This is a genomic window from Amycolatopsis sp. NPDC057786, from assembly GCF_042797905.1.
Taxonomy (GTDB): Bacteria; Actinomycetota; Actinomycetes; order Mycobacteriales; family Pseudonocardiaceae; genus Amycolatopsis.
Genome location: NZ_JBHVKW010000053.1, coordinates 1 through 54,788, shown reverse-complemented (window position 1 = coordinate 54,788; position 54,788 = coordinate 1). Strand labels below are relative to the sequence as shown.

Annotated in this window: 59 protein-coding genes; 34 read left to right on the top strand and 25 right to left on the bottom strand. The window is 69.4% G+C overall.

The window, feature by feature from the left end:
• Nucleotides 1-13: 13 nt before the first annotated feature.
• Nucleotides 14-535, bottom strand: coding sequence for a CGNR zinc finger domain-containing protein (locus ACFVM3_RS24910; RefSeq protein ID WP_378442182.1), 522 nt, complete (start codon nt 533-535; stop codon nt 14-16).
• Between the two features lie 105 nt (nt 536-640).
• Here ACFVM3_RS24910 and ACFVM3_RS24905 point away from each other — a divergent pair, with 105 nt between their 5' ends.
• Together ACFVM3_RS24905 and ACFVM3_RS24900 are read left to right on the top strand one after the other, a co-directional pair.
• The gene (locus ACFVM3_RS24905; protein WP_378442180.1) at nt 641-1,528 is read left to right on the top strand and encodes an alpha/beta fold hydrolase; all 888 of its coding nucleotides are present in this window, start codon (nt 641-643) and stop codon (nt 1,526-1,528) included.
• A gap of 34 nt (nt 1,529-1,562) precedes the next feature.
• Complete coding sequence (locus tag ACFVM3_RS24900) at nt 1,563-1,793, top strand: hypothetical protein (RefSeq protein ID WP_340682811.1); 231 nt, start codon at nt 1,563-1,565, stop codon at nt 1,791-1,793.
• A gap of 59 nt (nt 1,794-1,852) precedes the next feature.
• Here ACFVM3_RS24900 and ACFVM3_RS24895 read toward each other — a convergent pair whose 3' ends face one another.
• Entirely contained in the window at nt 1,853-2,839 is a 987-nt protein-coding gene (locus tag ACFVM3_RS24895; protein ID WP_378442178.1) for a GlxA family transcriptional regulator, read from the bottom strand.
• A 72-nt stretch (nt 2,840-2,911) separates the two neighbouring features.
• On the opposite strand from ACFVM3_RS24895, the gene ACFVM3_RS24890 reads away from it, so the two are divergent.
• Nucleotides 2,912-3,724: a dienelactone hydrolase family protein gene (locus ACFVM3_RS24890; RefSeq protein WP_378442176.1), complete on the top strand. Its 813-nt coding sequence runs from the start codon at nt 2,912-2,914 to the stop codon at nt 3,722-3,724.
• 38 nt (nt 3,725-3,762) lie between these two features.
• Nucleotides 3,763-4,260 carry a GNAT family N-acetyltransferase gene (locus ACFVM3_RS24885; protein WP_378442174.1) on the top strand — a complete coding sequence of 166 codons (498 nt, stop codon included), beginning with the start codon at nt 3,763-3,765 and terminating at the stop codon, nt 4,258-4,260.
• Here ACFVM3_RS24885 and ACFVM3_RS24880 read toward each other — a convergent pair.
• The gene (locus ACFVM3_RS24880; RefSeq protein WP_378442172.1) at nt 4,257-5,033 is read right to left on the bottom strand and encodes an endonuclease I family protein; all 777 of its coding nucleotides are present in this window, start codon (nt 5,031-5,033) and stop codon (nt 4,257-4,259) included. The genes ACFVM3_RS24885 and ACFVM3_RS24880 overlap by 4 nt on opposite strands.
• A gap of 167 nt (nt 5,034-5,200) precedes the next feature.
• On the opposite strand from ACFVM3_RS24880, the gene ACFVM3_RS24875 reads away from it, so the two are divergent.
• From ACFVM3_RS24875 to ACFVM3_RS24865, 3 genes are all read left to right on the top strand, one after another.
• Nucleotides 5,201-5,632 carry a PPOX class F420-dependent oxidoreductase gene (locus tag ACFVM3_RS24875; protein WP_378442170.1) on the top strand — a complete coding sequence of 144 codons (432 nt, stop codon included), beginning with the start codon at nt 5,201-5,203 and terminating at the stop codon, nt 5,630-5,632.
• A 61-nt stretch (nt 5,633-5,693) separates the two neighbouring features.
• Nucleotides 5,694-6,131 carry a hypothetical protein gene (locus ACFVM3_RS24870; RefSeq protein ID WP_378442169.1) on the top strand — a complete coding sequence of 146 codons (438 nt, stop codon included), beginning with the start codon at nt 5,694-5,696 and terminating at the stop codon, nt 6,129-6,131.
• A 173-nt stretch (nt 6,132-6,304) separates the two neighbouring features.
• On the top strand, nt 6,305-7,546 hold the full coding sequence (locus ACFVM3_RS24865) for a DUF222 domain-containing protein (protein ID WP_378442167.1): 1,242 nt from the start codon (nt 6,305-6,307) through the stop codon (nt 7,544-7,546).
• A gap of 484 nt (nt 7,547-8,030) precedes the next feature.
• Here ACFVM3_RS24865 and ACFVM3_RS24860 read toward each other — a convergent pair whose 3' ends face one another.
• Together ACFVM3_RS24860 and ACFVM3_RS24855 are read right to left on the bottom strand one after the other, a co-directional pair.
• Nucleotides 8,031-9,218, bottom strand: coding sequence for an FAD-dependent monooxygenase (locus ACFVM3_RS24860; protein WP_378442165.1), 1,188 nt, complete (start codon nt 9,216-9,218; stop codon nt 8,031-8,033).
• Between the two features lie 18 nt (nt 9,219-9,236).
• Complete coding sequence (locus ACFVM3_RS24855) at nt 9,237-10,679, bottom strand: MFS transporter (RefSeq protein ID WP_378442163.1); 1,443 nt, start codon at nt 10,677-10,679, stop codon at nt 9,237-9,239.
• A 100-nt stretch (nt 10,680-10,779) separates the two neighbouring features.
• Between ACFVM3_RS24855 and ACFVM3_RS24850 the strand changes: the two genes are divergently transcribed.
• Both ACFVM3_RS24850 and ACFVM3_RS24845 read left to right on the top strand, forming a co-directional pair.
• Nucleotides 10,780-11,415, top strand: coding sequence for a TetR/AcrR family transcriptional regulator (locus ACFVM3_RS24850; RefSeq protein ID WP_378442161.1), 636 nt, complete (start codon nt 10,780-10,782; stop codon nt 11,413-11,415).
• A gap of 112 nt (nt 11,416-11,527) precedes the next feature.
• Complete coding sequence (locus ACFVM3_RS24845) at nt 11,528-12,430, top strand: alpha/beta fold hydrolase (protein WP_378442159.1); 903 nt, start codon at nt 11,528-11,530, stop codon at nt 12,428-12,430.
• Nucleotides 12,431-12,436: 6 nt separating this feature from the next.
• Here ACFVM3_RS24845 and ACFVM3_RS24840 read toward each other — a convergent pair whose 3' ends face one another.
• Nucleotides 12,437-13,099 (bottom strand): response regulator, encoded by a 663-nt coding sequence (locus ACFVM3_RS24840; protein WP_378442157.1) that lies wholly within the window; start codon nt 13,097-13,099, stop codon nt 12,437-12,439.
• Nucleotides 13,096-14,223: a sensor histidine kinase gene (locus ACFVM3_RS24835; RefSeq protein ID WP_378442155.1), complete on the bottom strand. Its 1,128-nt coding sequence runs from the start codon at nt 14,221-14,223 to the stop codon at nt 13,096-13,098. Before ACFVM3_RS24835 ends, ACFVM3_RS24840 begins: the two co-directional genes overlap by 4 nt.
• A gap of 288 nt (nt 14,224-14,511) precedes the next feature.
• Here ACFVM3_RS24835 and ACFVM3_RS24830 point away from each other — a divergent pair, with 288 nt between their 5' ends.
• Together ACFVM3_RS24830 and ACFVM3_RS24825 are read left to right on the top strand one after the other, a co-directional pair.
• Nucleotides 14,512-16,821, top strand: coding sequence for a PQQ-dependent sugar dehydrogenase (locus ACFVM3_RS24830; protein WP_378442153.1), 2,310 nt, complete (start codon nt 14,512-14,514; stop codon nt 16,819-16,821).
• A 162-nt stretch (nt 16,822-16,983) separates the two neighbouring features.
• The gene (locus ACFVM3_RS24825; protein WP_378442152.1) at nt 16,984-17,565 is read left to right on the top strand and encodes a hypothetical protein; all 582 of its coding nucleotides are present in this window, start codon (nt 16,984-16,986) and stop codon (nt 17,563-17,565) included.
• An 8-nt stretch (nt 17,566-17,573) separates the two neighbouring features.
• Here the strand turns inward: ACFVM3_RS24825 and ACFVM3_RS24820 are convergent, their stop codons facing one another.
• From ACFVM3_RS24820 to ACFVM3_RS24810, 3 genes are all read right to left on the bottom strand, one after another.
• Entirely contained in the window at nt 17,574-18,008 is a 435-nt protein-coding gene (locus ACFVM3_RS24820) for a VOC family protein (RefSeq protein ID WP_378442150.1), read from the bottom strand.
• On the bottom strand, nt 18,008-18,994 hold the full coding sequence (locus ACFVM3_RS24815; RefSeq protein WP_378442148.1) for an aldo/keto reductase: 987 nt from the start codon (nt 18,992-18,994) through the stop codon (nt 18,008-18,010). Before ACFVM3_RS24815 ends, ACFVM3_RS24820 begins: the two co-directional genes overlap by 1 nt.
• Before the next feature lie 64 nt (nt 18,995-19,058).
• Nucleotides 19,059-19,607, bottom strand: a complete 549-nt coding sequence (locus ACFVM3_RS24810) for a cysteine hydrolase family protein (RefSeq protein ID WP_378442146.1) — start codon at nt 19,605-19,607, stop codon at nt 19,059-19,061.
• Nucleotides 19,608-19,668: 61 nt separating this feature from the next.
• Here ACFVM3_RS24810 and ACFVM3_RS24805 point away from each other — a divergent pair, with 61 nt between their 5' ends.
• Nucleotides 19,669-21,510, top strand: coding sequence for a glycoside hydrolase family 5 protein (locus ACFVM3_RS24805; RefSeq protein WP_378442144.1), 1,842 nt, complete (start codon nt 19,669-19,671; stop codon nt 21,508-21,510).
• 6 nt (nt 21,511-21,516) lie between these two features.
• Here ACFVM3_RS24805 and ACFVM3_RS24800 read toward each other — a convergent pair whose 3' ends face one another.
• Entirely contained in the window at nt 21,517-21,954 is a 438-nt protein-coding gene (locus tag ACFVM3_RS24800; protein WP_378442142.1) for a VOC family protein, read from the bottom strand.
• Nucleotides 21,932-22,501 (bottom strand): PadR family transcriptional regulator, encoded by a 570-nt coding sequence (locus ACFVM3_RS24795; protein ID WP_378442140.1) that lies wholly within the window; start codon nt 22,499-22,501, stop codon nt 21,932-21,934. The genes ACFVM3_RS24800 and ACFVM3_RS24795 overlap by 23 nt, the downstream gene beginning before the upstream one ends.
• 124 nt (nt 22,502-22,625) lie before the next feature.
• Here ACFVM3_RS24795 and ACFVM3_RS24790 point away from each other — a divergent pair, with 124 nt between their 5' ends.
• Entirely contained in the window at nt 22,626-23,009 is a 384-nt protein-coding gene (locus ACFVM3_RS24790) for a nuclear transport factor 2 family protein (RefSeq protein WP_378442139.1), read from the top strand.
• 217 nt (nt 23,010-23,226) lie between these two features.
• Here ACFVM3_RS24790 and ACFVM3_RS24785 read toward each other — a convergent pair whose 3' ends face one another.
• The gene (locus ACFVM3_RS24785) at nt 23,227-23,904 is read right to left on the bottom strand and encodes a DNA alkylation repair protein (protein WP_378442137.1); all 678 of its coding nucleotides are present in this window, start codon (nt 23,902-23,904) and stop codon (nt 23,227-23,229) included.
• 249 nt (nt 23,905-24,153) lie between these two features.
• Here ACFVM3_RS24785 and ACFVM3_RS24780 point away from each other — a divergent pair, with 249 nt between their 5' ends.
• Both ACFVM3_RS24780 and ACFVM3_RS24775 read left to right on the top strand, forming a co-directional pair.
• On the top strand, nt 24,154-24,501 hold the full coding sequence (locus tag ACFVM3_RS24780) for an STAS domain-containing protein (RefSeq protein WP_378442135.1): 348 nt from the start codon (nt 24,154-24,156) through the stop codon (nt 24,499-24,501).
• Nucleotides 24,502-24,523: 22 nt separating this feature from the next.
• Nucleotides 24,524-25,768: a PucR family transcriptional regulator gene (locus tag ACFVM3_RS24775; protein WP_378442133.1), complete on the top strand. Its 1,245-nt coding sequence runs from the start codon at nt 24,524-24,526 to the stop codon at nt 25,766-25,768.
• 26 nt (nt 25,769-25,794) lie between these two features.
• Here ACFVM3_RS24775 and ACFVM3_RS24770 read toward each other — a convergent pair whose 3' ends face one another.
• Nucleotides 25,795-26,061 (bottom strand): STAS domain-containing protein, encoded by a 267-nt coding sequence (locus tag ACFVM3_RS24770; RefSeq protein WP_378442132.1) that lies wholly within the window; start codon nt 26,059-26,061, stop codon nt 25,795-25,797.
• Nucleotides 26,062-26,229: 168 nt separating this feature from the next.
• The gene (locus tag ACFVM3_RS24765; RefSeq protein ID WP_378442130.1) at nt 26,230-26,421 is read right to left on the bottom strand and encodes a DUF2795 domain-containing protein; all 192 of its coding nucleotides are present in this window, start codon (nt 26,419-26,421) and stop codon (nt 26,230-26,232) included.
• A gap of 118 nt (nt 26,422-26,539) precedes the next feature.
• On the opposite strand from ACFVM3_RS24765, the gene ACFVM3_RS24760 reads away from it, so the two are divergent.
• Complete coding sequence (locus tag ACFVM3_RS24760; RefSeq protein WP_378442128.1) at nt 26,540-27,478, top strand: universal stress protein; 939 nt, start codon at nt 26,540-26,542, stop codon at nt 27,476-27,478.
• A 10-nt stretch (nt 27,479-27,488) separates the two neighbouring features.
• Here ACFVM3_RS24760 and ACFVM3_RS24755 read toward each other — a convergent pair whose 3' ends face one another.
• A complete protein-coding gene (locus ACFVM3_RS24755) occupies nt 27,489-27,848 on the bottom strand; it encodes a hypothetical protein (RefSeq protein WP_378442126.1) in 360 nt (119 codons plus the stop codon).
• Between the two features lie 70 nt (nt 27,849-27,918).
• Here ACFVM3_RS24755 and ACFVM3_RS24750 point away from each other — a divergent pair, with 70 nt between their 5' ends.
• On the top strand, nt 27,919-28,998 hold the full coding sequence (locus ACFVM3_RS24750; protein WP_378442124.1) for a glutamate--cysteine ligase: 1,080 nt from the start codon (nt 27,919-27,921) through the stop codon (nt 28,996-28,998).
• Nucleotides 28,999-29,077: 79 nt separating this feature from the next.
• Here the strand turns inward: ACFVM3_RS24750 and ACFVM3_RS24745 are convergent, their stop codons facing one another.
• From ACFVM3_RS24745 to ACFVM3_RS24730, 4 genes are all read right to left on the bottom strand, one after another.
• Nucleotides 29,078-29,524, bottom strand: coding sequence for a DUF6098 family protein (locus ACFVM3_RS24745; protein WP_378442123.1), 447 nt, complete (start codon nt 29,522-29,524; stop codon nt 29,078-29,080).
• 151 nt (nt 29,525-29,675) lie between these two features.
• Nucleotides 29,676-30,599 (bottom strand): alpha/beta hydrolase, encoded by a 924-nt coding sequence (locus ACFVM3_RS24740; RefSeq protein WP_378442121.1) that lies wholly within the window; start codon nt 30,597-30,599, stop codon nt 29,676-29,678.
• Nucleotides 30,586-32,610 (bottom strand): CocE/NonD family hydrolase, encoded by a 2,025-nt coding sequence (locus ACFVM3_RS24735; RefSeq protein ID WP_378442119.1) that lies wholly within the window; start codon nt 32,608-32,610, stop codon nt 30,586-30,588. Before ACFVM3_RS24735 ends, ACFVM3_RS24740 begins: the two co-directional genes overlap by 14 nt.
• A gap of 3 nt (nt 32,611-32,613) precedes the next feature.
• Complete coding sequence (locus ACFVM3_RS24730; RefSeq protein WP_378442117.1) at nt 32,614-33,915, bottom strand: acetyl-CoA carboxylase biotin carboxylase subunit family protein; 1,302 nt, start codon at nt 33,913-33,915, stop codon at nt 32,614-32,616.
• A gap of 74 nt (nt 33,916-33,989) precedes the next feature.
• Between ACFVM3_RS24730 and ACFVM3_RS24725 the strand changes: the two genes are divergently transcribed.
• The 3 genes from ACFVM3_RS24725 to ACFVM3_RS24715 are packed head-to-tail and all read left to right on the top strand — an operon-like array spanning nt 33,990 to nt 37,630.
• Nucleotides 33,990-35,504 carry an FAD-dependent oxidoreductase gene (locus tag ACFVM3_RS24725; protein WP_378442116.1) on the top strand — a complete coding sequence of 505 codons (1,515 nt, stop codon included), beginning with the start codon at nt 33,990-33,992 and terminating at the stop codon, nt 35,502-35,504.
• A complete protein-coding gene (locus ACFVM3_RS24720; protein WP_378442114.1) occupies nt 35,504-36,601 on the top strand; it encodes a glutamate--cysteine ligase in 1,098 nt (365 codons plus the stop codon). The genes ACFVM3_RS24725 and ACFVM3_RS24720 overlap by 1 nt, the downstream gene beginning before the upstream one ends.
• An 18-nt stretch (nt 36,602-36,619) precedes the next feature.
• Nucleotides 36,620-37,630 carry an iron-containing redox enzyme family protein gene (locus tag ACFVM3_RS24715; RefSeq protein WP_378442112.1) on the top strand — a complete coding sequence of 337 codons (1,011 nt, stop codon included), beginning with the start codon at nt 36,620-36,622 and terminating at the stop codon, nt 37,628-37,630.
• Here ACFVM3_RS24715 and ACFVM3_RS24710 read toward each other — a convergent pair.
• Nucleotides 37,598-37,813, bottom strand: coding sequence for a CDGSH iron-sulfur domain-containing protein (locus ACFVM3_RS24710; protein ID WP_034322975.1), 216 nt, complete (start codon nt 37,811-37,813; stop codon nt 37,598-37,600). The genes ACFVM3_RS24715 and ACFVM3_RS24710 overlap by 33 nt on opposite strands.
• Nucleotides 37,797-38,489, bottom strand: coding sequence for a methyltransferase (locus ACFVM3_RS24705; RefSeq protein ID WP_378442110.1), 693 nt, complete (start codon nt 38,487-38,489; stop codon nt 37,797-37,799). The genes ACFVM3_RS24710 and ACFVM3_RS24705 overlap by 17 nt, the downstream gene beginning before the upstream one ends.
• A gap of 356 nt (nt 38,490-38,845) precedes the next feature.
• Here ACFVM3_RS24705 and ACFVM3_RS24700 point away from each other — a divergent pair, with 356 nt between their 5' ends.
• The 3 genes from ACFVM3_RS24700 to ACFVM3_RS24690 are packed head-to-tail and all read left to right on the top strand — an operon-like array spanning nt 38,846 to nt 41,518.
• On the top strand, nt 38,846-39,277 hold the full coding sequence (locus ACFVM3_RS24700; protein ID WP_378442108.1) for a DUF4383 domain-containing protein: 432 nt from the start codon (nt 38,846-38,848) through the stop codon (nt 39,275-39,277).
• A gap of 28 nt (nt 39,278-39,305) precedes the next feature.
• On the top strand, nt 39,306-40,271 hold the full coding sequence (locus ACFVM3_RS24695) for a glycosyltransferase (protein WP_378442107.1): 966 nt from the start codon (nt 39,306-39,308) through the stop codon (nt 40,269-40,271).
• Between the two features lie 29 nt (nt 40,272-40,300).
• A complete protein-coding gene (locus ACFVM3_RS24690) occupies nt 40,301-41,518 on the top strand; it encodes a glycosyltransferase (RefSeq protein ID WP_378442105.1) in 1,218 nt (405 codons plus the stop codon).
• A gap of 325 nt (nt 41,519-41,843) precedes the next feature.
• Here the strand turns inward: ACFVM3_RS24690 and ACFVM3_RS24685 are convergent, their stop codons facing one another.
• Genes ACFVM3_RS24685 through ACFVM3_RS24675 form a run of 3 tightly spaced genes read right to left on the bottom strand, consistent with a single transcriptional unit; the run spans nt 41,844 to nt 44,495 of the window.
• On the bottom strand, nt 41,844-42,749 hold the full coding sequence (locus tag ACFVM3_RS24685; protein ID WP_378442103.1) for a glycosyltransferase family 2 protein: 906 nt from the start codon (nt 42,747-42,749) through the stop codon (nt 41,844-41,846).
• Nucleotides 42,739-43,611 carry a glycosyltransferase family 2 protein gene (locus tag ACFVM3_RS24680; RefSeq protein ID WP_378442101.1) on the bottom strand — a complete coding sequence of 291 codons (873 nt, stop codon included), beginning with the start codon at nt 43,609-43,611 and terminating at the stop codon, nt 42,739-42,741. The genes ACFVM3_RS24685 and ACFVM3_RS24680 overlap by 11 nt, the downstream gene beginning before the upstream one ends.
• Nucleotides 43,608-44,495, bottom strand: coding sequence for a polysaccharide pyruvyl transferase family protein (locus ACFVM3_RS24675; RefSeq protein ID WP_378442099.1), 888 nt, complete (start codon nt 44,493-44,495; stop codon nt 43,608-43,610). The genes ACFVM3_RS24680 and ACFVM3_RS24675 overlap by 4 nt, the downstream gene beginning before the upstream one ends.
• A 70-nt stretch (nt 44,496-44,565) precedes the next feature.
• On the opposite strand from ACFVM3_RS24675, the gene ACFVM3_RS24670 reads away from it, so the two are divergent.
• The 11 genes from ACFVM3_RS24670 (at nt 44,566) to ACFVM3_RS24620 (ending at nt 54,689) form a co-directional block, all read left to right on the top strand.
• Nucleotides 44,566-45,525 (top strand): NAD-dependent epimerase/dehydratase family protein, encoded by a 960-nt coding sequence (locus tag ACFVM3_RS24670; protein WP_378442098.1) that lies wholly within the window; start codon nt 44,566-44,568, stop codon nt 45,523-45,525.
• Nucleotides 45,526-45,776: 251 nt separating this feature from the next.
• Nucleotides 45,777-47,399 carry a carbamoyltransferase gene (locus ACFVM3_RS24665; protein ID WP_378442096.1) on the top strand — a complete coding sequence of 541 codons (1,623 nt, stop codon included), beginning with the start codon at nt 45,777-45,779 and terminating at the stop codon, nt 47,397-47,399.
• Between the two features lie 15 nt (nt 47,400-47,414).
• A complete protein-coding gene (locus tag ACFVM3_RS24660) occupies nt 47,415-47,978 on the top strand; it encodes an SIS domain-containing protein (RefSeq protein WP_378442094.1) in 564 nt (187 codons plus the stop codon).
• A complete protein-coding gene (locus tag ACFVM3_RS24655; protein WP_378442093.1) occupies nt 47,975-49,333 on the top strand; it encodes a PfkB family carbohydrate kinase in 1,359 nt (452 codons plus the stop codon). Before ACFVM3_RS24660 ends, ACFVM3_RS24655 begins: the two co-directional genes overlap by 4 nt.
• A complete protein-coding gene (locus ACFVM3_RS24650) occupies nt 49,333-50,019 on the top strand; it encodes an SDR family oxidoreductase (protein WP_378442185.1) in 687 nt (228 codons plus the stop codon). The genes ACFVM3_RS24655 and ACFVM3_RS24650 overlap by 1 nt, the downstream gene beginning before the upstream one ends.
• Complete coding sequence (locus ACFVM3_RS24645; RefSeq protein ID WP_378442091.1) at nt 50,016-50,957, top strand: glycosyltransferase family 9 protein; 942 nt, start codon at nt 50,016-50,018, stop codon at nt 50,955-50,957. The genes ACFVM3_RS24650 and ACFVM3_RS24645 overlap by 4 nt, the downstream gene beginning before the upstream one ends.
• 4 nt (nt 50,958-50,961) lie before the next feature.
• On the top strand, nt 50,962-52,260 hold the full coding sequence (locus tag ACFVM3_RS24640; RefSeq protein ID WP_378442184.1) for a UDP-glucose dehydrogenase family protein: 1,299 nt from the start codon (nt 50,962-50,964) through the stop codon (nt 52,258-52,260).
• On the top strand, nt 52,257-52,868 hold the full coding sequence (locus ACFVM3_RS24635) for a flavodoxin family protein (RefSeq protein WP_378442089.1): 612 nt from the start codon (nt 52,257-52,259) through the stop codon (nt 52,866-52,868). Before ACFVM3_RS24640 ends, ACFVM3_RS24635 begins: the two co-directional genes overlap by 4 nt.
• An 8-nt stretch (nt 52,869-52,876) precedes the next feature.
• Nucleotides 52,877-53,290, top strand: coding sequence for a hypothetical protein (locus ACFVM3_RS24630; protein WP_378442088.1), 414 nt, complete (start codon nt 52,877-52,879; stop codon nt 53,288-53,290).
• A gap of 95 nt (nt 53,291-53,385) precedes the next feature.
• Complete coding sequence (locus tag ACFVM3_RS24625) at nt 53,386-54,063, top strand: DUF6766 family protein (protein ID WP_378442086.1); 678 nt, start codon at nt 53,386-53,388, stop codon at nt 54,061-54,063.
• A gap of 62 nt (nt 54,064-54,125) precedes the next feature.
• Entirely contained in the window at nt 54,126-54,689 is a 564-nt protein-coding gene (locus tag ACFVM3_RS24620) for a hemerythrin domain-containing protein (protein WP_378442084.1), read from the top strand.
• The last annotated feature ends 99 nt before the right edge of the window (nt 54,690-54,788 follow it).

The following is a 54,788-nucleotide window of genomic DNA, read 5'->3' as shown; positions in this document are numbered from 1 at the left end:
GCGAAGACTGGCGCTAGCCCGACCGTTCGCGACGGTAGTGACGGGCGGCCTTCGCCCGGTTGCCGCAGGTTTCCATGGAGCACCATCGCCTGGTGCCGTTGCGGGTCGTGTCGTCGAAGTAGAGGGTGCACACCGGATACGCCGAGCACCGCTTGATCCGTTCCGGGCGCACGCGAAGCAGGCTCAAGTAGCCGTATGCCGCGAGCCACGCAGGCCGCCAAGCCGCTTCCTCGACCTCGATCGCTTCTTCGGGCCCGCCTTGCCGAAGCTCCGGCCGCAACCGCCCGCGCGCCAGCACCTCGTTCAGCGCGCGTTCGGCGGAAGCGCCGGGGTTTTCGAGCACCTCGCGGAGGACGGAACGCGTGTGGCGCAACGGTTCCTCCGCGCCCGGCGTATCCGGAAACCCCCACTCGGCCAGCCAGGCACCGACCCCGCCGGGTTCATCGAAGACGTCCTGTTGCGCACCACGATCGGGCCACGTGGTGTTCAGCAGGTCGAGGGCGATCGGCTCGCCGACCAAGGGACGTTGCGGCACAGCGTCATCCTACCCTCCGTCGACCACTTGACAGGTTAGGTCCACCCCTGCTTATCTCTAACCGTTCAAACTTATTTAGATGGTTAGAGCAAGGGAGCGCCTGTCATGTCCGAAGCAACCCGGTCCGCCGATGAGGTCTTTCACCGCACGGCGACCATCGACGGCCGCGGCGTGTTCTACCGGGAAGCAGGCGATCCCGCCGCGCCTACCGTGGTGCTGCTGCACGGTTTCCCCACGTCGTCGCAGATGTTCCGCAAGCTGATCCCCGCGCTGGCCGACCGCTACCACGTCATCGCCCCCGACCACATCGGCTTCGGGCACTCGGACGCCCCGGCCGTCGATCGGTTCGACTATTCGTTCGAGAACCTGACCGCGATCACCCAGGGCCTCATCGACGCGCTCGGCCTGGACCGCTTCGCGCTCTACCTCCAGGACTACGGGGCGCCCATCGGGCTCCGCATCGCGAGCCGCCAGCCGGAGCGGGTCAGCGCACTGCTGGTGCAGTCCGGCAACGCCTACGTCGAGGGCTTCACACCGTTCTGGGATGTGCTGTTCGCGCACGCCAAGGACCGCGAAACCCACGAAGAAGCCGTGCGCGAACTCCTGGAGCCCGCGGCGACCCGCTGGCAGTACACCCACGGCGTCCCCGCCGACCGGCTGGACCGGCTCACCCCGGACACCTGGACCCTCGACCAGGCCCTGCTCGACCGCCCCGGCAACAAGGAGGTGCAACTCCAGCTGTTCTGGGACTACCAGTTCAATCTCGACGTCTACCCGGCCTTCCAGCAGTACTTCCGCGAGCACCGCCCGCCGACGCTCATCACCTGGGGCGAGCACGACGAGATCTTCGGCGCCGACGGAGCCCGCGCGTTCCTCCGTGATCTGCCCGACGCCGAGTTGCACCTCCTCGACGCCGGACATTTCGCGCTGGAGACACACGGCCCGGAAATCGCTGCCCTCATCAGGGACTTCCTCGGCCGCGCCCCGCGCTGACCGCCGTATCCTCGAGGCGAGTCGGAGGTGCGAAGTGACGGACGAACAGCTGCTCATCGAATTCGCGCTGACCCGCATGGACCATCCCGAACTCGACCTCGAGGAAGTGGCGACGCTGACCGTCCGGCGCCTTGGTGAGGACCGGATGCTGGACTTCGCCGGACGCACCCTCGTCAGCCGCGGCGAACTACGCGGAGCCGCGTTCCCGGCCGCGGTCGAACACGTGCTCCGGGTGGTCCTCACCTTGCGCGGCCCGGACGACTGACCAGCAAGGTCAGGACATCTCACACCGGCAGGTGATCGTCGCAGAAGGCGGCGACGTCTTCATCGATGAGGTGCGGCCCCCTCGGGGTCGCGCCGGAAGGCGGCGCGATAGTCACCGGGCCGCCTTCCCGTGTGCTTCGCGAAAAGCGCCGCGAACGTTCCCGGATCCCGGTACCCGACGGCGGCGCAGATTCCGGCGACCGTCCGATCCGTCGTTTCGAGGAGGTGCCGGGCGCGCCGGACACGTGAGGAATGCAGGTATTCGAGCGGCGTCTGCCCGGCCTCCTCCGCGAAGCGCCGCAGCAACGTCCGGGTGCTGACGTTGAAGCGTGCGGCCAAGGCGGCGAGGTCGTACCGGACGGCCAGGTTCTGGTCCAGCCATCGCATGACCCGGCGGGAAAACGCGTTGCCGGGCCGCGGCAGGAGACGCGTGTCGACGTACGGCGTCTGCGACGACCGCGCGTCGTCGACCAGCGCCACCCGCGCCGTCGTCCGTGCCACTTCGGCGCCGCTGTGCTCACGGATCAGTTCGAGCGCGAAGTCGTACATGGCGCTGAACGCCGCCGTTGTCGTGACTCCCCTGTCAGTCACGACGAGACGCTCGGCCCGGACTTCGGTTCCAGGGCAACGCTGGGCCAGTTCGTCCGCGAAGAGCCACGAGGTGGTGGCGCGGCGATGGTCGAGCAGCCCGGCCGCGGCCAGCAGGAACGCGCCGACACAGAGTGAGACGACGGCGTTGCCCGCGGCGGCGTGCGATCGGATCGCTTCGATCTCCGGCGCGAGGTTCGCGATCTTCGCGTCGATGTCCTGCCCCGGCGTGAGCTCGAAGCCCGGCACGACGAGGACGTCGACTTCGCGCAACGGCGAGACGGCCACCGCGACGCCGCCCGCCGCCTCGACCCGGCGACGAGGGGAAATGACGGAAACCTCGTATCCGGCGGCGTGGTCCGGCCCCGCGACGTGCGTGGCCATCGTCAGGAGATCGGGAACGCCGAACACCTCGGACGCGAAACAACCCTGGTAGGCGAGGACTCCCACTCGCAGCATGTGGCGAGATTACCCCGATATCCGGCGATCCGGCCTATCCCTTCGAAGGCCGCGCCGGTCGAAGCTTTCGCCATGCGTGGACGACCGGACGATGCCCTCACCGACTTCTCACACCGGCTCGTGGAGGTGGACGGCGTGACGAAGACGGTCCACGTCGCGGGAGCCGGGCCCGGAGTGGTGCTGATGCCGGAAATGCCCGGCATCAGCCCTGACGTCCTTCGGTTCGCACGATGGGTGCGAGACGCCGGCTTCACCGTCTACGTCCCGTCGCTCTTCGGGCGCGACGGCGCCTATCCCACCGCGGACGCCGGCAAGGAAGTGGTCCGCCGCGCGTGTGTCAGCGCCGAATTCCGGGCCTTCGCGGGAGGCGGGACCAGCCCCGTCACATGGTGGCTGCGCGGGCTCGCGCGGATCGCCCACGCCGAATGCGGCGGTCCCGGGATCGGCGCGATCGGCCTGTGCTTCACCGGTAACTTCGCCCTCACCATGGCGCTCGAACCCGCCGTCATCGCCCCCGTGGTCAACCACCCCTCGCTACCACTGGACGACCAGGGTGCGCTTGAACTCTCCGACGACGACGCGACCGAGGTCCAGGACCGGATCGCGCGCGACGGCCTGAAGGTGCTCGCCTACCGCTTCGAGGGCGACCGCTGGTGCACCGGGCAGCGATTCGCCGCCTACCGGGCCCTCCTCGGCGACGCTTTCGACGGACGGGTGCTGCCGGACAGTGCCGCGAACACCGACCCGCCCCCGTTCTTCCGTGACCTGGTCGGCACGCCGCACAGCGTCGTCACCGCCCACTTCGTCGACTCCGAAGGGCATCCCACGCGGCGCGCGAGGGACGAGATCCTCGCCTTCCTCACCGACCGGCTGACGACCCGGTAGAACGGTGAGGCGCCGAGATCGTCCGAGAGGGGAACGCCATGTCCGAGCCGCGCCGAGCCCACGTCTCCGACCACAGCGCGATCGTCGACCGGGTCCAGCGGTGGTGGGGCGACTCGCGCACCCCCGCCCAGGCCCGCGAACTCTCCCTGCTGCTCCCCAAGCTGTTCCTGCAGTTCTTCTCCGGCACGAGCCTCGTCCTGGAGGACGAAACCGGGATCAGGGCGTTCCTCGTCGGCTTCCACTCCCCCGACGACGACGTCCAGGCGTACATCCATTTCGTGGGCGTGGACCCGGAACTTCGCGGGCAGGGAACGGCCCGCCGCCTGTACACGAGCTTCTTCCGGCGCGCTGCGGAGGCGGGCCGCACGGAGGTCCGCGCGATCACCTCGCCGGGGAACGCCGGATCCATCGCCTTTCACCGCGCCATGGGGTTCGCGCTCGAACCCGGGGATCGGGAGGTCGGCGGTCTCCCCGTGCACAGCGACTACGACGGTCCCGGCCAGGACAGGGTTTGTTTCGTGCGAAAGATCGCCTAGCCGTAAATCGAGGCCGCCCATTCCGGGTGGTCGATGAACGGGTTGCGGTTGTGCTGGAACTGGTCGTGGATGACCTGGTTACGGCGCTGCTCGGTGGCGTCGGGCGGGTCCTGGGCGTGCCAGCTCAGCAGGACCGAGATCCGGCCGATATGGGGTTGGGACCCGTTGCCGACGGCGTCGTTGGGTTCGAGGTCGGGGAAACCGTCGGTGCCGTCGTAGCGGACGCCCATGTACAGGATCATGCGGGCCACGTCGCCCTTGACCGCGTCGCGCGGCTCGAACGAGTCGTCATCGGTCAGGCTCCCGGGCGCTTCCTCGACCGGAGAACCGCCCGCGTCGAAGTCCTTGTTCCCGCGTGTGCTGTTGACCGACGCGTCCTCCGCGCGCAGGTGGTGCAGGTCGGTACCGGGCCCGACCGCCGTGCCGAAGTCGCCGTGCGACTTGGCCCAGACGTGCTCCCGGTTCCAGTCGTCGACTCCCCCGCCGTTGGCCGTCTTCGCCTGCGAACGGCCGCTGTAGAGCAGCACGACGTTCGCCTTGTTGGCCGGATCCTCGTCGGTGGCCCTGATCCCGTCCCACACCTGTTCGTACGTCAGTTTGGTGCTGGTACTGATGATCTTGTGCAACGCCGCCTTGAGCTCGGGCCCGGTCTTGCCCAGCGCGTCCTGGTAGTAGTCGTCACCCGACGGACCCGCGAGTGTCGGCGACGCGAAGGCCATCCCCGCCGCGACACCGAGCGCGAGTACGACAGAGATTCGGCGGGCTGGCCGCATGACAGTTCCTCTCCCCAGAGGCGCCGGCCCGGGCTCTGCCACAAACCCCGGCAACGCACAAGTCGCATGGTTGGAAAAATACTTTCATGTGTGTCAAGGGGTCTTTCATGTGTGTCAAGGGGTGGCGCCTGGTGCGACAATCGTCGCCCCGACTCACTGGAGGGCCCGTGGCCGAGCTGAGCGAGCAGATCCGCGACTGGGTCGCGGCACCGAGGTTCTGGCACCTGGCCACGGTGAACCTGGACGGTTCTCCCCAGGTTTCCGCCATGTGGATCGACCTCGAAGGCGACCACATCGTGTTCAACACCGCCGTCGGCAGGGTGAAGGAGGAGAATCTGCGCCGCGAACCTCGGGTGTCGTTGTCGTGCCTGGACGACGAGAATCCCTACGACCGGGTCGTGATCCACGGCCGGGTGGTCGAGTTCGTCGAAGGCGACGAGGCGGATCGGTGCATGGACCGGCTGGCGAAGAAGTACGTCGGAACCGACCGGTTCGAATGGCGGATCCCGGGAGAACGGCGGGTCAAAGTCCTCGTCGAACCGACCCGCGCCAGCCATGTCGTCGGCGTCGAGCCGTTCCGGCGCGGACGTCAGCCGTAGGGATACCACTTCGAGACCCGAACGGCGCAACCGAGCGGATGGCTCGCTACGTCCACGTCGCATGAGATGGATCGTGGTATGCCTCCTCCTGACCATGGCGGGATGCGGCGTCGGCGCGGGCAAGGGGCAGGTGGAACTCGAGACCTTCACCTCGCTCGGTTCGGCCCGCGGACTGGCGGGCTTGGCGCCGACGGAACTGGGCACGGCCGACACTCCAGGATTCGTGCGAACCCTGGAGCGCGCCAAGATGTCGAATCCGGACGAAGTCCGTGCCGCGCTGGCGTTCGCACCGCCCGCCGATCGGCGCGGTTTCGCCTTCGTCATGCCCGGCTGCGCCGAAGACGGCGCCGAACTGACCATCGAAGGCGACACGCTGGCCGCGAACCTCACCGGCGGGGAGAACGTCAACTGCGCAACGGCGAACTACTTCCTAGCCGTCTTTTCCGTCGAACGTGACGCGATCCCGGCGACACCGAAGTTGTCGAAGACGCGCCGCTAGCCCTTGCCTTGCGGGTCTTGCTCGAGATTGATGACGAGTTCGGCTTGCGGCAGGCGACGCTTTGCCGTAGCCGTCGTTTCGCACTCAAATCACCCTTCAGTGTTGTTTTGCTTTTTGCATTGTGACTTAAAATTACGAACGCGTGTTCGATTGTTTTGCGGTATTATTGAGGGGTGTCCGAGACCTTCCTTCCCGAGTTGCCGCAGGAGTTGTGGCGTGCTGGCAAGCTGGAGCTTGCGCATGGTGTGCAGCAGTCTCTGCGGGTGATTCGGATGGCCACCGCCGGGCTGGGGAGATTCCTGGCGGAGATCGAGTCTCGGGGTGTCAAGGACTTGTATGGGTATGGGTCTACGGCCGCGTGGTTTGCGGATGTGGCGGGGTTGTCGCGTGGTGAAGCAGGACCGGTGGTGAAGCGGGCGCTCGCGTTGAACCCGACCCGCGCGTTGGATGGCACCGAAGTTCCGCCTGTCGCGCCCGCCACCGCTGCGGTCGCCGCCGAGGGTCTGGTCGGGGATGAGCGGATCGATCAGATCCTGGAGATCTTGAAGAAACTCCCCGACGAAGACCGGTCCAGTGCGGAGAAGATCCTCGCCACCCTCGCCCGCGACGCCGGTCCTCGCCAGCTCGCGGAGGCTGAGGTGAACCTGCTCGGGTTGCTGGACCCGGACGGCAACGAGCCGAAGGATCCGGAACCCAAGGAGCCGCGCCGGGAGATCACCTTGGAGCGCCGGAAAGACGGGTTCTGGAAGCTGACCGGCCTCCTCGATGACGAGACCGGGGCCCGCACCGCTGCCGCGCTGGAGGCCTACGCCCAGCCGCGGCCGGTCGACGAGTTCGGGCAGGCGGATCTGCGGATGAAGTGCGAGCGCATGGGCGACGCGTGGGTCGACATCCTCGACCTGGCGATCGCGTCCCCGGACCAGCCTGGCACCAGCGGCTACCGCACTCTCGTGAACGTCACCATCAGCCTCGACGAACTCAAGTCCGGTCTCGGGACCGCGTGCCTGGACTTCGTCGGCACGATGACCGCCCGGGAAGCCCGCCTCGCCGCCTGCGACTGCCTGATGCTGCCGGTGGTGATGAGCGCCGCCGGAGAACCTCTCGACGTGGGGCGGCTGCGGCGGTTCGTCACCCCAGGCCAACGACGGGCGCTGAACATCCGCGACGGCGGCTGCGCGTTCCCCGGCTGCCATCGCAAACCCAAGAACTGCCACGCTCACCACATCGTGCACTGGGCAGACGGCGGACCGACGGATCTCCGGAATCTCGTGCTGCTCTGCGGATTCCACCACCGACTCATCCACCACGGCGACTGGCAAGTACGGATGGCCGTTGATGGGTTACCGGAGTTCATCCCGCCTCAATACCGAGATCCACTCCGAAAACCTCGCCGCAACACCCTGCACCACCGCTGAACCCCCGAGGAGCCCGCCAGCCACACCGGCGACGGGCCTCTCGGCATGCCCACACCCGGCTGACACACAGGTCGTGAGCAACGGGCACTCCGTGAGGGACTCCTTCACAGCTCGCGCCGACGCGACACGTTCCCGGCTGCAACCACAAACCCAAGACCCACCATGATGGTTGCCAGTCCGCATGGCTGCCGATGGGTTACCGGAGTTCATCCCACTCAATCCGACAACCCCTTCACACTGAACTCCGAGGAGCCCGCCAGACACCCAGGCGACGGGCCCCTCGCCATGCCCACGCCCGGATGCTCCGTGGAGGCCACGCGGATCGCATCCGTGAAGGCCTCCTTCACGACCCGCCTGCCACGTGAGCTGCCCCGGTCAGGCAGATAGCCACCGATGGATCACCGGAGTTCATCCCACCAGCGACGACCTGAGCACCACGACCATCACCATCACCCTGCTGGCGTCGATGACGTCCAGGACCGGCCTAGCCCGCGGCCGCCACGACGGGATCAGGCAACACAAGGGCGGTGTGCGCGGGTCGCCCGCTTTCCGGCGCCAATGTAGTGAGACCACGAAGCCGGCCGTCCCGTCGCGCGAGGGCCTCGGCGGTTACCGGGAAGAGCGCCGCATCGCCGACGCCGACCTGTGCTTGGTTCAGTTCGACGAATTCCCGCGTTTCGCTTTCGTAGGCGTCGAAAGCCCCGGTGGTGGCGAGTGACCGAGCCAGCATGTAGGCACCGACGAGCGCGAGGCTGGAGCCTTGTCCTGTCAGGAAAGACGGCGCGTAGGCGGCATCGCCGACCAACCCGACGCGGCCACTGGACCAGCGTGGCAGGTGGATCTGGCTGACGGTGTCGAAGAACAGGTCGTCCGCGTCCCGCATCGCGCTGATCATGGCCGGGACTTCCCAGCCGTCGTGGGCGAAGGTCGTCGCGATGAGATCGCAGCACGCTTCGGGATCGCGGAGGATCTCGTACGGCGGTTCGGGTCGGGCGGCGACCAGGAAACCGTGGAGCGTGTCGCTTCCCTTGACCGCGTACAGCGCGGCCCCTCTCCCGGGCGCGTTCCAGAGCACACCTTCTTGCGACAGACCGAATTCGTTGGGCATGGTGAATCCGGCGAAGCAATAACCCAGATAGCGGTGGTAGTGCTGCTCGGGACCGAAAACGAGTTCCCTGGTGCGAGAGTGCAGTCCGTCGGCCCCCACCACCAGGTCGAAACCGCGCCGCGCTCCGCTGCGGAAGGTGACGTCGACGCCGCCCCCGTGTTCGGTGAGTGCCTCGATCGAGTCGCCGAAGACGTACTCCACGTCGTCGCGCGTGGCTCCGTACAGGATTTCCGCCAGGTCGCCGCGCCGCACTTCGACGTCGCGCCCTTCGACTCCGCCGGTCACCGTCTCCGGATGTACCGACGCCACCTCGTCGCCGTCGGCGCTGACGAAGGTCAGCAACCGCGTCTCGATATGCGCTTCTTGAAGCTGGGGAAGGATTCCCATGCGGCGAGCCACCTCCAGGGCGGTGCCGCGGACGTCGATCGGGTATCCGCCGCCGCGCAGCCCGCCCGCCTTCTCCACCACCGTCACGGAAAATCCGTGACGTCGCAGCCAGAACGCGACCGCGGGGCCCGCGATACTCGCTCCAGAGACCAGAACAGTGCCTTTCACGGTGTTCATTTCCTTTCTCCGATTCCGTCAGAGAGACGCCAGTGACGGGGTTTTGGTGCTGGAGCGCGACTTTCGCACCAGCATGACGACGAGAACCGCGGCGATCGCGAAGGCGACGGACGCGATGGTGATGTAGGTGAAGACACCCGTTCCCGAATTCACCGTCTCGCCGCCGACGGATACGGCGGTCGACTTGAGCACCGCGGCGCCCACGAAGTCCAGCACCACCGATCCGATCGCGATGACGACCATGACCAGGCTGGAGACGATGCCCTGCCGTTCGGCGGGCGCGAGGCCGCCCGCCAGGTTGAAGCCGGACGTTCCCAGCGCGCCGACCGTGAAACCCAGCAGGAAAGCGAAGAACACCGCGATGGGGAACTGCGAGACACCGAGGAACATCCCGAGGGTGGCCACGGTTCCGAGCGCGATTCCGCCCGCCAGTGTCATCGCCGGTCCGACGCGGGTGGCGAGCATCCCGGCCACCGGGCCGCCGATCATGACGCCGATACCGGGAGCCGCGAGAAGCAGCGCCAGCGTTCCCTGGCCTGCCAGGCCGTATCCGAGCCCTTGATCAGCCGAGACATCGCTGACCAGCGGAATGAGCTGGAGCATGCTCTGGTACGAACCGGTGCCGAGCACCAGCACGAGCAACGTGAGCGCCAACGGCGCACCGATGTTCCGGAGGTCGATCAGCGAATCGGGCTTCCGGCTCGAGACGAGGACCCACCTGGACAAGGCCGCGGCACCACCGGCGAGCAGGACCACCGGGGCGAGGCCGAGCCAGCCGAACTCCGAGCCGAGGCTGACATAGCCGAGCACTCCGGCAAGGCCGCCGCCGAGGAGCAGCGCTCCTCCGATATCGATCCTGCCGGGCGTCTTGAGCAGGGATTCGGGAATGACGGCACGGACGCAGATCGCCATCGCGATCGCGACGGCGGCCGAGATGAGGAACAAGATCTGGAAACCGAACTCCGCGGCCAGTTTCTCGGTGAGGAACCGGGAACCGATGTTGAGCACCGCGGACCCGGAGGTCACGATGCCCACCACGATCATCGCGATCCGGGGTGCGCAGATCTCGCGGACGATCGCGACGGAAAGGAACAGAGCGGCCACGGCCGCCCCTTGCAACAGACGCCCTGGCACGAAGACCCAGAGACTTGGTGCGACCGCGCAGACGAGCGCGCCCGCGCAGCTGATCAGCAAGGTCAGCACGAGCACCTTGCGTTTGCCGTACACGTCGGCGCTCTTGCCGAGCAACGGCGCCCACATCACGCCGGCCAGCATCGCGCTGGCGTTGAGCCAGGCCGTCTGATCGGTGCCGAAGTGGTCGAGCATCTCCGGAAGGACGAGCAGCGGGGCGGTGATCGCCGTGTCGACCATGAAGTTGACGAGCACCAGCACCGCCACGAGGCCGATGAGCCGTCCGTTCCATCTCGCGTGCGGTCCTGCGCCGATCCTGCTTTCCTGCATGAAGGACTCCTTGTGCGGGATTCAGGGAAAGGCGGATCCCCCCGCCTCAAAAACTACACTACACGGTGCAGTTTTCTGTGGCTGAGAATACGATGAGAACATGGCGACCCCGAGAGCGACCGCACGGACACCGGGCCGTCGGCTACAGGCCGAGGCCAAACGAGCGGCGATCCTTGACGCCGCCGAGGCGTTGTTCGTGTCGGACGGCTACGAACTCACCAGCGTCGACGCGATCTCGGCGCGGGCCGGAGTGTCCAAACGCACCGTCTACGACCACTTCGGCGACAAGCAGACCCTCTTCCGAGGCGTGCTCGGGCGCGCCAACGACGCCGTGGTCGCGACCGTGCGCCAGGCGATCGACGAAGAACTCGCCGACGACCGCGACATCCGTGACGCGTTGCTCGGTTTCGCGCGGAGGGTGACGACGGGGATGTTCCCGACTTCGGACTACGCGACGTTCCGGCGGTTGAGTTCCCAGGCCCCGTTGGCGCCTCGACTGCCGGAAGCGGCGCGGGACGAACCCGAACGGATGATGGAGGAACGGTTCGCGAAGTTCGCGGCGGACGGCAGGCTGCGGCTGACCGACCCGCGGCGCGCCATGCAGCACTTCGTCGCCTTGACCATGCGTCTGGTCCTCGACGTGACCGACGAGGACCAGACGGGCGCGGTGGGCGAGCCGGAGGTCCTCGCGATCCTCGCCGACGGGGTGGACGTGTTCCTGCGCGCCTACGCCTGACGTCCTGTCCCCCATGAGAGCTACGCGCAGGTGCGCTCCGCATGGTGACGATTCCCGGCGGCAGGATCCGTAGCGTGCCGGGTGAATCGTTCCCCTGTACCAGGAGTTCACCATGTCCCGTAAGGCATCCGCTCTGATCGCACTGTGCTGCGCCGTCGCAGGCGTGGCACTGTCGGCCTGCGACGAAGCCACGGAAGCGGAATCGGAGGCGCCCGCGAGCAGCAGCGCCGCCGCACAGGATCGAGCCGCGTTCACCGGAACGCGGAAGATCAAGGTCGGCGAGCGTTCGGTGAACGTTTCGTGCGCCGGTGAGCCGGTCGAGGGACGGCCCGTCGTCATCCTGCTGCACGGCGGGGGCGACGACGTAACGAAGCTGGCCGGGCTCCAGAACACGCTGGCCGCGCAGGGCCAGGTCTGTTCCTACGACCGGCTCGGCGCGGGCGCCAGCGACCAGCCCGACGGACCGCAGAGTTTCGAAAGCACCGGGAAGATCCTGACCGGAGTGCTCGACCAGGTCGCCGACGGCAAGCCGGTCGTGCTGGCCGGGCATTCACTCGGCGGGCTGATCGCCGGCAGGTACTCCCCCGACCACCAGGACCGGGTCAAGGGGCTGGTGCTGATGGACGCCACCTCGCCGACCCAGGAAGCCGATCTGCGGCAGCAGATTCCGGATTCGGCCACCGGGATGGCGGCCGAACTGCGACAGCAGACCTTGGCGGTGTTCGCGGGCCAGGGCCCGGAGAAGCTGGTGGTCACCGACGCCGAGGTCCGCTCCGCCGGGAACATTCCGGTCGAGGTGATCCAGCACGGCAAGCCGTACCTCGCGGCCGTCCCCGAGTACGGCGCGGGCCTGGAGCGCGCGTGGTCGGAGGGCCAGCGGAAGTGGCTCGCGCTGTCCGGCCGCAGCAATCTGAGCACGGCAGCGAACAGTGAGCACTACATCTACGTGGACCAGCCGGATCTCGCCGTCCGGGCGATCCAGCGCGTCGCCGACGAAGCCGCGAAGTCCAAATAGGACAGTTCAGGTGACGAGGCCGTGGCGGAAGGCGTAGATGACCGCCTGGACCCGGTCACGGAGCCCGAGTTTGGCGAGCATGCGTGACACGAACGTCTTGACGGTCTCCTGGCTGATCATGAGGGTCGCGGCGATCTCGCTGTTGGAGAGGCCGTCCGCGATGAGGCGGAGCACCTCCAGTTCCCGGGGAGTCAGCGGGCTGCCGTCCGGGTCCTCGTCCTCCGGGGGCCGGATCCGGGCGGCGTACCTGCCCACCAGCCGCCGGGTCACCTCGGGATCCAGCAGCGCCGCGCCGTCGGCCACGATGCGGATCCCGTTCAACAGCCGGTCGGGCGGGGTGTCCTTGAGCAGAAACCCGCTCGCACCGGCGCGCAACGCCCGGTAGACGTACTCGTCGAGGTTGAACGTGGTCACCACCAGCACCTTGCCGGGCTCGGCCACGCCGGCGCCCGCCATCAGCCGGGTGGCCTCGATCCCGTCGAGCACCGGCATGCGCACGTCCATCACCACGACGTCCGGGCGCAACCGGGCGGCGAGCTCGACCGCGGTCCGCCCGTCACCGCATTCGCCCGCCACCTCGAGGTCGGGCTGGGCGCCGATGATGGTCACCAGCCCGGTGCGGACGAGCATCTGGTCGTCGCAGACCAGCACCCGGGTCGGCGCGGTCACGACGGGTTCCCCGCGGGGATGCGGGCGCGGACGGAGAAGCCGCCGTCACCTCTGCGGCCCGCGCTGAATTCGCCGTTCAGGACGTCGATCCGCTCGCGGAGTCCGGCAAGCCCCCGGCCGCTCCCCTCCGAGGTCTCCGCGTCCGGACCGGACTCGTCCGTGTCGACGGCGACGGTGATCTCCCCGTCGCCGTGCTGCACCAGCACCGAGGTGCGGCTGCCGCGGGCGTGCTTCAGCGCGTTCGTCAACGCCTCCTGCACGACACGGTAGGCCACGGGACCGGCGTCCCCGGCCGGTCGCACGGGTTCGCCCTTTTCGGAGAACTCGACCGGCTGCCCCGCCCGGCGCGTGCGCTCCACGAGGGTCGGGATCGCTTCGGCGCCGTGACCGGGATCGATCACGTCGAGTAGATGACGGAGGTCGGTGATGGCCCGCCGCCCGGTGTCGGCGACGGCGGTCAGGCTCTGATCGAGCCGCGCGTCGGTCAGGTACCGGGCCGCTTCGGTCTGGACGACCATCGCCGTGACGTGATGGGTCACGACGTCGTGGAGTTCGGCGGCGATACGGGCGCGTTCGGCCGTCCGCGTCTCTTCGGCGACGCGGAGCCGTCGTTCCTCCTCCGCGGCCTTGCTGGCCCGCAGCCACGTCCCGATCCCCCACGCCAGCACCAGCGCGAGATAGAAGGTCACGTAGCCCGTGACGGGCTCCGTCCCGCCGAGCGAAGCGAACGCGATCGCCGTTGCGAGGAAGACCGCCGAGAACGCGAGCGCCGCCACGCGACGGTGCCGCTCCAGCCGGAGCCCCACGGTCACCAGGGCGATCGGCAGCGCCGTGCCCGCGAACGAGTGGTAGCCCCCGAACTGGTCGATGGCGAAGCCGAGCGACACCACCGCGAAAGAGGCCACCGGCCACCGGGCGCACACGAGGAGCGGGACACATTGCAGGGCGACCCCCACCACGGCCAGGAGATCGTACGGGCGGTCGGGCATCCCGCCGAACTGCGTGCCGTGGCTCTGCAACGCCGGGAGCAGGGATCCGGTGAAGAGTGTCAAGGCGAGCGGGAGATACCAGACCGGGCCGAACAGCCGCCGCCACTGCTCGGAGACCCGCCGAAGGTAGTCCACGAAGCGGATCTTATTCCGAACGGGTGAATCGCCCGTATGCAGGCACCCGGCACTCGGCGTAGCGGTGCTGACTGACCGTGTGGATTTTGGGACATCTGACGTCCCAAAATCCACACGGTCACCCGAGCCGTACCGAAGTGCCTAGGTGCCCATGCGGTAGCAAAGGTCCCTTGCTTCCCTCTCAGCGTCTTGTGCGCGTTTCTCGCAGACGCGTAACAACTTTCGGCTTTTTCGCGGCATACCGGAGAGCCGTTTCGTTCCGGCCGGTCCCCGCGCGGAGGAGTTCGTGTGCTGAGTTCCCGTCGTTTCCCGTTCCCCCGAAGATCACGGCGCGCACTGGCGGTGGGCATCGTCGGCCCGTTGGCCGGCGCGCTCGCGGTCGGTCTCGTCACCGTCGCCCCCGCCGAAGCCGCGGTACCCGCCGGGTTCACCGACACGGTGGCGATCGGCGGGCTCAGCTCGCCGACCGCCACCGCGTTCGCGCCGGACGGCCGGGTGTTCGTCGCCGAAAAGAGCGGTCTGGTCAAGGTCTTCGACTCGCTCGCCGACACGACGGCGACGGTGTTCGCCGATCTCCGCATCCAGACACAGGACTTCTGGGATCGCGGCCTGCTCGGACTCGCCGTCGACCCCGCTTTTCCCGCCAGGCCGTACGTCTACGTCTCGTACACCCTCGACGCGGAACCCGGCGGCACCGCGCCGCGGTGGGGTGACACCTGCCCGACCCCGCCGGGCGCCACGGACAAGGGATGCGTCGTGACCGGCCGGGTCTCCCAGCTGACGATGGGATCGGCGGGCACGGCCGTCAGCGAAAAGCCTCTGGTCACGGGGTGGTGCCAGCAGTTCCCCAGCCACTCGGTCGGCGCGCTCGCCTTCGGGCCGGACGGTGCCCTGTACGCGGGCGGCGGTGACGGCGCCAGCTTCACCTTCGCCGACTACGGCCAGGCCGGGAACCCGTGCGCCGATCCGCCCTCACCCGCCGGGACGAACCTCTCGCCGCCGACCGCCGAGGGCGGCGCGCTGCGTTCACAGTCGCCAAGACGCCCAGCCGGGCAGCCGGTTCTGCTCAACGGCACGGTGCTGCGCATCGACCCGGACACCGGCGAAGGCGTCCCCGGCAACCCCTTCGCGAACAGCGCCGACGCCAACGCCCGGCGCGTGATCGCCTACGGAGCCAGGAATCAGTTCAGGTTCGGTTTCCGGCCGGGCACCCGCGAGTTGTGGGCGGGTGACGTCGGCTGGGACACCTGGGAGGAGATCAACCGCGTCGCCGACGTCGGTGACGGCGTGGCGGAGAACTTCGGCTGGCCCTGTTTCGAAGGCAACGCCAAGCAGGCAGGCTACGACGGCGCGAACCTCGACCGCTGCGAGTCCCTGTACTCCTCCGGCGGGCACTCGGCCCCGTACTACACCTACGACCACCGTGCCAAGGTGGTGGCGAGCGACCCCTGCCCCACCGGCGGCTCGTCGATCAGCGGCATCGCGTTCGAATCCGGCAGCAACTATCCCGCCGAGTACTCCGGCGCGCTGTTCTTCTCCGACTCGTCCCGTGGGTGCGTCTGGGCCATGCAGGCCGTCAACGGCCAGCCGAGCCCGAGCCGTCTCGTTCCGTTCGTGACCGGCGCCAACGTCCCGGTGCAGGTGCTCACCGGACCGGGCGGCGACCTGTTCTACGTCGCGCTGGGCAGCGGCGAACTCCGTCGCGTGAGCCATCCCGGCGGCACCAACCGGCCGCCTTCCGCGGTGGCGACGGCGAATCCGACGAGCGGGCCCGCGCCGCTGACCGTGCGGTTCGACGGCACGCCCTCCACCGACCCGGACGCCGGGGACACCCTGTCCTACGCCTGGGACCTCGACGCGGACGGCGCGTACGACGACTCCTCGGCCCCCGCCCCGACCTGGACCTACACCGCGGCAGCCGCCGTCGATGCCGGATTGCGGGTGACGGACTCCCATGGAGCGAGCGCGACCACGACGGTTCGGGTGACCGTCGGCAACCCGGAGGGTCTCGACCCGGTGCCGGTCATCGACGACCCGGCGAGCACGCTGACCTGGTCCGTCGGCCAGGCCGTGTCCTTCTCGGGCCGTGCCGTCGACGCCCAGGACGGGCAGCTCCCGGCGTCGGCGCTCTCGTGGCGGCTCGCGATCCGCCACTGCGCGACCAACGGCACCTGCCATACGCACAACGTCCAGGACTTCCCCGGCGCCGCGGCGGGCTCGTTCGCCGCACCGGACCACGACTACCCGTCGTACCTGCAACTGACCCTCACCGCGACCGACTCGACCGGCCGGACCGGCAGCAAAACGGTCGACCTCCAGCCGAAGACGGTGTCGCTGAACTTCACGTCCAGCCCCAGTCAGGCGATGCTCACCGTCGGCGGCACACAGCAGCGCACACCGTTCTCCCGGACGGTGATCGCCGGCTCCACCAACTCGATCAGCGCGGACAGCCCGCAGAATCTGCCACCGCTCAACCTGAAGTACGCCTACACCGGCTGGGCACACGGCGGTGCGCGGACGCAGAACATCGTCGCGCCGGCCACGGACACGACCTACCAGGCGAAGTACCGGCTCTGCTGGCTACTGCAACCCTGCTGAGGTGAACGGCGGGTTCGCGTGTCACGCGAACCCGCCACAGCACGCTTTTCCTTGTCGCGGAACACCTTCCGCGACAACCGTAAGATCCCCGAAAGGGTCGGAACCCACTCCGGAAACACCTCGTCGGATCGCCGATCCAGATCCGCACGAAAGGTGAATCCGATGACCTATCCAGGCCTTCCCGAGCAGCAGAACACCCAGCCGTCGACCGTCAAGCCCGGTGTGGCCATCGGGATCCTGGTGGCGGTGATCGCGCTGGTCGCCTTCTGCGTCACCGGTTTCGCCGCGCCCGGTTTCCTGCTCCGCAAGGGGCCCGGGATCTCGCTGCCCGCCCCGCTCAGCACCCCGACGACCAGCTCTTCACCCACGACTACCACGGAAAGCCCGAGCAGCACCAGGGTCAGCCGTCCGCGGATCACCATCACCAGGCGCCCGGCTCGGCCGCCCGAAAAGGGCATTCAGGTGATCGCGGACTTCCTCGCCGAGATCGCCGCCGGGGACAAGCCGTCGGCGATCGCGCTGGCCTGCGAGGCGCAGAAGAGGTTCATGGACGACAAGATCGATTCCCTGCTGCCACTGGGTTCACGCGTTCAAGTAACGACCACCAGCGGGACGGCCAAGTTCGTCCTGGCCGACGTCGCCGGAGTCGCCAAAGGACGGCCCGCCAGGGGCACCGTGATCGCGGACCGCACGGCGGACGGCGGCTTCTGCGTCACGACGTTCAGCATTCGTGACGCGCGATGACCACGGCCTCAGTCGAGACAGAATTCGTTGCCCTCGATGTCCTGCATGACGATGCACGACTCGTTCTCCCCGTCGGCGAGCATGACCCGCTCGCAGACCGCGCCGAGCGCCTCCAGCCGGGCGCGTTCGGCCTGGAGCACGGCGAGGCGCTCGTCACCCACGAGCCCGAGGCCGGCCCGCACGCAGAGATGCACCCGGTTCTTGACGACCTTGCCTTCGGGGACACGCTGGAAGTACAGCCGCGGGCCAACGCCCGTCGGGTCACTGCAGGCGAAGCTGGCGTCCTGCTGCTCCGAGGGCAGCGTCCGGTTGTAATCGTCCCAGGTGACGAACCCCTCCGGCGGCGACGGCACGACGTAGCCGAGCACCTCGCACCAGAAACGGGCGAGACGCTCGGGTTTCGCGCAGTCGAAAGTGACCTGGACCTGTTTCACCGACACCATCAGACCACCCTAATCGCTGTCGAACCGATCAAACCCGCGGCCCGCAGATCGGCCCAGACCTGCGCGGGGACCTCCGCGGCGAAGGACTCCACGTTGCGGCGTACCTCTTCGGCGGACCGCATCCCGACCGCGACGCCGGCGACGGCCGGATGCTGGAGCGGGAAGGCCATGGCCGCTTGGGGAAGCGTCACGCCGTGCGCCTCGCATACGTCGGCGATCCGGTTCGCCCGCTCCACGATTTCCGGCGTGGCGGCCCCGTAGTCGAAGTACGCGCCCTCGACCGGCCGGGGCACGGCGAGCAGCCCGGAGTTGAAGACCGACGCCGCGATCACGGAGACACCGCGTTCCTCGCACGCGGGCAGGAAGGTGTCGAGCGCGCTGTGGTCGAGCAGCGTGTGGCGGCCGGATTGCATGATCACGTCCACTTCGGCCTCCTCGACCAAAGTGGTCAGCAGGGCCGTGTCGTACATACCGGCGCCGATCGCGCCGACGATTCCTTCCGACCGCAGTTCGGCGAGGGCCGGGTAGCCTTCACGCAGCGCGTCGTCGAAGTACTCCTCGGCGTCGTGCAGGTACAGCACGTCGATCCGGTCGAGACCCATGCGCGCCAAGGAATCCTCGACGCTGCGCCGGATCCCGTCACGTGTGAAGTCGCGTACCCGGCGGTGCGTCGCGGGGACGTGGAAGCCCGCCGGATCCATCTTCCCTGCCGGGTCCTGGGGTACCAGCAGGCGGCCGACCTTCGTCGACAGGACGAACGAATCACGCGGCCGCGAGCGCAGGAACTCGCCGATACGGCGTTCGGAATGCCCGATCCCGTAATGCGGTGACGTGTCGTAGTAGCGGATCCCGCCGTCCCAGGCCGCGGCCAGCGCCCCCGCCGCGGTCTCGTCGTCCAATGGCGCGAACAACCCGCCGAGCGGCCCGCCGCCGAAACCCAGCCGCGTCACCTCGACATCGGTGCGCCCGAGTCGCTTCGTCTCCATCCGTGGCCCCCCTTGATCGGCTCGCCGATCACCGTGCCACATCCGGGCGTTTCGCTCGCGCGATTTATTCGCCGGGCCAGTCCGCGCACGAGACGACCTCGAAGCCTCGGCTCGGGAACACCTTGTCGACGAAGAAGCCGTGCATCTCCGGATCACCGTCGGCGCAACCGTCGCGCAGCACGGTCACGGGATAGCCGCGGTCCGCCGCGTCGTAGGCGGTCGCGGCCACCATGGCGCTGGTCGCGACCCCGGCGATCGCGACCGTGTCGACGCCCCTCGCGCGGAGCACCAGCTCGAGATCCGTGCCGGCGAACGCGCTGGCACGGCGTTTCAGGACGACCACGTCCTCGTCGGCGACCGGCAGATCGATCTCCGTCCCGGCCGAACCCTCGTGGAAAGTGTCGCCCGCACCGTGGAACGACTCGAACAGCGCGTTCCCCGGCGGCAGGTCGGCACCGTTGCCGCGGAGTGCGAAGTGGACGAACACGATGGGCGCGCCTGCCGCGCGCGCACGCGGCAGCAGACTCCTGATCGGCGGCAGGACTGTTCCGGTGAACGGGTAATTGCCCGTGATGCCTCGCTGGAGGTCACCGATGATCAGCGCGGTGGTCATGAACGGAAGCTACCCGATCGTCCGTATACAACCGGCCGCGTGACTGGCTAGCCTCCGGCGGGTGAGGATCAAGAGTGTGCTGCTCGCCGTCCTGGTGACCGCCGGAATCGTGATTCCCCTTCCCGCCGTCGCCGTGGCGGACCCGTCGGCTTGGGTGGCACCGCTGAGCACGCGCGGCCGCTACATCGTCGACGCGGCGGGCGACCGGTTCAAGCTGAAGGCCGCCAACTGGCACGGCGCGAGCGGTACGTGGACCGGCTCGGGCGACGTGAACGATCCGGCCGCGCACCACGCCGGTGAGATCGCCTACCAGACACCGCTCGGGCTGGACCGGGCCCCGCTCGACACGATCATCGACGGGCTGGCGGAGCTGGGCCTCAACAGTGTCCGGCTGCCCTTCTCCAACGCGATGATCCACGACACCAGGCCGGTTCCGGACCTCCCGGCGAACCCGGAGCTGCGCGGCCTGACTCCGTTGCAGGTCTACGATCGCGTCGTCGCACGGCTGACCGCGCGCGGGTTCGCGGTGATCCTCAACAACCACACCACGACCTCCCGCTGGTGCTGTGGTCTCGACGGCAACGAGCGCTGGAACACCGCGCAGACCGAGCAGCGGTGGCAGGACGACTGGCTGTTCATGGCGCGCCGGTACGCCGCGAACAAACGGGTCGCGGGCGCCGATCTGTACAACGAGGTCCGCCGCAACGTCTTCGACGATCCCAACTGGGGCTGGGGAAACGGCACGGATTGGCAGCGCGCGAGCCAGCGGGTGGCCGACCGCATCCTGACCGAGGCCAATCCCGATCTGCTGCTCATCGTCGAGGGCATCAACTGGACCGGGCTACCCGTGGACGGTCTTCCGCACGGCAGGCCCACGCTGGAGCCTGCCCGCACGCTCTCGCATACGCTCGTGGACTCCGGGAAACTGGTCTACGCCGCGCATTTCTACGGGTACACCGGTCCGAACCATTCCGGGGCGACCGGCACCGGCGAGACCCACGACCCGCGCTACCGCGACCTGTCGCCGCAAGAACTCCGTGATGTCCTTTACCGGCAGGCGTTCTTCGTCTCGGCGGAGACCGGCAAGCATTACACGGCGCCGCTCTGGATCAGCGAGTTCGGCGAGGGGCGGCACACCACCGACACGGCGAGCCGGGCCTGGTTCGAGAATTTCGTCGGCTACCTCGCGGAGACGGACACCGACTTCGCCTACTGGCCCGCCGTCGGGTTCCACGAAGGCAGCACGGGCAACGGCTGGTCCTTGCTCTCGTGGGACGCGGCCGGCCGCCGCGTCGACGTGCTCGACGGAACGGACTGGCGTGGTCCCGCGTGGCGACGGCTCGTGACCGCGCCGTCCCGCACCGGACGGATTCCCGAGAGCGAGCGCTGGTCGATGCTGAACCTCGACTACGCGGATTTCCAGGCCTCGCGCAAGGTCCGCGCGATGGCGGACTGGAATCCGGGCGCGCGCAAGGGAGCCTGCCCCGACGGGCAGCGGCTCACCGGTCTTTCCCATACCGGGAACCGGGGCCTGTGCACCGGCAGGCTCGCCGTCCCGGCGGGCTACGCCGTCGTCCGCGGAGAGACCCATGTGGACACCGACTGGGCGTCCGGCTACACCAAGGTGCAATGCCCGCCCGACCACGCCGCGGTCGGCTACAGCGTCACCGGCGCGGCGTTCTCCGCACTCCTGTGCGGCAAATCCGCCACTCCGCTCGGCCGGACGGGCCGGACGGTCTGGTTCGACCGCGGCGACAACCGGCCGTCCGGTAGCCCCGGCGGTGATTTCGCCTCGGGCCACTACAAGGGTCAGTGCGCTCCCGGCGAATACGTCGCCGGTGTCGCCTACACCGGGCGCGTCGGCTCGAATCGCACTCCTGACGCGTTGCTCTGCCGTGCCTGACCGCGTTCAGGCGACGAAAACGCAGAACGGATGCCCCGCCGGATCCGCGTAGACGCGCAAGGGTTCCACCGGGTCTTCGCTGCGGTCGTAGCGGAGCCGGCCGCCGAGTTCGAGGACGCGGGCGTGCTGCGCCTCGAGTTCCTCGACCGAGTCCACGGTCAGGTCCAGGTGCAGTTGCTGGGGCACCGGTTCGGCGTCCGGCCAGCTCGCTTCGTCCAGCCGGTCGACCTGCTGGAACGCCAGTTGCGCCCCGCCGTCCGGGTTCCGCAGGACCAGCCAGTCCTTGTCCTCGGTGCCGGGCGGGGGCACCTCGTCGCCTGGCCGGTAGTCCCACACCAGCAACCGCCGGTAGAACTCCGCAAGCCCACGGGCGTCCGTGCAGTCCAAGACCACCTGACGGAACTTCGGCCCCGTTTTCCGCTCAACCAAGCCGATCACTTCCATCACGCCGATCCAGCACCGCGAGAACCGTTTCACACCAACGAATGTTCTCCTGTTCGAACGCGATCCCGCGGGCGAGCGTCAGATACGGCCCGACCCGGGGCGCGGTGGCGAGGAACTCCGCTTCGGCGGACTCGCCGAGCAGACGCTCACGAAGGCGCTCGAAGCGTTTGAGCTTCGTCTCGGCGACGGCCATCCTGTCCGCGACCGCGCGCCGGATCTCCTTGTCGTCACCTGCTTCCAGGGCTTGGACCTGGACCAGCAACTCGTCGCGGATCGCTGTCGGCTTCGGTGCCCGAGTGGTGAATTCGGCGAGCTCGGCCGCGCCCGCGTCGGTCAAGGAGAAGAGCCGCTTGTTGGGACGCCGTCGCTGTTCGACGACTCGCGCCGCCACCAGGCCCTGCGACTCCATTTTGTCCAGTTCGCGGTAGAGCTGCTGTGGTGTCGCCGTCCAGAAGTTGGCGACCGACGCGTTGAAGCTCTTCGCCAGGTCGTAGCCCGAGGACTCGCCGTCCAGGAGCGTCGCGAGGATCGCGTTCCGCAGCGCCATGGCGTGATGATAGGCCCCACTCGGATTAGTCGCAAAGTTGATTAGACACTTTGATGGACAGTGGCGTGGTGATCACCTACGCTCGACTGCGCCTACTCAACAAGTTGACTATGAGGAGATCGCCATGCCCACGTTCCGTGAAGCGGTCGAAGCGAAGGACGCCGCCGCGATCGAGGCGTTGCTCGCCGACGACGTGGTCTTCACCAGTCCGGTGGCGTTCAAGCCCTACCAGGGGAAGGCGATCACCGCGGCGATCCTGCGCGGCGTGCTGCGCGTGTTCGAGGGCTTCCGCTACGTCCGCGAGATCCACGACGGCGCGCACCACGTGTACGAGTTCGAAGCGACCGTCGACGGGCTGGAGATCAACGGCTGCGACCTCCTGACCTTCGGCGCCGACGGCAAGATCACCGACTTCAAGGTGATGGTCCGGCCGCTACGGGCGGCCGAAGCGCTCGCGGCGCGGATGGGCGCCCAGTTCGAGGCCATCAAGGCGGACGCGCTCGGCTGAAGCCTTGGTCCGGAAATACATGAAGGCCACTTCATGTACAGCCTGCCCCCGGTCGTGGTCGTGTCGTCCGTCCAATCACGCGTGTCGTCCGCCGGATCACGCGTGTCGTCCGATCGGTCACGTACTGCTGAGCGCTGGGTTGCGAAAGCCACTTTCGCAACCTTCAACGTTGCGAAAGTGGCTTTCGCAACGTCGGCCGCGGCCTGGCAGGCGGACATCATGAACGAGCGGCGTCCTGCCGTCGCACCATCTCGGCGATCCAGACGGGCGCGAACGGCGACGTGCAGTTCGGCGGGGTCGGATAGTCCTTGAGCACTTCGAGGCGCTCCCCGATGCCGATCGCCCGGGCACGGTGCTCCGCGTGCTCGATCCCGATCTGCGCCAGGCAGTGGTTCATCGCCCACTGCAGGCGATCCGGCGCGGTCTTCATCTCCGCTTCGATGACGTCGAGCAGCTTGGCGAGGTCGAGGCCCTCGGGTTTCTTCGCCACGCGTTCGGTGGTCAGGGCCCAGCCGGCGCTCGCGACCACGGGGTCGGGATCGGCGGACCACGCCAAGCGCAGCTCTTCGGCGTGCGGATTCTTCTTGACCACGTAGTTCACGAGCCAGTCGTGCACCTTCGGGGTACGGGCCTCGCGCACCATGCGGTCCAGGTCGTCGCGGCCGAACACCTTCGGGCGGCAGATCAGGAGCGCGAGCAGCTTGGCCGCCGTGTCGTCCGTTTCCCACAGCTCGCGCGCGAGGTCCTGCTGGGTTTTCAGCCGCTTCGCGAGCGCACGAAGCTTGCCGAGGTTCACCCCGTGGTCGTCGCCGTGCTTCTCGTTCACCTGCCGCGCGCGCGGATCTTCGAGCGCGGCCAGTTCGGCCAGCACCTCGGCTGTCGTAGTCCCGGTCACCTGGTCAGCCTACGAGGCGCTCCGGGGCCGAGGGGGCGTGACGACCTGCCGGGCAACCGCTCACCCGGCGTACCGGGCCACAAGGCTGCTACGGTTGACCGGTCGCGGTTCAGACACCAGCCGCCGGGTCCCTTCTTCTGGGTTCGGCCTGTCCACCGAGGCAGTCGCCGGCCCCCATACCGGCAAGGAGTCAACTTGACCGACTACCGCGCTCCCGCTTCTTATGCAGCACGTTCGACGCGGAGATTCGTGTCCCCGCTCGATATCGCGATCACCGCTTCCGCCGACGACACCGTGGTCGCCGTATCGGGTGAAATCGACCTCGGCGTCTCGGACGACCTGCGACGGGCGCTGGACGAGGAACTCGGCTTCAAGCCGTCGGCGCTGATCGCCGATCTGTCCGCGGTCAGCTTCTGCGATTCGTCCGGCTTCACCGTTCTCGTCCAGATCAGGGCGAAGGCCGAGGAAGCAGGCGTTCCGTTCATCATGGTCACCCAGGAACGGGCCTTGTTGCGTCCGATGGCGCTGCTCGGCCTCGACGCCGTCTTCACCGTGCACCCGACCCTCGATTCGGCACGGGACATGCTCACTCGCTGACCGGCTGTCATGATGGGCGGTTGTGACGAGTGACAAGGGTTCGGGCTTCCGTATCGGCGGCCGTCCGGTGGCGGAACGGCTGACCGAAGTCCTGCCGTCGCTCGCGAAGACGGTGCTCGCCGAGATCGTCTCCCGGATCCCGGAGTACGGCCTGCTCCCCGCCGAGGAGCTGAGCGGCGACATCACGCGGGTGATCGAGCAGAACCTGCGCTCGTTCATCGACACTCTGCGCACCGGGTCCACGCCGTCGCGGGAGGAACTCGGCTTCCTCCGCGAGTCGGCGGCCCGGCGCGCGGAGGAGGGCATCCCGATCGACGTCGTGCTCACCGCGTACCACATCGGCATCCAGGTTTTCTGGGCGTCGCTGACGCCGGACGCGCGTCCGGAGGAGGTCGCCGACGTCCTGGCCGTCAACGCGCTCACCTTGCGTTACCTGGAGGTGGTCACGCCCGCGGTCGGCGCCGGGTACCTCGACGAGCGACAGACGATGTTCGACGACGAGCGGTCGGCGCGGCACACCGTGCTTTCCGCGCTGCTCGACGGCGAACCAGCGGAGGTCGCGGCGGGGCAGGCCGGACTGCTGCTGCCGCCGTGTTACGTCGTCCTCGCGGCGTCGGTCGGCACGCATCCGGACGAGGAGATCGACGGGGTCGACCCGCTGGTCGCCGGGCGGCGGAAGCTCCGGCGGCTGCGGGTCGAGCTGGAGCGCCAGATCCGGGGCACCGTCCTGACCTCGCTCACCCCCGAAGGCGGCATCGCCTTGTTACCGCACGAAACCCCGGTCGGCGAACTGTCCATTCGCGACTGGGCGCGGCTGGAGCGTGTCCTCGCCGACGTCGCCAGGACGGCGGGTGCCGACGTCATCGCCGGGGTGGCCGCCGCCGAACCGTCCGAGGTGCCCGGCGCGGCGAGGCTCGCGCAGGAAGTGCTCTCGGTCGCCATCGGAGCCGGGCGGCCGCCGGGGCTTTACCGCCTCGACGACGTCCTGCTGGAATACCAGCTTTCCCGTCCCGGGCCGGCGCTCGACCGGCTGGCCTCCAGGCTGGCGCCGCTCGACGGCAATGAGGAACTCCTGCTGACGCTGGAAACCTTCCTCCGCCGAGGAGGGCGCCGGCAGACCGCCGCGGCCCTGCACGTCCACCCCAACACGGTCGATTACCGGCTGCGCCGGATCGCCGACCTCACGGGACTGGATCCCACCCGGCTCGAACACGTCGCCCTGGTGAGCGCGGCGCTCGCCGCTCGCGCGGCCCGAGGCCGTCCTTGAGTCTCTTGTGACACGTCCCAAGGGCCTTACAGAACGTGGAGATCCTCGTTGTCGCGGAGGTCGAGCAGCCGACGGGCGGAACGGCACTCACCGGGGAAGACGAAGAGGAGCGTGTGCGTTTCCTCGGCGAGCAAATGCGCTCGTTCGAGCACCCGCATGCCGGTCGTGCCGAAGAACTCGAGTTCGGACAGGTTGAGGATCACCTTGGTACCGCTGCCGTGGAGGCGCTGACTCAGCATCTCCCACAGCCTCGGCGCGGTGCCGAGGTCGACCGCACCGTTCGTCTTGACCACGGCGGTCCCCCTGGTCGGCCTGCTCACATGCAGGCGGAGACGTCCGCGGGCTTCAGGTGCCACCTGGTGACGGGCCCCGGCAAAGGCGCGCTTCTCGTCAAGCGCGCGGGGCGTTGACAAGGAAGTCATGAGTGGGAAGTACCCCGGCACCGCGTCCGCTGAAACGGCCTACTCCTTCGCGATCTCCTTGTTCACGCCGCTCGGGCCTTCGTACTCCCGGTCGGGAAGGTTCCGCAGCAGGTCGAGCGTCCGGTCGTCGGCGCCGTTGACCTCGGCGGCCCGGACGAGATCGTCCCTGCCCGCCGGGTAGTCGACGCCCGAGAGGCACTTCTGGATTTCGATCGGGTTCGCGTCGCTCACGGTTTCTCCTCGCTTCCGACGGGCCGTCCACTCCGCGTACCCGGCGGGCGGACGGGGAAACGCGGCGCTTGAACGCCGGGAAAAGCGGGTATCACCAGCGCGTCGGAGGTGATGTTCCATGTCCGCTGCGCCAAGCGGCACCGGGCCGGTCGTGACCGGTTTCGACGGGTCGCCCGAAGCACGCCGCGCCGTTCGCTGGGCGGTCGCCGAGGCGAAGACCCGCGACCTCGGCCTGGTCCTCGCGTACTGCACCCATGACCGGCTTCCCCCACCCGGCTCGGACCCTGTCGCGACGCCGCTGAACGAAGCGGTTCCCCAGGCCGCCGACGACGCGGCCGACGTGGAACCTGCCCGCCGTCAACTCGCTTCGATGGCTGAAGCCCTCAAGCGCTCCGACCCCGGCCTCGACGTCCGCACGGTCGTCCGCGGCGGCACGCCGGAAGAGGTCCTGACCTCGGTCGCGGACGAGGTGGACGCGGCGATGATCGTGCTGGGCGAATCCCACACCGGGTTGTTCACCAGGGCGGTCCTCGGCTCGACCGAATCCGGCGTGACCAGGACCGCCGACCGTCCCGTCGTGGTGGTGCGAGGGGACGAGCCGCCGCCGGGCGGACCGGTGATCCTCGGTACCGACGGCTCCGCCCAGAGCGCGCAGGCGGCGGGGTTCGCGTTCGACTTCGCGGCCCGTCACGGGCTCACCGTGCACGCGGTCCACGTCGCCCGGATGCCGATCTGGGGGCCCGCGAGCGAGCCCCTGCTCGGCGGTCCGGTACTGGATCCGGCGCCCGGCCTCCCCCAGGAGGTCGCCGACGAACTCGTCGCCCGGCAGCTCGAACCGTGGCGGGAGCGCTATCCGGACGTCGCCGTGGAGATGGTGCACGGCGTCGGCCCCGCCGCGCAGGCGCTGACCGTGCAGTCCAGCGAGGCCGCTCTGCTGGTGCTCGGCCGGAGCGATCACGGCGATCTCCGGCGCCTGCTGCTGGGATCGGTCAGTGACGACGCGTTGCACCACGCGCACTGCCCGGTGGCGGTGGTCCGTGCCCAGCCGGTCGGCTGAGCACGGAGCGTCACGAAGAGGTCAGTTCTCCGAGTGTTCGCTGGGAAACTCGCAGTTCAGCGGCCAGCAGGAGGCCGCCCGTACGAGCCTGCGCGAGCGCGTAGCCGACCTCGGAGACCTTGTCCCAGGCCTCGCCCGGCGTGTCACCCGCACCCACCTGGCCTGCCAGCAGGCTCTCTTCGAGCTGTCCCTGCAGGCCCGGCAGGACGTTGGCGAGGTCGTCGGCGAGCCGCTGCAATGCCCCGATGGTGCGGCAGAGGTCGGCGGGCGAGGCGGGCTCGTCGTCCCGCAGCCTGGTGTACAGGCGACGCACGACCGTCCCGGCCTGTGCGGCCAGCAGGTACGGCGGCTCCTCCGACTTCGGACTCATGCCCTGAAGTACCCCGTCCACGACCTGCGAAAACAAGTTTGCGCCGAACGAGCCGGGGGTATCAGCGGCTGTGAACAAGGACGCACTCACCTTCGGAGTCGAGGAAGAGTTCTTCGTGGTGGACCGGGCCGGTCACCTTTCCCCGGCGGGCGACGCCGTCGTCGACGCCGCGGACGAGGAACAGGGCGAACTCCAGCAGGAACTCACCCGATCGCAGGCCGAATCGGCCACTGGCATCTGCACGACCCATGAAGAAGCGGAGCGACAGCTGTCGACGATGCGGGCGGAACTGGCCGAGGCCGCCGCACGGCGGAGCTGCCGCCTGCTGCCCAGCGGCAGCGCGCCGCTCGCGGAGACGGACCTGCCCGCCATCACCCCGAATCCGCGCTACGAACGGATGTCCGAGCATTTCGGGGCGACCGCCCGGACGTCGCACACCTGCGGCTGTCACGTCCACATCGCCGTCCCCGACCGGGAAACCGGGATCCGGGTGATCAACCGCGTCCGGCCCTTCCTGCCCGCGCTGCTGACCGTGACCGCCAATTCGGCGATCTGCGACGGGTACGACACCGGGTACGCCAGCTGGCGCTACCAGCAGTGGAACCGCTGGCCCTCGGCAGGTCCGCCGCCGCTGTTCACCTCGCTGGACCACTACGAGAGCATCGTCGACGCCTGGCTCCGGGCGGGCGCCATCCTCGATCGCGCGATGGTCTATTGGGACGTGCGGCTTTCCGAGAAGCAGCCGACCGTGGAGTTCCGGCTCGGCGACGTCGCGGCCACCGCCGGCGAAGCGGTCCTGTTCGGGGTGCTGATCCGCGGGCTGGTCGGCACGATCCTCGCGGCGGAGGAGCACCCGCCGAACCTGTCCAACGAGGTCCTTCGGGCGCAGATCTGGCGCGCGTCGCGGGAAGGACTCTCCGGCCGCTGCCCGCATTTCCGGACCGGCGACCTCGCTCCGGCCAGCGCGGTGCTCGACGATGTCGTCACCTTCGCGGCCGGCGCCCTCGAAGAGACGGGTGACCTCGATTTCGTCCGAGACGGCTGCGCCCGGCTCACCGCCGAAGGCAGCGGGGCGGACCGGCAACGGGCCCGGTTCGAGAAGCGGCGACGCGCGGAAGACGTCGTGGACCTCCTCGCCGTCCAGCCGTAACTCGCGTGATCGGGGACGTAACTCGCGTGATTGAAGGCGTAAATCACGAGTTACGGCTGTATGCACGCGAGTTACGGCGTCAGGTTCGGCCGAGTTCGGGCGGACGGCGCAAAGGGCCCCAGTCCGCGTCGTGCCGGGCCCTGTCCCGCAACAGGTCGCGAGCCTCGCCGAGGACCGCGGTGGAAATTCTCCCGACCGGTTCGGGATCGGTCAGCAGGGGCTCGTTGTCCGGGCCGGAGCCCACGATCCGGCCCGCCAGAACCCAGGGTTTGGTCTCGCGACGGCGTTCGTGCCGGAGGTGGCAGTAGTCGTAAAGCCGCCTGGCCAGCCAGAGTTCGAGTGGCTGATCGCGCCACCATGGTTCGGGGTCGAGCGGGTTCACCGAAAGCCCCGGCAGTTCGGCGCCGGTGAGTTCGTCCCGGCTCGTGCCGGGACGATGTTCGGGAGTCGGCGCCCACCGGACGTACAGGCCTTCCCGCCGCCGGACCAGCGCGGCGAGCTCCCCCAGTGACTCCAACTGCTGCATCGAGCGCTCCCAAGCGAAGGATGGACACGGTGACCGGCGCGCCGGCGGCCCTGCTCCGCCGGGGCTGCCCACGCCGGTCCACCTCACGACCGGCGGACGTACAACCTCGCTGCGCCGGCCGTTGCCTTCCGGTTACCCGCTCTTCACCCGGCTACACCGATTTCACCATGGCCCGGTCCACGAGATGCGCGATCCCTTCCAGCGCCAGCCTCGCTTCCGGGATCGAGGCCAGCATCCACGCGTGGATCATGCCCTCGTACTCGTGGTAACTCAGCGGTACACCTTGTTCGGTGCACAGCGTGTGGAGGCGGCGGGCGTCGGAGAGGAGGACGTCCTTGGTGCCGATGTAGACAGTGAGCGCCCCGAGCCCGGAAAGGTCGCCGGACAACGGGCTGAGCCTGGGATCGGTACGCGGCAACTGTCCACTGTAGAGCCTCGCCGCCTCGTTCAGGCCGGTGAGCGCGAGATACGGGTCGCGCTCGTCCAGCGCGGGCTGCGCCGGATGGCTCATCGTCAGGTCCAGCCACGGCGACAGCAGGACGGTCTCCTTGGGCACCGGCCTGCCTTCGTCCCGCAGTGCCTTGGTGAGCGCCAGCGAGATCCCCGCGCCGGCGGAATCCCCCATCACGATCTGGTCCTCCGGGTCGGTACCCTCGGCGAACTCGTCGTAGACGCGGCGGACGAACGCGGTGGTCTCGGGGCACTGGTGTTCCGGGGCCAGCGGATAGATCGGCACGCTGACCGAGCAGCCGGTGCGGTCGATCAGCCGTCCGAAGAACCGCCAGTGGTCGTGCTGGATCTGGTGCACGTAGGCGCCGCCGTGGAAGTACAGCACCTTCTTGCCGTTCCCGCCGCCGGGCGGCTCGATGGCGTAGCAGGGCCGTCCGTCCACTTCGGACCGGCGGACGTCGAACCGGCGCCTGATCGAGCGGATCGGACCCCGATCCCCTTTCGCCTGGCTGCTTTCGATGCTCCGGCGGAACCGGTCGAGGTCGCCGTAGGTGCGCTTCCGGCCGGTGAGGCGCAGCCACGCGAGCAGCGCCGTCGCCGGAAGGCTCGTCTTAGACCAGATCACGGGGTACCGTCCGATGCCAGTTGCGGGAGAACGTCCTTCGCTCCCCTTCGTACGCGTCGAGCTGCGCGTCGATCACGAATTCGGCGGGAGTGCAGGACACCCGGGTGCGGGTCTCGGACCTCGCTTCCCAGTCACCGCGGGCGAAGGTCATCGACCAGGACGTCTCCGCCACCGGGGAACAGAAGTCGTCGGCCACCCAGGAGTAGCACTCGAAGACGTTCCTGGTGACTTCGAGATCGATGTCGTCGAACCGGACCTTGCCTTCGTTCTTGACGATGTCGAGCGAGGACCGGTAGTCGATCAGGTCACGCGAGACCGTCCAGCGCTGCTCGCCGGGCTCGATCCGGGTCGCGGGCAACGGTTCCGTGCCTTCGGGTTCACCGAACGGCCGCGCCGGGACCTCGTCCGCCTCCGCGATCGGCCGGACCGGCAGCGTGAGCGTGCTCTGTCCCGTGTGGACAGTCACCATCGCCGGTTCCGGCGGCGGCCACGCCAGCGGCCAGTACGACGACGAGATCGACAGCCGGATGCGGTGCCCGGCGGGAAACGCCTGTGCGACGGCGTTGAGCTCGACGCGCACCCGGTACCGCTTGCCCGGTTCCAGCGGCTCCGGGTCTTCGTGCCCGTCCCGGTGGGTCAGATTCAGCAACCCGTAGGTCACGCGGGTGGCCCTGCCGTCCGGGGCGACGTCCGACAGCCGGACGGCGACCTGCGCCACCGGCTTGTTCGCGGAGACCTCCAGCTCCACCACCGGCGAACCGAGGATTTCACACGGCTCGGTGAGCTCGTCGGTGTCGAAGACGAGCGAACCGCCGTCCTCCTCCCGCTGGTCGTACGGCAGATCGGGGGGAGCACTGTACGAAGCCCACTTCCCGGCGAACTGGCCGACCGAAAGCGGCGACTCCACCGACAGGTTCTCCGCCGGGACGTCCTCACCCGGACGGGCGATCCGGTGCCGGGCGAGCCGGTGCTCGGACGGGCTCACATGCGGCGAAGGCCAGGTCGGCTCGCCCACCCAGCGACCGGGACGGTCCTCATACGACGTCGACGGCGGCACGCTGTCCTGCATCCAGGTCTGGAGCATCGGCCCGTCCATGACACCGTTCTCGACGTCCTTCAGCCAGTGGTCCCACCAGCGGACCAGCTCCTGCAGGTACCCGATGGCGGGGCCGGGCCGTCCGAGATGCGGGTACTTGTGGGACCACGGCCCGATCAGCCCGCGGCGCGGCACGTCGAGGTTGGCCAACAGCCGCGAGACCGCGTTCGAGTACCCGTCCGCCCAGCCGCTGGAGGCGAGGACCGGCACCTGGACGTCGCTGTAGTTCTCGCAGACCGACGCGTGCCGCCAGTAGTCGTCCCGGCGCTGATGGCTCAGCCATTCACCGGCCCAGAGGCCGCAGTTCTCCAGCCGTTCGTGCCACAGGTCGCGCCACCGCTCCCCCGCGAGCGCGGGGTCGGGCGGCAACGTGGCGTAGGCGAACATCGTGGAGGCTTCGGCGACGTTGTCCGAGAGCAGGCAACCGCCCATGTAGTGCATGTCGTCGGAGTAGCGGTCGTCGGTGAACGACGAGATCGCGATCGCGGTGAGGCTCGGCGGTTTGCGCGCCGCCACCTGCAACGCCGCGAACCCGCCCCACGAGATCCCCATCATGCCGGTCCGGCCGGAGCACCACGGCTGCGCGGCGATCCACTCCAGGACGTCCTCGGCGTCGAGTTGCTCCCGTTCGAGGTATTCGTCGGTGAGCACGCCCTCCGATTCCCCCGAACCACGGATGTCGACGCGGACACAGGCGTAGCCGTGGCCCGCGAGGTACGGGTGGTGCACGGAGTCACGCACCGAGGTCAGGTCGCGGTGGCGGTACGGGATGTACTCCAGGATCGCGGGGACCGGCTCACCGTCCGAAGCGACCGGCCGCCAGATCCGGGCCGACAGCCGGACGCCGTCGGACACCGGGATCCAGACGTGGTCCTCCTCGGTGATCTCGTACGGCAGCGAGGCCACCGTCCGCATGGGCTATCCCTCCTCGAAGTCGAACCGCAGCGCCTCGACGCACCGCCGGTACTTGCTCTCCATCTCCCGTTCGGTCTGCGCCGCGACGAAGATATGCGCGAGCTCGTAGCTGTAGCTGTCCTGTTCGGGCAGATCGGAGAGCCGGATCCCCTTTTCGGCCACCGGCTCGATCTTCACCCCTGGGATCTCCGCCTCCAGGTCCGCGATCTCGCCGCGGGTGGGCACCCGGGTGACCAGCCCGTCGCGGAAGCGGCGGTAGTACCACTTCCCCGCGATCCGGTAGTCGCCCCGGTTCCGCCGCGTCCGGGGATCCTGGCCGAGCCCCAGCTGGACCATGATCTGGTGGTTCGCCACCCCGTCGACGTATTCGAACAGCTCCGCGTGGGACTGCGAATGCCGCGGGTTGATCTCCAGCAGGCAGGCCTGCCCCGATTCGGGGTGGCAGAAGAACTCGATGCTGAACGTGGCGTTGTCGAAGCCGATCTGCTCCATCACGCGGACGGAGATCTCCTTCATCCGCTCGACGGCGTCCTCGGGCAGCTGCGACGGGTACTGATGCCGCTGGAACGAGGCGGTATCGGGGTAGTTGATCGAATCGAGGACACCGTAGACCGTGACCTGTCCTTTGTAGACATAGCCTTCGGTCGCGGCCTGCACGCCGTTGAGCTCGCCTTCCGCGAGGCAGGCCGCACCCCCGGCGTCGGCCACCTGGGCGGGAAGATCCACCGTGGCGAGAACGCGTTCGAAAGGCTTGCCGACCCTGTCCACACCCGCCCGGATCTCGGCGACGGCCTTGTCGAACTCGTCCTCGTCGGCGACGTGGAAGGCCAGCTCCGACGAAAACGACTTCACCGGCTTGAGCCACATGGGGTAGTCGACGCCCTCCGGCGGCCGGGGATCGTCCTCGTCGAGGTCGACGATGCCGAACGCCGGCACCTCGTCGATCACCTTCGACTGCTCGAGGCGGCTCCAGTACTTGTGCTCGCATTTCAGCACGGCTTCGAGCGAAACACCGGGGAGACCGTACTTTTCGCACAGCATGGCCACCATCGTCGACGACGGGAAATCCCAGTAGCTGACGATCGCGTCGATCGAGCCGTCGAAGGCGTCCAGCTGCGTCACCGCCTTCTCCACGAGCTCCACGATCGGGATCTCGCCGTGCTGGAGTTCGTCGGGCGACAGCAAGGCATGGAACCGATACCGGTCGGCGCCGGGGATTCGTCTCATCACCTCTTCGTTGCTGTCGTCGAGACCGATGACGAAGATGTTCTTTTCCTCTGTTGGGGGCCTGGAGGATGTGGTCATAGGGCAGTGCTACCCGCTCCGAAGTCCCGGAAAACCCTGGTTTGCCCCCGTCGCCGCCCGGGAATCCGGCCATCATGACGGAGTTGCCCGGAACGCGTTCACTGTGGCTCGACACCGCTCCCGCTCCCGACCGCACCGGGACACCGCTGCCGCCGGAGGTCGACGTCGCCGTGCTCGGCGGCGGTATCGCCGGGCTCACGACGGCGTACCGGCTGGCGCGGGCCGGGCGTTCGGTACTGGTACTGGAGGCCGGCCGCCTCGCGGCGGGGGTTTCCGGCCACACCACGGCGAAGATCAGCGCCCAGCACGGGCTCAAGTACGCCACGCTGGCCAAGACCAAGGGCTCCGAAGCCGCCGCGATGTACGCGTACACGCAGGCGGCCGCGTTGGACTGGATCGCCGCGGCCACGGCCGAACTCGGCATCGACTGCGGGTTCACCCGCGCCGACAGTTTCGTCTACACGACCCACCCCGGAACCGTCGAAAGCCTCGAACGTGAGGCGGAGGCGGCCGCCGAGGCCGGTCTCCCGGCGTCCTACGTCACCGAGGTCGATCTCGACGTGCCCGCCCTCGGCGCGGTGAAGTTCGCGTCGCAGGCGCATTTCCACCCGCGTCGCTGGCTGCTCGCGCTTGCCGACGAGATCGAGCGCGCGGGCGGGACGATCGTCGAAGGTGTGCGGGCGGAAGGCGTCGACGAACTCGGCGGGACCACCGTGCGCACCAGTTCCGGCGACGTCCGGGCGGGCGAGGTCGTGGTGACGACCCACTACCCCGTGTTCGACCGCGGCCTGTTCTTCACCCGGCTCGACCCGGTCCGCGATCTGGTGGTCGCCGGGCCGGTCGAGGGCAACCGGCCGCCGGAGGGGATGTACCTCGACGCCGACACCCACCACTCCGTGCGAAGTTATCTCAAGGACGGCGTCCCGTACGCGGTCGTCGGCGGCGAGCATTACCGTGTCGGCGACTCCGTCGACGTCGAGAGCCGCTACGAACGGCTGGCGAGCTGGGCGAGCGAGCACGCGGCCGTGCACCGGGTCACCCACCGGTGGTCCGCCCACGATCTGTCCACTTTGGACTCCGTGCCGTACGTCGGGCGTTATCACCCGGCGAGCCGCCATCTCTGGGTCGCCACCGGCTTCGGCCAGTGGGGGATGACCGGCGGCACCGCGGCCGGGTTGCTGCTCGCGGATCTCCTCACCGGACGCGACAACCCGTCCGTGGGTCTGTACGACCCGAACCGCTTCGACCTCCGGTCCGCGATCTCGTCCGTGGAGAACAACGCCACCGTGGCGAAGTTCCTGGTCGGCGACCATCTCAGCGCGCTGCGCAAACCCGCATCCGTGGACGAAATCCTGCCCGGCGAGGCGAAGGTGACCCGTGACGGCGGCGAACTCGTCGCCGCCTACCGCGATCCGGGCGGCGAGCTGCACGCGGTCGGCGCCCACTGCACCCATCTGGGTTGCCTCGTCGCGTTCAACAACGCGGAGAAGACCTGGGACTGTCCTTGCCACGGTTCGCGGTTCGGTCTGGACGGGTCGGTGATCCAGGGGCCGGCCGTCCGCGCGCTGCCGAAGAAACGGGAGCGGTGATGACCGGCATCGGTATCGAAGAGGAGTTCCTGCTGGTCGATCCCAGGACCGGGGTGAGCTGCCCCAGGGCGGAGGTGGTGCTCGAACGGCACCGGATCTGCTGTCCGCTGCCGGACGGCGCCGCGGTCCACCGCGAACTGCGGCCGACGCAGATCGAGGCCGCCACCGGCGTCTGCGAAACCGCCGACGAGCTGTACGAACACCTGACCGCCGGGCGCCGCACGCTCGCCGAAGCGGCCGCGGGCGAGGATTGCGCCATCCTCGCCTCCGGCACTCCCCCGCGTCCCTCGCCCGAGCGCGACTACGGCGCCGACGACCGGTTCGGCAAGGTCGACGCGCTGTACGCGGGCGTCGTCAAGGCGTACGAGGCCTGCGGATGCCACGTGCACGTCGGCGTGGCCGACCGGGAGACCGCGGTCGCCGTCGTCAACCATCTGGGTGAATGGCTGCCCACGTTGCTGGCGCTGTCGGGCAACTCGCCCTTCGAGGGCGGCCGCGACACCGGGTACGAGAGCTGGCGGATGGTCGAGCAGAGCCGGTTCCCCGGTTCCGGCGTCGCGCCGTACTTCGCCGACGCCGCCGCCTACGAGGAGCAGGTCGGACGGCTGGTGGACTGCGGCGTCCTCGTGGACGAGCGCCAGACCTTCTGGCTCGCGAGGCCTTCCGCGCGGTGGCCGACGGTCGAGGTCCGCGCCGCCGACACCGCGTCCACCGTGGACGAAGCCGTCCTGCAGGGCTTGCTGACCCGCGCGCTGGTGCGCACCGCCCTCACCGATTTGGACCGCGGTGTGGAGGCGGCGCCGCTGGATCCGCAGATCGCCGCCGCCGCGGTCTGGTCGGCCGCGCGGCACCGCCTGTCCGGACCGGCCGTCGATCCGGCGGCGGGAAAGCCGGTCCCCGTGGGCGACCGGGTCGCCTCGCTGCTGGCGCATACCGGGCAGGCGCTGGAGGACACCGGCGACGCGGATCTCGTCCGCACCCTGCTCGGACAGCTGGAACGGGAGGGCACCGGTGCCGAACGGCAGCGCCGGGCCGCCGCCGACGGAGAGATCGCGGTGCTGCGGATGCTCACCGAAGAGACGGTTCCGCACGCCTAGATCGGGTACCCCCCGGGCATGACGACGATCGACCGTGAGGTGGCCGCGAGGCTGCCCGAGATCCGCGGCCCGCTCTCGGCCGCCGTGGTGGACACCCTGGCAGGCGGACGCCGTGACGACTTCGACCTCGAGGCGGCGACCGACGCCGATCCGTTCGGTGAAGACCTGCACTTGGCGCTGCACGTCTGCTACGAGCTGCACTACCAGGGCTTCGACGGCGTCGACTCCGAATGGGAGTGGGACTCCAGGATGCTGGGCTTCCGTACCGTTCTGGAGCACGCGTTCCTGGACGGGATCCGCGCCGCCGTGCCCGGCGGGGACGACGTCGGCGGGCTGCTGGACGAGTTGCTCGTCGAACCGGTCGACGGCGGCGGCGTTTCGCATTTCCTGCGGGACGAGGGTGAGTGGTGGCACGTCGAGGAGTACTTCGCGCATCGGTCGATCTACCACCTCAAAGAGGCCGACCCCCACGCCTGGGTGATCCCCCGGCTGCGGGGCAGGGCCAAGGCGGCGCTGGTGGCCGTGGAGTTCGACGAGTTCGGCGGCGGGCGCGCCGAGCAGGCGCATTCCCGTCTGTTCGCGGACCTGCTGACCGCGGCGGGCCTGTCGTCCGGCTACCTCGCCTACCTCGATCACGTCCCCGCGCAGATGCTCGCGACGGTGAACATGATGTCGCTGTTCGGCCTGCACCGGAGCCTGCGCGGCGCGCTCGTCGGGCACTTCGCCGCCGCCGAGATCACCACCGCGCCCGCCGCCAAGCGGATGGACCAGGCGCTGGAACGCCTCGGCGGGCCCGCCGAATGCCGGTACTTCTACACCGAGCACATCGAGGCCGACGCGGTGCACGAGCAGGTGCTTCGGCACGACGTCGTCGGCGACCTGCTCGACCGGGAACCGGAGCTGGCGGCGGACATCGCGCTCGGTATCCAGGCCACCGACCTGCTGGAGACCCGGCTGACCCAGCACCTGCTCGGCGCGTGGTCAGCCGGGGAGAGCTCACTCCTGAGGCCGCTGCACCCCTTGGCGTGAACGGCGGCGGTGACTGGTGTCGCAGAACGGGTAGCGCTTGCTGCGGCGGCAGGCGCAGAGGGCGACCACGAAGCGATCCGACGTCACCGTCTCGCCGTCTTCGGTGACGATCTCGACCGGCCCCTCCACCAGGAGGGGCCCGCCGGGTTCGATCCGGACCCTGGTCTCACGGCCGGTCGGCACGGATCACCACCAGTTCCTCGTGCCGCTGCTCGGCGCCGATCAGGCCGGCCGCTTCGAGGAAGGCCGCCCGCGCCCGCATGACGGGTCCGAACGGGATCGACCGGGTGGCGACCACCGAAGGCGTCATTCCCGCCGCCCGCAGCTGCTCCAGCGACTTGTCGGGGCCCGCGACCGCGGAGTGGACCATCATCAGGTAACCGCCCGGCGCCACCAGGGACGACGCCCCGGCGCACACCTGGTCGAGTACGAACCGGCCGTCCGGCCCGGCGTCCCACGCCCGCGCGGCCCCGGCCGCGGGCACCGGGGACGGCACGTACGGCGGGTTCGCCAGCACGACGTCGAACGGCCCGCCGCGCGCCGCTTCGGCCAGGCCGCCCCGAAGCGGCCGAACCGGAAGCCGGCGCAGCCGCGAATTGACCCAGACCGCGACCAGCGCCCGCCGGGAGATGTCGACCGCGGTCACGGATCCCGCGCCGTGCGCCGCGGCCGTCAGCGCGAGGGCGCCGGTCCCGGTGCAGAGGTCGAGAACCCTTGCCCCGGCGGGCATTCCCGACGTGCTCAGCGCGCTCGCCAGCATCCAGGTGTCGTGTTGCGGGCGGTACACCCCCGGCGGTCGCAGCAGCCGTGGCCGCGCCGGGGCAAGTGGAATCGCTGCTGCGTTGGAGATCGCGGTCATGTCCCCTCCGGTTCGCCGATGTTGCTCCCGGCTACCCCGGCCGTGCGGTGCCAAACGTCCACAATGGCCTGCGATCCGAGGGTTGGACACGCCCGGAACGGGGTAGCCGCAGGGAAATGAGCGAAGGAGACGCGGATGGAGAAGAAGGCCGACCACGGCGAGAAACAGGACGAGGAAGAACGCGAGGAGGTCCGCGGGGAGCAGGGCACGTCGTCCGGTGATCCCCACGACGACACCGACCCGCAATCCGGCTGAGCCGGTGCGCGGAACTCCCCCGGCTCGCCCCGGCCGGGGGAGTTTCCCTGGCGTCTCCATGGGGTATCCGAGGGGCTTCTGGCGATACGGAGGCGTTTCCGATGAATCTGCGTGCGACAGGTTTTCTTCTGCGACCGGCGGTGCTGGTCATCGCGCTGGTGCATCTGCTCCTGGGAGTGCTCGGCTTCTTCTTCCTCCCCGAGGCGAACCAGGCCGGCGCGAACACGCTGTGGATCTTCAGCGCGACCGGGATGCTCGACGTCATCCGCACCGTGCTCGGTGTGCTCGGCCTGGTCGCGGTGTTCAAGCCGTCCGCGATCCCGGCCTACTGCTGGCTGGCTTTCGTGGCCTTCGCGGGTTTGACCGCGTTCGGGGTGCTCTCGGCGGGGACCGACACGTCCGGTGACGCCGTCAACTTCAGCTGGGCCGACAACACCCTCCACGGGCTGACCTCGCTCGCGGCACTCGTGATCGGCATCGCCGCCACTCGTGTTTCCCAGCGGAAGCAAAGTAAGGCAAGGGAGAACGTTTAGTCCGTCCACAACGGGCAACTTGGCGGGTATGACGAAAAAGGCCCCGCTCAGGATCCTCCTGTGGCATGTCCACGGGTCCTGGACCGAATCCTTCGTGCAGGGCGGCCATCACTACCACCTGCCGCTGCTCGCCGAGGGCGGGCCTTGGGGACGCGGTCTCAGCGGCCGTGACTGGCCCTCCGCCGAGGAGATCCCGGTCGACGAGCTGAAAGATCTCGACGTCGACGTCGTCGTTCTCCAGCGCCCCGAGGAGCTCCAGCTGGCGGCGCGGTGGCTGCGCCGACGCCCCGGCAAGGAGGTGCCCGCCGTCTATGTCGAGCACAACACGCCCCGGGAACACGCGGCCACCACCCGGCACCCACTGGCCGACCGGGACGACATCCCGCTCGTCCACGTGACCCACTTCAACGAACTGATGTGGGATTCCGGACTCGCGCCCACCGTGGTCGTCCCGCACGGGATCCCCGATCCGGGTGAGCGCTACACCGGGGAACTCCCCCACGGCGCCGCCCTGATCAACGAGCCGGCGAGGCGCGGACGGATCACCGGAACCGATCTGCTACCCGCTTTCGCGGAGATCGCGCCGGTCGACGTGTACGGCATCGGCAGCGAAGATCTCGAAGGCCGTCACCCCGCGCTGCGCACGGGCGGGGACCTGCGCAGCCGGGAACTGCACGCCGAGGTCGCCCGGCGCCGCGTCTACCTGCACACCGCGCGGTGGACGTCCCTGGGGCTCTCGTTGCTCGAAGCGATGCACCTCGGCATGCCGGTCGTCGCACTGGCGACCACCGAAGCCGTACTCGCGGTCCCGCCCGACGCGGGCGCCGTCTCGACGGATATCGAGGTGCTGGCGAGGGCCTACCGCGAATTGATCCATGAACCCGATTTCGCCGTACTGGCGGGGAAATCAGCGCGCGAGTTCGCGTTGAGCCACTACGGGCTCGACGCGTTCCTCGAACGCTGGGACGCCCTGCTGACCAAGGTGACCGCTTGACCACGCCGACCGCGGCGGGAAGGAGCCCGATGAGGATCGCGATGGTTTCCGAACACGCCAGCCCGCTCGCCGCGCTCGGCGGAGCCGACGCCGGGGGCCAGAACGTCCACGTCGCCGAGCTGTCCGCCGCGCTGAGCAGGCAGGGGCACGACGTCACCGTCTACACGCGCCGCGAGAACCGGCGCGTCGCCGCGACGGTCGAGACGCCGGACGGCTACCGCGTCGTCCATGTGCCGGCGGGCCCGGCGAGGAAACTGCCGAAGGACGAACTGCTGCCGCATATGGGAGAGTTCGGCCGGGTGCTGCGCTCCCGCTGGGCGAAGGACCGGCCGGACGTCGTCCACGCGCACTTCTGGATGTCCGGCCTGGCATCGATTCTCGCGGCGAAGGATCTCGGCATCCCGGTGACCCAGACCTTTCACGCGCTGGGCGTGGTGAAACGCCGCTATCAGGGCAAAAAGGACACGAGCCCGCCCGAACGGATCCGGCTCGAACGGATGATCGCCAAACAGGCCGACCGGGTGATCGCGACCTGTTCGGACGAGGTCTTCGAACTCGTGCGGATGGGCCTGCCGCGCTCACGCGCCTCCGTCGTCCCTTGTGGCGTGGACTTGACCGCGTTCACCCCGGACGGTGAATGTGCTCCCCGCACGGCTCGCCAGCGGATCGTCAGCGTCGGCAGGCTGGTGCCGCGCAAGGGTTTCGACCTCGCCATCGCCGCGCTGCCCTCGCTCCCGGACACGGAACTGATCATCGCGGGCGGCCCGGACTCCGGTCCGCTCGCCGACGCTCCGGAAGTGCGGCGGCTCCAGGCGATCGCCGATCGGGCCGGCGTCGCCGAGGGCGTGCGGCTACCGGGACTGGTGTCCCGCGAGAACATGCCCGCGCTCCTGCGCTCCGCCGACGCGGTGGTCTGCACGCCTTGGTACGAACCGTTCGGCATCGTGCCGCTGGAGGCGATGGCGTGCGGCGTCCCGGTGGTGGCGACCGCCGTCGGCGGGCTGACCGACACCGTCGTCGACGGCGTCACGGGTCTGCTGGTCCCGCCTCGCAGCCCGAAGGACTTGGCGGGAGCGCTGCGGCGGCTCCTCAGTGACATCTCGGCGCGCGAGTCGTTCGGGATCGCCGGGGCCGACCGGGTGCGGGCGCGGTACTCGTGGGACCGGGTGGCGGCGGACACCTTGCGCGCTTATGGGCGCGTTTTGCGCGAGGAGACGGAAGTGGCGACTGCCGCTTCGCCTTCTTGAGCCTGTCGTAGGTGGGTCTCGCGCAACGCCGACCGAGAGGTGTGTGGAAATAGAGACATTGAACGTCTCTCTTTCCACACACCCGTCACACTGGGTCACTCAGCTGGGTATTTGCAGTGCGCTGAGTGGTTCGCGCGTTCCCTCGAAGCTGAGGTCCCACACCCCTGTCGCGAAAGCCACTTTCGGGACATCAGACGTCGCGAAAGCCACTTTCGCGACATGCCCCGGCCTTCCCTACCCCCGCCGACGTTGCGAAAGCCACTTTCGCAACGTTGAAGGTTGCGAAAGTGGCTTTCGCAACCCCTGCCCGCACAAGAGAACGGGCTCACCCCACATACCGCCGCGCGACCGAGTTCCGCTGTGACTCCTCCAGCAGCACCAGCCCGCGCTCCACCCCCGCCGGAACCACCGCGCGCTCCCGCAGCACCCACGGGATCCCCCGCACCGCTTCCGCCACCGCCGCGAACGTGGCCCGGTCGAAGGGCGCCGAGCGCAGCACCGCGACCATCCGGCGCGCGACGCTGCCGAGCGGACGCCGCAGCCACAGCGTCCACAGTGTGTTCCGGATACCGAGCTGCCGTCGCCGCCGCGGATCGCGGACGGCCGACGGGGCGTGGTGGATCACCATCTCCTCGTCCCAGCACATCCACCAGCCCTTGGCCGCGAGGTCGAGCGCGAACAGCTCTTCCTCTCCCCCGAGCCACATCCGGTCGGAGAAGCCGCCGACGTCGTGGAAGGCCCGGACCCGGACGGCCGACAAGCCCGCCATGACACCCAGCAGCGCCGGGCCGGGCAACCAGTCCGGGCCGGGGACCGGGGAGTGTCGCAGTTCCGGGGTGATCGGGTCCTCGGTCAGCGACGGCTCCACCAGGCATCGCCCGGTCACCACACCGAGTCCGGGGTAGGCGTCGAGTTGCTCGACAGCGCGCCGCAGGGACCCCGGCTGCCACCGGGTGTCGTCGTCGCAGAAGGCGACATACGGCGTCTCCACCTCACGGACGGCGAGATTGCGCGCGACGGCGCCGAGGTTCCGCGGCGAGCGGATCACCCGGATCGTCGGGAACCGTTCCTCGACGGCGTCCGCCGTGCCGTCGACGGAAGCGTTGTCCACCACCACGATCGGCGCCGCGTCGGGCAGCGCGATCATCGAGCCGAGGGTTCCCAGCAGCTGCTCGCGCCGGTTGTGCGTGATCACCACGACCGTGATCCGGTCCGTCACTTCATCCTCCATGGGCGTGTTCCAGAACGCGGACGCGGCGCTCCACCGAAGCGGGCAGCCGTTGCCGGTCGGCGAGCGCGCGGGGCAGCCGCCGGAGCACCCCGGCGAGGGCGCCGAGCACGTGCGGTTCCCGGGGAACCCTGGCCAGCGCGCGGAATCCTTCGGCAAGGCATCGGCGGACGGGTCGTCTCATCACCGTGATCAGCATCCGGTTGCGGAGCTCGGCGCGCTCACGCCATGACGGCGACGGCCGCACCGGCGACGGGTGGTGGTGCGCCCGCACGTCCTCCGCGTAGCAGAGCCACCAGCCGCGCGCCGCCAGGTCGTAGGACAGGAGCCGCTCCTCGGCACCGAAATGCAGCAGGGGGTGGAAACCCGCGGCCTGCAGGTAGGCGGCCCGTCGGACGACCGCGGAACACGCGAGGAACCCGAGCACCGCCGGCCCGGGCAGCCCGTCGGGCCTGCCGAGGGGGCTGGCGGCCATCAACGAGACGACCGGGTCCTCCCGTTCTTCCTCCCCTACCAGGGTTTTCGCGGCGACGAGGCCGACGTCGTCGTGAGCGTCGAGGATGCGCTCGGCCTCGGAGAGGGCGTCCTCGGCCCACCAGGAGTCGTCGTCACTGAAGGCGACATAAGGCGTCCGCGCCACCGCGACCCCGAGATTCCGCGCGGACACGCCGATATTGCGCGGCAACCGGACAACGCGCACTCCCGGGTACGCGGCGGCCATCGCCGCCGTGCCGTCGGACGAGGCGTTGTCCACCACCACGATCGGCGGTGGCGGCCGCAGCGCCGTCAGCCGTCGCAAGGTCCGTTCCAGTTCCGGTGCCCGATCGCGGGTGGCGATCACCACCGTCGTCGCGGCCGCGCTCATCGCACCGGCCGGGTCTTGAGCGCCTTCACCATGTCCCGCACGAGCCCGTCGTCACCGGGCAGCGCGCGCAGCGCGGCCACCGCCCGGCCCTGCACCGAGGAACACCAGCGCCACCACGAGTCGAGCACGCCCCGATTGCCGGCCTCCTCGGCCGGGACGAGGGCGGGCCAGCCGAGCGCGTCGGCCTGGGCGGTCACCTTGCCGCCGCCCTCGACCGGATCGATGGCCAGCGCGGGCACTCCCGCCTGAAGACTCAGTACCAGCCCGTGCAGCCGCGTCGTGACCACGACGTCCAGATGCGACAGGATCGACGTGAACTGGTCCGGTGTCTCACAGCGTTCCCAATCCGACGCCGCGAGCCTCGTATCGAGCGGGAGCCGGGCGCAGTCCACCCCGGCGATCCAGTCCTTCACCGAGGCGTGCACCGCCTCATGGCGGCCGGAGTCGCCGTACTCCCGTTGTTCCGGCGCCAGGATCACCCCCGTCACCAGTACCGTGTCGGTCGGCACGCCGAGGGAGAGATCCGGTGCGCCGACGCCGCCCCGGTCCCGCGCGAAGACCTCATCGAAACCCGTGACCGTGTCGTCCTCCGGATCGATCACCGAGACCCCGACGGCGATCCGATGGCAGTGGGCGAACCTGCGATGCACTTCGCGCACCTGCCTGCCGTGCGCGGGCCCGCAGACGAACACCACGTGGCTGTAACGGGCCGGATCCACCTCTTCGTAGTTCACGTCGCCCGGCCGGTACACGGGGCTCCACGCCAGGTCGTGCGGGAGCCCCATGGTCGACAGCGCTTGGTCGACCCTGCGCATACTGAGAACGTCCCCTGCCGTCGCCTCGCCGTGCCGGAAGCTCGCCCAGCCGATCACCAATGCACGCATACCCGAGGCTTACCCGGCATCTCCGGATTCACACGGTTTTTCCGGCCCTCACCGCGGGTAGCCGGTCGCCATGAACAGAGTGCTGGTGACCGGGGGCGCGGGTTTCGTCGGTTCGCATCTGTGCGAACGCTTGCTGGACGCGGGCACCGAGGTCGTCGCGGCCGACAATTTCGCCACGGCCGTCACGGCCAACGTGGCGCATCTCCTCGACCGGCCGGGGTTCCGGCTCCTCTCCCGTGACGTCACCGGGCCGATGAGCGCGCCGGGCCCGTTCGACGCCGTCTTCCATCTGGCGTCCGCCGCGTCGCCCCGTGACTATTTCCGCCTTCCGCTCGAGACGCTGCGCGCGGGCTCGCACGGCACCGAGCGGGCGCTGGACATCGCCGAACGCGACGGCGCGCGATTCGTCCTCGCCTCGACGAGCGAGGTCTACGGCGATCCGAAGGAGCACCCGCAGCGCGAGGAATACTGGGGGCACGTGAACCCGATCGGACCGCGCAGCGTCTACGACGAGGCCAAGCGGTACGCCGAGGCGCTCACTTCGGCCATGCGCCGGGAGCGGGACGTGAACACCGGCATCGCCCGGATCTTCAACACCTACGGCCCGCGGATGCGCCCCGACGACGGCCGCATGATCCCGACGTTCATCGGACAGGCGCTGGCGGGCGAACCGCTCACCGTGACCGGCAGCGGTGACCAGACCCGTTCCCTGTGCTACGTCGACGACACGGTCCGCGGGCTGATCGCGCTGGCGGAATCCGACGTGCCCGGCCCGGTGAATCTGGGCAATCCGCACGAACTGACCGTACTGCGCATAGCGGAAGAGATCCTGGCCGTCACCGGCAGCGCGTCGCGGATCGAGCATGTCGACGCGGCGGTCGACGATCCGGCCCGCCGGTGCCCGGACATCTCCCGCGCCCGCCGGGAACTCGGCTGGGAGCCGGAAATCCCGATGACGGAAGGGCTTCCGCGCACCGTCGCCTGGTTCGCGCGGCCACGGTCCGGCCCCTACCCGGCCGCCGGAGCCTGAACCCGTAACTCGCGTGATCGGAGCCGGAACACGCGTGCTTGAAGCCGGATCGGCTCTGATCACGCGAGTTACGGCTCTGATCACGCGAATGACGGATCGGGGCCCAGCCCCGCGAATCCCCCGAGAGACGCTTCGCTCAGTAGCGACGTCCTGGGCTTTTGCGCCGCGTCGTTTATCACCGACTGCACCGGGTAGCGCTACGGGAGTAAGCGCGGGTCACGGCCCGCATCCCCGACCGGAGAGGTGGCCCGGTGCGCATACTCGGTATCAACGCCGTTTTCCACGACCCGGCCGCGGCCCTCGTGGTCGACGGCGAGATCGTGGCCGCGGCGGAGGAAGAGCGGTTCAGCCGTCGCAAACACGGCAAGCGGCCGGTGCCGTTCTCCGCTTGGGAGCAACCTGCCGAAGCCGCCGCGTGGTGCCTGGCGGAGGCCGGAATCTCCGCGCGGGATCTCGACGCCGTCGGCTATTCGTACGATCCGGCGCTCGTCGAGCCGGGTCTCGCGGGGCATGACGGGAAGGACGAATGTCTCCGCACCGACTTCGCCCGCCGGGCTCCCGCGTTCCTCAAGGCGGCCTTGCCGGGACTGGATCCCGCGACCGTCCGGTTCGTCCGGCACCATGTCGCGCACGCCGCCTCGGCCGCGCTCGCCGCGCCGTTCGAGGACTGCGCGGTACTGGTGGCCGACGGCCGCGGCGAGAGCACGTCCTATCTCGCGGGCGAGTACCGCGACGGCAAGTTCGAGGAGCTCGCCGAGCAACGGCTCCCCCATTCGCTCGGCCTGATGTACGAGGACCTGACCGAGCACCTCGGATTCGCCCGGTCCAGCGACGAGTACAAGGTGATGGCGCTGGCCTCCTACGGGAAGCCCAGGTTCCTTGACCGGATCGCGGAAGGCGTGCACACCAACGGGCTCGGGTTCCGTACCGACGACATCGACTGGGCCTCCTTCGCGCCCGCCGTCGAGCCGGGGCAGGAACCCGGTCAGGTCCACGCCGACCTGACCGCGAGCGTCCAGCGCTGCCTGGAGGACGTGCTCCTCGAACTCGCGACCAAGGTCCACGAGCACACCGGGCATACCGACCTCGCGATGGCGGGCGGGATCGCGCTCAACTGCGTCGCCAACACCCGGCTCCACGCCGAGGGTCCGTTCGACCGGATCTGGGTGCAGCCCGCCGCCGGTGACGCCGGCACCGCGCTCGGCGCGGCGCTGCAACTCGCGGCCGACTTCGGCGAACGCGGCGGCCCGATGACCGGCGCGGACCTGGGCCGCGGCTTCACGGACGATCAGCTGGAGAACGCGCTCAAGACCGCGAACGTGCGCTACGAACGCCCGGACGACGTCGCCGAAGCCGTCGCCGAAGCGCTGGCCGAAGACCGGATCGTGGCCTGGTTCCAGGGCAAGTCCGAGTTCGGCCCGCGCGCGCTCGGCCACCGATCGCTGCTCGCGCATCCGGGCCACGAGGCCAATCTGGAACGGCTCAACGACGTGAAGGGCCGCGAACAGTTCCGCCCGGTCGCGCCGATGGTGCTCGCCGAACGCGCGGGCGACCTCTTCTCCCGCGGCCCGCTTCCCAGCCCCTACATGCTTTTCGTGCACGACGTCGCGCAGGAGTGGCGGGATCGCATCCCCGCCGTCACGCACGTCGACGGCACCGCTCGCGTGCAGACCGTCGACGCCGCCGACGAACCGCTCGTGGCGAGAATGCTCGGCGCGTTCGAACGGCGTACCGGACTGCCCGCCGTGGTCAACACCAGCCTCAACACCGCGGGCAGGCCGATGGTCGATTCCCCGCGGGACGCGCTGGAGTGCTTCGGTTCGGCCCCCATCGACCTGCTCGCCCTCGGACCTTTCGTGGTCCGCCGTCCCTGACCTTGGAGGTGTGTCGTGATCGAAGAACACTTCGCAGCATTGAGCGAGGCCGCCGGGAAGTCCGCTTCCTGGTCGCCGAAGATCCGTGACTGGGGTGGGCATCTGGCCACCGTGCTGTCGTCCGGCGGACGGCTGCTCGCGTGCGGCAACGGCGGGAGCGCCGCCGAGGCGCAGCACCTCACCGGCGAACTGGTCGGCCGGTTCCGCAACGACCGGCAGCCGTTTTCGGCGATCGCCCTGCACGCGGACACCTCCGCCGTGACGGCCATCGTCAACGACTACGGCGAGCACGAGGTGTTCGCCAGGCAGGTGCGCGCGCACGGCCGTCCCGGCGACATCCTCGTCTGCCTTTCGACCAGCGGTGGGAGCCAGAACGTCGTCGCGGCCGCGAAGGCCGCCCACGAACTCGGCGTCACCACCTGGGCGATCACCGGCCCCTCCCCCAATCCGCTGGCCGCGCTGTGCGCCGACGCGATCCCGGTGGAGGCGCCGTCGATGGCCACCGTGCAGGAGGTCCATCTCGCGCTGGTGCACGCCCTGTGCACCGCGTTCGACCACGCGCTCGGGGTGCCCACGTGAGGCCGCTGGTCGTGGTGGGCGACGCCCTGCTGGACGTCGACGTCGACGGCACGTCGGACCGGCTCTGCCCGGACGCGCCCGTCCCCGTGGTCGATCTCGCCCGCGAATGGCGGCGGCCGGGCGGCGCCGGGCTGGCCGCGTCGCTCGCGGCGCGGTCCACGGCCGAGGTCGTCCTCGTCGCCCCGCTGGGCGGCGATCAGGCGGGCCGGACCCTGACCGGGCTGCTGGAGCGCGAGGTCCGCGTGGTGCCGATGCCGTTGTGCGGCACCACCGTCACCAAGACCCGCGTCCGCGCCGCCGGGCAGTCGCTGGTCCGTCTCGACAGCGGTGACGGCAGGGCGGAGTACTCGCCTCTCACCGCGGGCGTCCGTGAAGCGCTGCGCTCGGCGGGCGCGATCCTCGTCGCCGACTACGGCCGCGGCGTCACCGGCCATCCGGAGGTCCGCAAGCTGCTCGCGGAACTGGCGGGCAAGATCCCGATCGTCTGGGATCCGCATCCCCGCGGAGCGGAACCCGTGGCGGGAATCCGGCTCGCCACCCCGAATCTCGCCGAAGCCGAGCAGTTCACCGAGTCCCGCGCCGACGCCGAGGACCTGGCGAAGCAGGTGCACTCGCTCTGGAAGGCCGACGCGGTCTGCGTCACCACGGGTTCCCGTGGCGCTGTGCTGACCGAGGGCGGCTCGTGCACGACGTTCCGGCCGCCGTCCGGCGTCGTCGCCAAGGACACGTGCGGCGCGGGTGACCGCTTCGCGTCCGCGGTCACCGCCGCGCTGCTGGACGGGGCGTCTACCGCCGACGCGGTGGCCACCGGGGTCGAGACGGCCGCGCGCTTCGTCGCCACCGGTGGCGCCGCCACTTTGTCCACTGTGGACAACGAACCGCGACCGGAGACCGCGCACCACGGCGCTTCGGCGTTCGACGTCGCCGCCCGGGTCCGCGCCCAAGGCGGCAGGCTCGTCGCCACCGGAGGCTGTTTCGACCTGCTGCACCCCGGTCACGCCAGTCTGCTCCGGCAGGCGCGCGCCTTGGGCGACGCCCTCGTCGTCTGCCTCAATTCCGACGCCTCCGTGCGTGGCCTGAAAGGACCGGGGCGGCCGATCGTGACCGCCAGGGACCGCGCCAGGCTGCTCACCGAACTCGCCTCGGTCGACGCCGTCGTGGTGTTCGACGAGCCCGATCCCGCCGCCTTGCTGGACCGCCTCCGCCCGGACGTCTGGGTCAAGGGCGGCGACTACGCGGACACGGAGCTCCCCGAAAGCGCCGTCGTGCGCAGGCATGGCGGCGAGATCGTCCTGATCCCGACCATCCGCGGCTATTCCACCTCCCGGCTGGTGGCCGCGGCGGAAGGAGCATGATGCGCCCTCTCGGCAACGTCCTGATCACCGGCGGCGCCTCCGGACTCGGTGCCGCGACCGTCGAAGCCGTCCGTGAAGCGGGTGGTACACCCCTCGTCATCGACCGCGTCGAACCGGCGGCCGACGTCGCCTTCGTCCAGGCCGACCTTGCCGATTCCGCCGCGGCCGCGAGCGCCGTGAACGCGCTCGCCGAACGGGCCGGCGGGATCGACGGCGTCTTCACCGCGGCGGGGACGGACGCGTGCGGCGCGCTCGACGAAGTGCCCACAGAGGACTGGGAACGCGTGGTCCGGGTCAATCTGCTCGGTACGGCCGCGGTCGTCCGCGCGGCGCTGCCCCATCTGCGGCTGAGCCACGGCACCGTGGTGACCTGCGCGTCGACGCTGGGACTGCGGGTGGCCGGAGACGCGAGCGCCTACTGTGCCTCGAAATTCGGTGTCGTCGGCTTCACCAGGGCACTCGCCATGGAGCTGGCGGGCCGGGTCGGGGTGACACTGCTCGTCCCCGGCGGCATGCACACGGCGTTCTTCGACGACCGGGCCGAACAGTACAAACCGCCGCCGGACGCGAAACTCAACCAGCCCGAGCACGTCGCGGCTTCGGTGGTGTTCGCCCTTTCCCAGCCGCCCGGCTGCGAGGTCCGCGAACTCGTGGTGTGCGCTTCGGAAGAAGGGTCCTGGCCGTGACCGGTGGCATCCTCGTGCTGCGCGCCCTCGGCCTGGGGGATCTGCTCACCGCGGTTCCGGCGCTGCGGGCCCTGCGCCGCGCTTTCGGCGACGAACGGCTGGTGCTCGCCGCGCCCGAGAACCTGCGCGACGTCGTCGAACTGATCGACGCGGTCGACGAGTTGCTCCCGACGGCCCGGCTCGGCGAACTGTCCTGGCCCGGCGAGCCGCCGCGGCTGGCGGTCAACCTGCACGGCCGCGGCCCGGAGAGCATCCACGACCTGCTCGCGCAGGACCCGCTGGAGCTGATCACGTACCGGCATCCGGATTTCCCCGGCGTCGACGGCCCGGATTGGCCGGCCGAAACGCACGAAGTCGACCGCTGGTGCCGTCTGCTCGAGGCCGCCCGTATCCCGGCCGACCGCGCCGATCTCGCGCTGCCGCCGCCTCCCGGCCCCAGCCCGGCGGCGGACGCGGTGGTGATCCATCCCGGTGCCGCGTTCGCCGCCCGGCGCTGGCCGCCGGACCGGTACGCGCGGGTGGCGCGGGCGCTGTCCGGACGGCACCGGGTGGTCGTCACGGGAAACGCGGCGGAAGCCCCGCTGGCCCATGAGATCGCCGAAACGGCAGGGCTGCCCGCCGAGGCGGTGCTCGCCGGTGACGCCGGACTCGCCGAACTGGCGGCGACCGTGGCCGAAGCGCGGCTGGTGATCTGTGGTGACACCGGCGTCGGGCATCTCGCGACCGCGTACGGGACGCCGTCGGTCCTGCTGTTCGGGCCGACCCCGCCGCGGTTCTGGGGACCACCTCCCGACGCCCGGCAGCATACGGTCCTCTGGGTGGGCGACGTCGGCGATCCGCACGGCGAAGCGCCGGATCCCGGCCTGCTGCTGTTGCGCGAGGAACGCGTCCTCGCCGCGGCCGAAGACCTGCTGGCGACGGGGGCTTCCCGTGGGTGAGCGGGTGGGCGTGATCGGCGCCGGCTACGTCGGCCTCACGAGCGCCGGGTGCTTCACGCAGCTGGGGCATCAGGTGGTCTGCGTCGACAACGACCAGTCCAAAGTGGACGCACTGCGGAGCGGCGAGGTCACGATCGTCGAGCCAGGGCTCACGGAACTCGTCCGGGACGGGCTGGGCGGCGGGCGGCTCCGGTTCACCACCACGCCGGACGAGCTGTCCGATGTGGACTTCGTGTTCCTCTGCCTGCCCACACCGGAAGGGAAGGACGGCGCCGCCGACGTCCGGGTGCTGGAAGAGGTCGTGGCCACGCTGCCCGGCCTGCTGCGGCCCGGCTGTGTCGTCGTCACGAAGTCCACCGTGCCGGTCGGCACCGGAACCAGGCTCACGGAGCTGCTCGGACGGCCGGATCTGCCCGTGGTGAGCAATCCCGAGTTCCTCCGCGAGGGGCACGCCGTCGAGGACTTCCTCCAGCCCGACCGGATCGTCCTCGGCTCGGTGCCGGAGAACCGGGCATCCGCCGAACGGGTGGCCGCGTTGTACGGCGAGACGAACGCGCCGGTGTGGTTCACCGGTCCGGCCAGCGCCGAGCTGGCGAAGTACGCCAGCAACGCGTTCCTGGCGCTGAAAGTGTCCTATGTGAACGTCCTCGCCGAACTCTGCGAGCACTACGGCGCCGACATCCGCGACGTCGGGCGGCTCATGGGGCTCGATTCCCGGATCGGCCCCGCCTTCCTCGTGCCCGGCCCCGGCTGGGGCGGCTCGTGCCTGCCCAAGGACACCGCCGCGCTGCTGCGGACCGCCGAACACGCGGGCGTCGACTTCGGCATCCTGCGCGACGCCATGAAGGCCAACGCACGCCAGCGGGCGGCCGTCGTGCGGAAGATCCGCCTCGCGATCACCGGGGTTTCGGACGGCTCGCTCTCGGGCATCCGTATCGGGCTGCTCGGGCTGGCGTTCAAGGCGGGGACCGGGGATCTGCGCGATTCCCCGGCGCTCGCGGTCGCGCGGGAGCTCGCCAGGGGCGGAGCGGTGCTGACCGCCTACGACCCCGGCGTCGAGTCCGTCGAACCGGACATCGTGCAGGTCGTCGACGACCCGTACCTGGTCGCGAAGGACGCGGCCGCGCTGGTGGTGCTCACCGAGTGGCCCGAGTTCCGCGAGCTCGACTGGGACCGGCTCGCCGCCGCCGCCGAACGCGCCGTCGTCGTCGACGCCAGGAATCTCCTGGACCCGGCGACCGTCGGTGAGGCGGGCTTCACCCATACGGGGCTCGGTACCGATCCGAACAGGAGGACAGGATGACCCAGCCGTTGAAGGCCCTCGCACTGGTGTGCTCGCTCAAACCGTCCCCCGCGCCGTCGAGCAGCGCGCTGATCGCCCAGCAGCTGCTCGACGAACTGGCCGGACACGGCGCGACCGGTGAACTCGTGCGTGTGGTCGACCACGACGTCAAACCCGGCGTGGAAGGCGACATGGGCGACGGGGACGCCTGGCCGGAACTCCGCCGGAAGATCGCCGCCGCCGACATCCTGCTGATCTCGACGCCGACCTGGGTCGGCCATATGTCCAGTGTGGCCCAGCGCGTGCTGGAACGACTCGACGCCGAACTGTCCGAAACGGACGAAGAGGGCAGGCCCGCGATGTTCGGCAAGGTCGGTGTCACCGCCGTCGTCGGCAACGAGGACGGGGCGCACAAGATCACCGCCGACCTGTTCCAGGCGCTCAACGACGTCGGTTTCACCGTGCCCGCCCAGGGCGGGACCTATTGGAACGGTGAGGCGATGAAGGGCGGGGACTACAACGACCTCGATGAAACGCCCGAGGCGGTCGCGTCGACCAACGCGACCCTCGCGCGCAACGCCGTCCACTTGGCGAACCTGCTGCGGGAGCGGCAGTACCCCGCTTCCTGACTCAAGGTGTGAACGACGCCACGGCCGGGTACCCCGTTTCCGTGATCGTCAAAACGCTGGCGTTCGGTGTTTGTCTTCTGCTCGCCGGCTGTACCGGAGCGAGCGGGCAGGAGCCGGTGAAAGAGGCCGCCGCGCGGTTCCTCGGCGCGCTCGCGTCGGGTGATCACCGCTCGGCTTGCGCTTTGCTGGCGCCCCGGGCACAGGAGTCCTGGGCACCGGAAAGCTGCGAACGCGGCCTCGCGGCCGCGGACGTCCCGGGTGGAACGCCCGAAACGGTCTCGATCTGGAGCGAGGAAGCCCAGGTGAAGACCGCCCGCGACACCCTCTTCCTGCACGAATCGTCCACCGGATGGGTGATCACGGGAGCGGGCTGCCGCCACCGGAACGAACAGGTCTACGACTGCGCGGTGGGTGGACCGTGAAAGCGCGCCCGGTGTTCACCCTCTACCTCGTCTTCGTCGTGGCCGTCCTCGGCTACTGCGTCCTGCTGGGCCTGCTCCACCGGTGAAGGAGGCGGATGATGCGGCGCTTTCTCCGGGACAACGCCCTCTCGCTGGCGTTCGGCCTGCTGTTCCTGCTGAGCCTCGTGGGGCAGGCGTTCGCGGGGCTCGCCGATTACAACGACCGGCGGCTCAGCCACGCCGCCGAACCGATCGGCCTGCTCGACTACCTGGCGTCCGCGGACTTCGCCGTCGACGTCGCCGAAAACTGGCAATCGGAATACCTGCAGTTCTTCCTGTACGTGTTCGCGACCGTATGGCTGCTGCAACGCGGCTCCCCGGAATCGAAACCGGCCCGCCGGGTCGGCCTGGAAACGGACGAGGAACAACAGGTCGGCCGGTATTCGACGGCCGATTCACCGAAATGGGCGAGAGCGGGCGGCTGGCGCACGGGGATCTTCTCGATGTCACTCGGACTGGTGATGCTGGGCCTGTTCCTGCTCTCCTGGCTGGCCCAGTCCGTGGCCGGGATGAGCGCCTACAACGCCGAGCAGCTCACCGAATTCGGTGATCCGGAGACGTGGTTCGGCTACCTGGCGTCGTCGGACTTCTGGAACCGCACCCTGCAGAACTGGCAGTCGGAATTTCTCGCCATCGGCTCGATGGCGGTGTTCAGCGTGTACCTCCGCCAGCGCGGCTCCCCCGAATCCAAACCGGTGGGCGCACCGCATCACGTGACCGACGAATCCGGGTGAATGAACCGCGGAGAACGGGTATCCGTGCGGCGTCGGACTGACGACCACGGACAGGAGTGTCCATGACCACCACCACGAAACACGACCTCGTCTCGGTGATCACCGAGGACCACCGCGCCTTCGAACGGATCTTCAAGGAACTCGAATCCGGCAAGGGCGGTGACCAGCACCGCAAGGACCTCGCGGACCACGTGATCGCCGAACTCGTGCGGCATTCGATCGCCGAAGAGCAGCACATGTACCCGGCCGCGCGGAAGAACCTCCCCGACGGCGACGAGGTCGCCGACCACGAGATCAAGGAGCACGCCGAAGCCGAACGCGTGATGAACGACCTCATCGGCCTGGAACCGTCGGACAAGCGGTTCGACCAGCTGGTCGGCAAGCTGATCGAAGACGTCCGGCACCACATCGAAGAGGAGGAGAGCGACCTGCTGCCGAAACTGCAGGCCGCCTGCTCGCCGGAAGAACTGCGGGAGCTGGGCGAGAAAGTGTTGCGGGCCAAGGAGATCGCCCCGACACGGCCGCATCCCGCCGCCCCGGACCGGCCGCCGGCGAACCGGATCCTGGCACCGGGGACGGCGTTCATCGACAAGATCCGGGACGCGTTGACGGATCGCGCCACCTGAGCTTCCTGGCCTTCACGGCGTCTTGCCGGTGGGGCGGCGGTCCCGATGGGGAAGGGTGTCGCGAAAGCCACTTTCGGGACGTCTGGTGTCCCGAAAGTC

Excerpts from the sequence above, each read along its gene's own strand:
- ACFVM3_RS24620 (WP_378442084.1), top strand. The coding sequence starts at position 54,126 with ATGACCACCACCACGAAACACGACCTCGTCTCGGTGATCACCGAGGAC.
- ACFVM3_RS24905 (WP_378442180.1), top strand. The coding sequence starts at position 641 with ATGTCCGAAGCAACCCGGTCCGCCGATGAGGTCTTTCACCGCACGGCG.
- ACFVM3_RS24760 (WP_378442128.1), top strand. The coding sequence starts at position 26,540 with ATGTCCGCTGCGCCAAGCGGCACCGGGCCGGTCGTGACCGGTTTCGAC.
- ACFVM3_RS24715 (WP_378442112.1), top strand. The coding sequence starts at position 36,620 with ATGACGACGATCGACCGTGAGGTGGCCGCGAGGCTGCCCGAGATCCGC.
- ACFVM3_RS24670 (WP_378442098.1), top strand. The coding sequence starts at position 44,566 with ATGAACAGAGTGCTGGTGACCGGGGGCGCGGGTTTCGTCGGTTCGCAT.
- ACFVM3_RS24860 (WP_378442165.1), bottom strand. The coding sequence starts at position 9,218 with ATGAACACCGTGAAAGGCACTGTTCTGGTCTCTGGAGCGAGTATCGCG.
- ACFVM3_RS24855 (WP_378442163.1), bottom strand. The coding sequence starts at position 10,679 with ATGCAGGAAAGCAGGATCGGCGCAGGACCGCACGCGAGATGGAACGGA.
- ACFVM3_RS24880 (WP_378442172.1), bottom strand. The coding sequence starts at position 5,033 with ATGCGGCCAGCCCGCCGAATCTCTGTCGTACTCGCGCTCGGTGTCGCG.
- ACFVM3_RS24685 (WP_378442103.1), bottom strand. The coding sequence starts at position 42,749 with ATGGAGGATGAAGTGACGGACCGGATCACGGTCGTGGTGATCACGCAC.
- ACFVM3_RS24820 (WP_378442150.1), bottom strand. The coding sequence starts at position 18,008 with ATGGTGTCGGTGAAACAGGTCCAGGTCACTTTCGACTGCGCGAAACCC.
- ACFVM3_RS24790 (WP_378442139.1), top strand. The coding sequence starts at position 22,626 with ATGCCCACGTTCCGTGAAGCGGTCGAAGCGAAGGACGCCGCCGCGATC.
- ACFVM3_RS24795 (WP_378442140.1), bottom strand. The coding sequence starts at position 22,501 with ATGGCGCTGCGGAACGCGATCCTCGCGACGCTCCTGGACGGCGAGTCC.
- ACFVM3_RS24885 (WP_378442174.1), top strand. The coding sequence starts at position 3,763 with ATGTCCGAGCCGCGCCGAGCCCACGTCTCCGACCACAGCGCGATCGTC.
- ACFVM3_RS24815 (WP_378442148.1), bottom strand. The coding sequence starts at position 18,994 with ATGGAGACGAAGCGACTCGGGCGCACCGATGTCGAGGTGACGCGGCTG.
- ACFVM3_RS24730 (WP_378442117.1), bottom strand. The coding sequence starts at position 33,915 with ATGACCACATCCTCCAGGCCCCCAACAGAGGAAAAGAACATCTTCGTC.
- ACFVM3_RS24695 (WP_378442107.1), top strand. The coding sequence starts at position 39,306 with ATGACGAAAAAGGCCCCGCTCAGGATCCTCCTGTGGCATGTCCACGGG.
- ACFVM3_RS24635 (WP_378442089.1), top strand. The coding sequence starts at position 52,257 with ATGACCCAGCCGTTGAAGGCCCTCGCACTGGTGTGCTCGCTCAAACCG.
- ACFVM3_RS24690 (WP_378442105.1), top strand. The coding sequence starts at position 40,301 with ATGAGGATCGCGATGGTTTCCGAACACGCCAGCCCGCTCGCCGCGCTC.
- ACFVM3_RS24680 (WP_378442101.1), bottom strand. The coding sequence starts at position 43,611 with ATGAGCGCGGCCGCGACGACGGTGGTGATCGCCACCCGCGATCGGGCA.
- ACFVM3_RS24825 (WP_378442152.1), top strand. The coding sequence starts at position 16,984 with ATGACCTATCCAGGCCTTCCCGAGCAGCAGAACACCCAGCCGTCGACC.
- ACFVM3_RS24675 (WP_378442099.1), bottom strand. The coding sequence starts at position 44,495 with ATGCGTGCATTGGTGATCGGCTGGGCGAGCTTCCGGCACGGCGAGGCG.
- ACFVM3_RS24800 (WP_378442142.1), bottom strand. The coding sequence starts at position 21,954 with ATGGAAGTGATCGGCTTGGTTGAGCGGAAAACGGGGCCGAAGTTCCGT.
- ACFVM3_RS24810 (WP_378442146.1), bottom strand. The coding sequence starts at position 19,607 with ATGACCACCGCGCTGATCATCGGTGACCTCCAGCGAGGCATCACGGGC.
- ACFVM3_RS24700 (WP_378442108.1), top strand. The coding sequence starts at position 38,846 with ATGAATCTGCGTGCGACAGGTTTTCTTCTGCGACCGGCGGTGCTGGTC.
- ACFVM3_RS24735 (WP_378442119.1), bottom strand. The coding sequence starts at position 32,610 with ATGCGGACGGTGGCCTCGCTGCCGTACGAGATCACCGAGGAGGACCAC.
- ACFVM3_RS24895 (WP_378442178.1), bottom strand. The coding sequence starts at position 2,839 with ATGCTGCGAGTGGGAGTCCTCGCCTACCAGGGTTGTTTCGCGTCCGAG.
- ACFVM3_RS24720 (WP_378442114.1), top strand. The coding sequence starts at position 35,504 with ATGACCGGCATCGGTATCGAAGAGGAGTTCCTGCTGGTCGATCCCAGG.
- ACFVM3_RS24845 (WP_378442159.1), top strand. The coding sequence starts at position 11,528 with ATGTCCCGTAAGGCATCCGCTCTGATCGCACTGTGCTGCGCCGTCGCA.
- ACFVM3_RS24625 (WP_378442086.1), top strand. The coding sequence starts at position 53,386 with ATGATGCGGCGCTTTCTCCGGGACAACGCCCTCTCGCTGGCGTTCGGC.
- ACFVM3_RS24745 (WP_378442123.1), bottom strand. The coding sequence starts at position 29,524 with ATGCAGCAGTTGGAGTCACTGGGGGAGCTCGCCGCGCTGGTCCGGCGG.
- ACFVM3_RS24650 (WP_378442185.1), top strand. The coding sequence starts at position 49,333 with ATGCGCCCTCTCGGCAACGTCCTGATCACCGGCGGCGCCTCCGGACTC.
- ACFVM3_RS24890 (WP_378442176.1), top strand. The coding sequence starts at position 2,912 with ATGCGTGGACGACCGGACGATGCCCTCACCGACTTCTCACACCGGCTC.
- ACFVM3_RS24870 (WP_378442169.1), top strand. The coding sequence starts at position 5,694 with ATGAGATGGATCGTGGTATGCCTCCTCCTGACCATGGCGGGATGCGGC.
- ACFVM3_RS24725 (WP_378442116.1), top strand. The coding sequence starts at position 33,990 with ATGACGGAGTTGCCCGGAACGCGTTCACTGTGGCTCGACACCGCTCCC.
- ACFVM3_RS24705 (WP_378442110.1), bottom strand. The coding sequence starts at position 38,489 with ATGACCGCGATCTCCAACGCAGCAGCGATTCCACTTGCCCCGGCGCGG.
- ACFVM3_RS24755 (WP_378442126.1), bottom strand. The coding sequence starts at position 27,848 with ATGAGTCCGAAGTCGGAGGAGCCGCCGTACCTGCTGGCCGCACAGGCC.
- ACFVM3_RS24850 (WP_378442161.1), top strand. The coding sequence starts at position 10,780 with ATGGCGACCCCGAGAGCGACCGCACGGACACCGGGCCGTCGGCTACAG.